Genomic DNA, 57,671 nt, shown 5'->3' on the forward strand with positions numbered 1-57,671 from the left:
TTTGACCATCAGTCAGGCAGTTCGATACGGTTTAGGCCACGAGTATCGATGTTCAGCGATAGATCTCTGAAAAGTGTTCTACATCTTGCCTCGATGAGTGTGATACGGTCTGAGAATGACTTGCGGAGCTATTACTTGAGAAAAGTGTCTGAAGGAAAAAATAAGATGTTGGTTTTGAACAATATACGCAACAAAATCATTCACCGTATTTTTGCAGTGGTGAACTCCGGCAGAAATTACGAGAAAAACTACCAAAATAATTTGGTTTGTCCATAGAAATCAAGTCGGGCTGAAGATTCAACATATAATCGAATGTTACAATAAATTACACGATTTGTCATTCCATAGGAAACCTAGAGAAGTGGTAACGAAGTCAATATCAGCGGTCTAGATTCTACAGAATGACAAATAATATGTTTTAAAGTAAATCTGTAAAATTAGCTAAATCTTAGAGACTTTTAAAATCTTCTCTGAGTGAAAAGCCTTTGTGAACCCAAAATATTTTCAATAATTTCAAAAAACTTAGCGTGCTTTGCGTTCAAATTCACAGCAAAAAATTTAACTTCCATAAACATTTTAAAATCACTATTTTTGCAATTCCAAAAAATTGAATTAAAATGTCATTATCAGAACAGGAAATTATCCGTCGCGAAAAATTGCAAAAACTGACCGACCTGGGAATCGATGCATTCCCGGCCGCTGAATACAAAATCACCGATTCCACGAAGTCTATAAAACAGGATTTCCAAGAAGGGAAGAGGGTGGTGATTGCTGGAAGGTTGATGTCCAGAAGAATTCAGGGGAAGGCAAGTTTTGCAGAATTGCAGGATTCTGAAGGTAAGATCCAGGTTTATTTTAACCGAGACGAGATTTGTACTGGTGAAGACAAGACTTTATACAACGAAGTGTACAAGCATCTTCTAGACATCGGCGACATCATCGGCGTGGAAGGTGAATTGTTCAACACGCAAGTTGGCGAGATGACCGTGAAGGTAACCAATTTTCAAATCTTGACCAAAACACTTCGCCCGCTTCCGCAGCCAAGAACTGACGAAAATGGAGTGGTGCACGATGCGTTCAACGATGCTGAATTGCGTTACAGACAGCGTTATGTCGATTTGATTGTAAATCCTCAAGTGAAAGAAATCTTCGTGAAAAGAACAAAATTGTTCAATGCAATGAGAACTTTCTTCAATGATGCTGGTTATTTCGAGGTAGAAACGCCAATTCTTCAATCGATTCCGGGTGGCGCTGCGGCAAGACCTTTTATCACGCATCACAACGCTTTGGATATTCCATTATATCTTAGAATTGCGAACGAATTATATTTGAAAAGATTGATAGTTGGTGGATTTGACGGTGTTTATGAATTCTCGAAAAACTTCAGAAATGAAGGAATGGACAGAACCCACAATCCTGAATTTACCGCAATGGAAATCTATGTGGCGTACAAAGATTACAATTGGATGATGGATTTCACCGAGAAATTGCTGGAGTTCTGCGCAACTTCTGTGAATGGTGCTTCGGAATCCACTTTCGGAGAACACACCATCAGCTGGAAAGCACCTTATCCAAGAGTTTCTATGACGGAAGCCATCTTGAAATATACAGGTTTCGACATCACTGGAAAATCTGAGCAGGAATTATTTGATTTCGCCAGATCTATCGGAATCGATGTGAATGAAACAATGGGTAAAGGAAAATTGATCGACGAGATCTTCGGAGAGAAATGCGAAGGAAACTTCATCCAACCAACTTTTATTACAGATTATCCTGTGGAAATGTCGCCTTTGACCAAAAAACATAGAACACAAGAAGGTTTGACCGAGCGTTTCGAATTGATGGTTTGCGGTAAAGAGATTGCGAATGCTTATTCTGAGCTTAATGACCCGATTGACCAGAGAGAACGTTTCGAAGAACAATTGAAATTAGCCGAAAAAGGTGATGACGAGGCAACAGGTTTCATCGACGAAGATTTCCTAAGAGCTTTGGAGTACGGGATGCCACCAACATCTGGATTAGGAATCGGAATGGACAGATTGATCATGTTCCTGACCAATAATCCATCCATTCAGGAAGTTCTTTTCTTCCCACAAATGAGACCAGAGAAAGTGGTTCCAAAAGTAGAGTTAGGAGAAGATGAAAAAGTAATTCTGGAAATCCTTAATTCTCAGGAAGAACCTTTAGAACTTAATGAAGTTAAAAATCGTTCTCAATTGTCCGGAAAGAAATGGGACAAAGCATCGAAAACTTTAACTAAAAATAATTTGGTAAAAGTTGATAAGATTGATGAGGTTTTGTGGATGAAATTAGTTTAATGATTTCCTAAAAATATTAATGACCCTGCTTGTAAAAGTGGGGTTTTTTATTGATTTAATATCAATTTGATGATATGTATATTGAATTAGCATTTTGTTAATTTCTACACCATTTTTGTACTCTGTTTTAATTTTTAGTTTTTTTTAATTTCTACCACGTAAAAGTTATAGGAATTTTATGATAAACTGAATTTTTAAATTTATACCTCATATTTTTATAGGGTATGTCTTAATTAAGTTCATTCTCAAAAATTATCATCATTTTAAAGAGTTTCTCTAGAAGATATTCTAATTAAAATGAATGCTTTTTAATTAACGCATTCATCTTCAGTTATTTAAATATTTTCAATATTAATTTAATTTTAACAGATAATCACCTAGTATTAATTTAATGTAAATTATTGGTAAAAATTATATTATTTTATTGATTTTAATTCTAATTATGTTTTATATAATTGTTGAATTGTAATTTAAAATCATTTTTCTTTCTTTTTTCATTAAATTTGGTTATATACAAAAAAAATGAAGATGAAAAGAGCCAAGGAAATTTCTCAAAATTCAAATCCAAAAAACCAAGGACTTTATTTACCCGAAACAGAATTCGATTCCTGCGGCGTCGGTTTTGTTGCTAATATTAAAGGTGTCAAAAGTTTCAAGATCGTAAGCGACGCCATTACAATGCTCGAAAATATGGAGCATCGTGGTGCGACCGGCTACGAAAGCAATACTGGAGACGGCGCAGGAATTCAAATTCAAATTCCGCACGAGTTACTCTACGATGAAGCACTCAATTACGGAATCGACCTTCCAGAGCCGGGACATTACGGACTTGGAATGCTTTTCTTTCCTCAGAACAATTTCATCAGACAAGAATGTAAAGAGATCATTGAGCAATCTGCTGAGAAGTTAGGGATTAAAATCTTAGGTTATCGTCCGGTTCCTGTCAACAATTTGGATCTTGGTGACCTGGCAAAAAGCGTAGAGCCTGTAATGGAGATGCTTTTTGTCGAACGTCCTTACGATACGGAAACTGAAAAAGACCTTGAAAGAAAGCTCTTTGTTTTCAAAAATTATATTTCACATCAGATTATGAGTGTGACCAGCAATGATCCCATTGGTTTCTACGTCGCCTCATTCTCGTGCAAAAAACTAATATACAAAGGACAATTGCGTTCTGTTCAGATCCGAAATTATTTCAAAGATCTCACGGATCCGAGACTTCGTTCCGCTTTTGGAATGGTGCATTCCCGTTTTGCCACAAACACAAATCCAACGTGGAGTTTGGCGCAACCTTTCCGATTTTTAGCGCATAATGGCGAGATCAATACAATTGGCGGAAACCTCAATTGGCTTCGGTCATCCGAAAAAACATTTGAAAGTCCCAATTTCACAGCGCAGGAAATGGACATGATCTTGCCGATCACAAAACCAGGACAATCCGACTCCTCTTATCTGGACAATATGGTCGAGTTGCTTTATCATTCAGGTCGATCTCTTCCACATACGATGATGATGTTGATTCCCGAAGCTTGGGATGGTCACGACCAGATGGATTCTTACAAAAAAGATTTTTACGAATTCCACGCCTGTATGATGGAACCTTGGGATGGTCCGGCTTCCATATCATTTACCGATGGCGATATCATCGGTGCAACGCTTGATAGAAATGGACTTCGCCCTTCGAGGTATTGCGTAACTTCGGATGACCGCGTGATTATGGCATCTGAATCTGGTGCTTTGCCGGTTGACCCACAAAAAGTCATCAAGCGAGGTCGTCTTCAACCTGGAAAAATGTTCTTGGTGGATATGAAAAAGGGCGAAATCATCAGCGATGAAGAACTGAAGAAAGAGATTTGTACTTCACAACCGTACCGAGATTGGTTGGATAAAATGAATATCAATATCAACGAATTACCAAGTCCGAAAATCCGTTTCAACAAATTACAGTCCGAGGATATTTTCAAATATCAAAAAGCGTTTGGGTATTCCAGAGAAGATTTGGATGTCATTATCAAAGAAATGGCGGAACTCGGAAAAGAACCGATTGGTTCTATGGGTTTCGATGCGCCGTTGGCTGTTCTTAGTGAGAAACCACAACATTTAAGTTCTTATTTCAAACAATTATTCGCCCAGGTTACAAATCCACCAATCGACCCAATTCGTGAAAAATTGGTAATGTCACTCACAACAATTATTGGCGGAAGCGGTAATCTTTTGCAAGAGGATAAAAATTTTGCTCACTCCATCAAACTTGATAATCCGATTCTTAATAATGAACAATTAGAAAAACTTCGAAGTGTTGATACGGGGAAATTTCAGTCTAAGACAATTTACACTTATTTCAAAGCCGACGGAAAAGATGGAAATCTTAGAAAAGCAATTGACAGGATTTGCCGTTACGCAACAGATGCGGTGGATGACGGTTTCGAGGTGATTGTGCTTTCCGACCGTTCGATGGATTCAGGTCACGCAACTATTCCTTCACTATTGGCTTGTTCGGCTGTTCATCACCATTTGATTCGAAAAGGTGTTCGCAGAAAAGTAGGTTTGGTGATGGAAGCTGGCGATGTTTGGGAAGTTCATCATTTTGCGTCTTTGCTGGGATTTGGCGCTACGGCTATCAATCCTTATTTGGCTCTGGCAAGCATCAGAGAAATGTTTCATAAGAATGAATTTGGTGAAGAAGCTGACCTTGACCAATTAAAATACAATTACAAAAAAGCAGTCGGCGATGGATTGTTGAAGATATTTTCCAAAATGGGGATTTCTACGTTACAATCTTATCACGGTGCACAGATTTTCGAGATCATTGGAATTGATAAAGCGGTTGTCAATACTTGTTTTACAGGAGCGATTTCCAGAATCAACGGCGTTGGCTTTGATGAAATTGCCAAAGAAGCTTTAGTTAAACATTTCAATGCGTTCGGAACAAAACTTCCGCAAAAAGTATTGGAACCAGGCGGAATCTATCAATGGAAACCGGAAAATGAATACCATCAATTCAATCCACAATCTGTCCATCTTTTGCAACAGGCGACGTGGAAAGACCGTTATGATTTGTTTAAAAAATATTCAAGAACGGTCAATCAATTATCCGAGAAAGCTTCTTTATTAAGAGGTTTGATGGATTTTAAAAATGACCGAGAAGCGATTTCGATTGATGAAGTTGAGTCTTTGGAAAATATTCTGAAACGTTTTGCAACTGGTGCAATGTCTTTCGGTTCAATTTCGTGGGAAGCGCACACAACACTCGCGATTGCGATGAATAGAATCGGCGCAAAAAGCAATACGGGCGAAGGTGGCGAAGATGAAAATCGTTATACCATTAATGAAAATGGAGATGATATGCGTTCGGCAATTAAGCAGGTTGCGTCTGGAAGATTTGGAGTGACGGCGAGATATTTAGCGGAAGCAGAAGAGATTCAAATCAAAATGGCACAAGGTGCAAAACCAGGCGAAGGCGGGCAATTACCAGGATTCAAAGTGGATGAATGGATTGGAAAAACCAGACATTCCACGCCGGGCGTTGGTTTGATTTCGCCACCACCGCATCACGATATTTATTCTATTGAGGATTTGGCGCAGTTGATATTTGATTTGAAAAATGCCAATCGCCACGCAAGAATTTCAGTCAAATTGGTTTCAAAAGCCGGCGTCGGAACGATTGCTTCCGGCGTTGCAAAAGCGAAAGCCGACCATATTCTGATTTCAGGTTATGACGGCGGAACCGGCGCTTCTCCTTTGAGTTCAACAAGGCACACAGGTTTGCCTTGGGAATTGGGATTGGCGGAAACACAGCAAACATTAATTAAAAATAAACTTCGCCAGCGCGTGACTGTACAGGTTGACGGTCAGGTAAAAACCGGACGCGATATCGTAATTGCCACTTTGCTTGGCGCGGAAGAATGGGGAATTTCCACGTCTGCGTTGATTGTTGAAGGTTGTATTCTGATGAGAAAATGTCATCTCAATACTTGTCCGGTCGGAATAGCAACTCAGAATGAGGAACTTAGGAAAAAGTTCAAAGGAAAAGCAGAACATTTGGTGAGTTATTTCACTTTTCTGGCGATGGAGGTTAGAGAAATAATGGCGAGTTTAGGATTTAGAACGATTGATGAAATGGTAGGACAATCACAATGTTTGACCACGAAAAAAGATATCTCATTCTGGAAGCATAAAAATATTGACTTAAGTCCGATTCTCTTCAAACCAGAAACCGATTTATCAATCATTAAAAATGAAAATCAAGACCACGGCATCGATGATTCGCTATCCTGGAAAATGTTGGAAGCTTCGAAGTTGGCTATTGAAGAAAATGGGAATGCTGAAGCTTATTTTCAAATTAAAAATACGGACAGAACGGTCGGGACAATTCTCTCTCACGAATTGACTAAAAAATATCATTCAGAAGGAATGTTAGATGATTCTCTGAAATTCAATTTTAAAGGAACGGCCGGACAAAGTTTTGGCGCGTTTTGCAACAAAGGAATTACGATGATTCTGGAAGGTGATGCTAACGATTATTTCGGAAAAGGACTTTCAGGAGCTAAACTGGCAGTTTATCACGATAAGGAATCTGTCATCAAAGCGCACGAAAATAGCATCATCGGAAATGTCGCTTTATACGGCGCAACTTCGGGGAAAATCTTTGTTTCTGGAATAGCAGGCGAGCGTTTTGCAGTTCGGAATTCCGGTGCAACTGCAGTTGTAGAAGGCGTCGGCGACCACGGTTGCGAATATATGACTGGCGGAACGGTGTTGATTCTTGGTGGTGTCGGAAGGAATTTCGGAGCGGGCATGAGTGGTGGAATTGCCTACGTTTGGGATATTGAACGGTCTTTGGAAGAGAATTTCAATCCTGATATGGCAAACCTGGAAGAGATTACGGAAGACGATAAATTAATTATTAATGATTTGATTAAAGAACATTTCGAAATGACGAATAGTGAACTGGCTTCATATTTATTAAGTGATTTCGAAAATAATTTAAAACACATTATCAAAGTCTATCCTCGTGACTACAAAAAAGCGATTGAAAATAAAATAAATGAATTGAAATAATGGGAAAAGCAGACGGATTTTTATTATATGATAGAGAGTTGCCGAAGAAACTTCCTGTGGAAGAAAGGATTCAGCATTACAAAGAATTTTACAAACCGATTTCCGAAGATTATCTTCACAAACAATCGTCGCGGTGTATGAGTTGTGGCGTTCCGTTTTGCCAAAGTGGCTGTCCGCTTGGGAATATGATTCCGGAATTCAATGAAGCGGTTTACAAGGAGCAATGGGAAAAGGCTTATCAATTATTGATTTCAACCAACAATTTCCCCGAGTTTACAGGTAGAATTTGCCCTGCACCTTGCGAAGGCGCTTGTGTTTTGGGAATTAACAGTTTGCCGGTTGCGATAGAAGAAGTTGAAAAAAATATCATTGAGATTGCTTTCGAAAAAAGTTTTGCTAAACCAATTATTCCAAAATTCAGAACGGAGAAAAAAGTGGCAGTAGTCGGTTCTGGACCAGCAGGTTTGGCGTCTGCATATCAATTAAATCAAATGGGACATCAAGTCACGGTTTTTGAACGTGACCCCGAAATTGGTGGCTTATTGAGGTTTGGAATCCCGGATTTTAAACTGGATAAAAACATCGTCGAACGCAGAGTTCAGTGGATGAAGGAAGAGGGGATTGAATTTAAAACGAATGTCAATGTCGGTGTCAATTATTCTGTGGAAGAACTCAATCGGAATTTTGATGCGGTGGTTCTGGCCTTGGGAAGTACAGTTCCGAGAGAATTGATGATTCCGAATCGTGATGCAAAAGGCGTTCATTTCGCGATGGATTATCTTTCTCAAAGCAATAAAAAAGTCAGTGGAATTTCATTTAATGAAAACGATATTGATGCAAAAGGGAAGAAAGTCGTCGTGATTGGCGGTGGCGATACGGGTTCAGACTGTATTGGCACTTCAAATCGTCAGGGTGCGGAAGTCGTATATCAAATCTATTACAAACCGATGCAACCAACCGAGCGCGACGAAACGATGCCTTGGCCGAAAATGCCGATGACTTTGCATATCACGTCGTCTCACGAGGAAGGCGTTGACAGGAAATGGTCTGTCAATTCCAAAGAGTTTGTGAAGGATGAAAACGGAAATCTGACCGGAATCCGCCTCGTAGAAGCAGAATGGACAAAAGATGCCGACGGAAAATGGAATCTGTACACAGAAAAACCAAATTCAGAATTTGTCATCGATTGCGATTTGGCTTTCATTGCGTTGGGTTACACACACGTTGAGCACAAGGGTTTGGTGGAAGATTTGGATATCAACCTCGACCCGAAGGGAAATCTCATCGGAAATGATAAGGAATTTAAAACCAATCAGACAAAATATTTCTCTTGTGGCGATGCGAGAAAAGGGCAGAGTTTGGTGGTTTGGGCGATTGCTGAAGGAAGGAAATGTGCGCAGAAAGTGGATGAGTTTTTGGGTGAGTAAATATTATTCTTAAATAAGTTAATTGTAAAAATCGAGCTATTTTAATTCGATTGTATTATTGTTTGAAAACTCCAACATTTTAATTTTAATGTATTTGTTTCAGAAAAATAAATACTCTTAATTGATAAAAAAAGCTAATGAAAAAGATCTGTATTTCCTTCTTTACATTATTTTCCATTGTTGTGTATTGTCAATTTAGGCAATCTGTTAGAAACATATTTATGCAACAAGGGGAGTATCGTAGTCTGCCAAAAGATTACAATTTCCTTATGGATAATATGAGGCTTCATAATGAAAGTATTTATTTCCAAAATCTTCAATTTTCACAAGGGAAAGGCGGTGGATTTAAATCTTTGGACTTGATATTTTTTAATAATGTAAAATATGAATTTCTTAATATTGGTTTTGAAATAAAAACCACTGGAAAAGATAAAATTGGACAAAGAGAGGTTACGATTGTTCCTGCAAGGGCAAATGATACTTGGAAGGGCAGCGATGTTGTGGATTTTAATAAATATAATCCAAAAGACAATCTTACTAATTTCTTTTTTATGAAATATTTTTTGAATATCTCGGATGCAGATTTACTGGCACATTTTATCAATAATGCTAACTCTGTACAAATTCCTAAACCAATAAAAAAAAGGGAAAGTGTTGTTACCGTATCTACAGAAGAGCTAGAACGTGAGAGGAAAAGAAATGAATCAAACTTGAAATTATTCATTAATGATATTAATAAAGTCAACAAGATTAATATAAATTCAGACGAATATGAAAAATCGGGTAAAAGTTTAGATGATTTATGTAAAGAAATTAATAAGCAAATGCCGGATTCTGACTGTGGTTTTTCTGCATATAAAACTTACATTGCTGATAATGATGAAAAGAGGGAGAGGGTTAATTTGGATATTTTTTACAGAAGTATTTCTTCGCAAAGTCTGGATAGGCTGACGGATGATTTTGTACTTCCAAGAGGTGATATCGAGTTTGATGAAAAAAAATTAAATTTAACTTTTCCGAAAGATTTATTTTTCAATACAGAACAAGAGAATAAGTCTGAGTTGAGTTTTTTTATTAATAAAATAGAACATCATTTGACTTACGATTTTGATAAAGAAACTTATGTATTGATAGTGAAGATTTTTCCATATTCCGATTCTCTTTCTTCTGATTTTAAATTCATAAGTCTTTATGATGATGTATTAAAGGGGAAAAATGTTACATCTGAAATTTTTGTGAATAAAAATGATTTTAAAAATATAGAGTTTTTAATCTATCCAGATAGATTGAAAATAAATGTTGTTTTTAAAAATAGAGAATATAATTATGATAAGATTTATGCTTTAAAAAAAGAAATAATTTTTAATAAAGCTAATTCTAAGAAATAAATAATTAAAATAAAATCGAGCTTTTATAGTTCGGTTTTTATTTTAAATCTAAAGCTTCCCTGTTAAAAACTTATACTTTCCACCTCAATTTAATCCTTTCGTATCTCGAAAAAAATCACGATATTTGTAAGCATTTTAACAAAATAATTTAACAAATTAAAAAGAAATATTCTCAAGCTAACTATTTGGAAGATTGAGTCTTATGTCTTTAATATAAAAAATATGAGTCAAAAAGAATATACAGCGAGTAGCATCCAGGCCCTGGAAGGAATGGAACACGTGAGGTTGAGACCATCAATGTACATCGGTGACGTTGGCGTGAGAGGTCTTCACCATTTGGTTTATGAAGTAGTGGACAACTCGATTGATGAGGCGCTGGCAGGCTATTGCGACACAATCAAAGTGACTATTCACGAAGGTGAAAGCATTTCTGTAAAAGATAATGGTCGTGGGATTCCGGTTGATTTCCACGAAAAAGAACAGAAATCTGCACTCGAGGTGGTAATGACCAAAATCGGAGCTGGTGGTAAATTCGATAAAGATTCTTACAAAGTTTCCGGTGGTCTTCACGGGGTTGGGGTTTCTTGTGTGAATGCACTTTCTACTTTGTTGGTGGCAACTGTTAGCCGTAACGGAAAACTGTATCAGCAAAAATATTCTGAAGGAAAAGCATTGGCAGATGTTGCCGAAATTGGAACGACTTCTGAAAGAGGAACTGAGGTTTTCTTCCAGCCGGACGGAACTATTTTCCAGGAATTGGTGTACAACTACGATACGTTGGCGAACAGACTTAGAGAGTTGTCTTTCCTTAACAAAGGAATTTCCATTACTTTGATTGATGAGAGACATCCAAACGAAGACGGAAGTTTCCAGTCAGAGATTTTCCATTCGGAAGGTGGACTTAGAGAATTCGTAGAATACATCGATGGAAACCGCGAATCCATTATGGAGAACGTGATTTTTATGGAAAGCGAAAGAGAAGGGATTCCTGTGGAAGTGGCGATGCGTTACAACACGTCATTTACAGAGAATTTGCACTCGTATGTTAATAATATCAACACACACGAAGGTGGAACGCACTTGGCAGGTTTTAGAAGAGCTTTGACAAGAACGCTTAAAAAATATGCGGATGACCTGGGGATTCCTGCAAAAGAAAAAGTGGAGATTACAGGCGACGATTTCCGTGAAGGATTGACTGCTGTGGTTTCTGTAAAAGTAATGGAACCTCAGTTCGAAGGTCAGACCAAAACCAAATTAGGTAACTCCGAAGTTTCTGGTGCGGTTGATAAAATTGTTGGCGAAATGCTGACAAACTTCCTTGAGGAAAATCCAAACGAAGCAAAAATCATCGTTCAGAAAGTTGTTTTGGCGGCGAAGGCAAGGCAGGCAGCGAAGAAAGCGAGAGAAATGGTTCAAAGAAAATCACCAATGGGTGGCTCTGGATTGCCAGGGAAATTGTCCGATTGTTCTTCCAAAGACCCAGCTGAATCAGAATTGTTCCTTGTAGAGGGAGATTCCGCAGGTGGAACGGCGAAACAAGGTCGTGACCGTCATTTCCAGGCGATTTTGCCTTTGAGAGGTAAGATTTTGAATGTTGAGAAATCAATGCTTCACAAAGTTTATGACAACGAGGAGATTAAAAATATCTACACAGCGCTTGGTGTTTCTGTAGGAACAGAGGAAGATTCCAAAGCTTTGAATATGAGTAAATTAAGATACCACAAAATCGTCATTATGACCGATGCGGATATCGATGGTTCTCACATCTCGACTTTGATTTTGACATTCTTCTTCCGTTTTATGAATGAGATGATTGAGAATGGATACATCTACATCGCGCAACCGCCTTTGTATCTTTTGAAAAAAGGAAATAAAAAAATCTATGCTTACAATGAGAAAGAGCGTGAACAATTCACTTTGGAATTGGCTCCGGACGGAAAAGGTGTTGAGGTTCAGCGTTATAAAGGTCTTGGGGAAATGAATCCTGAACAACTTTGGGAAACAACATTGAACCCAGAAAACAGAATCCTGAAACAAGTGACGATTGAAAATGCAGTAGAAGCAGATTCAACGTTCTCAATGTTGATGGGCGATGAGGTTCCACCAAGACGAGAATTTATAGAAAAGAACGCAGTCTACGCAAGAATAGACGTTTAAGTTGTAATTGAAACCTTCCAATTTTGGAAGGTTTTTTGTTATTGATTCAAAATTAAATTACCTCGAAATCGAAAGATTTTAATTATCATTAATGCAAAAAATATTAAATATGAAAAACTTAATCGCAATCTGCTCAATCGGAATTTTGCTTGCTTCGTGTACCAAGACTGAAGTCAAAACCGAAACAGGAACTCCTAACTCTGATAGCTTGAAAACTAAAAATTCCTTTGTGGTAGATTCTGTGAGAGTCGAGGATTCACTTGTCATAACGAAGAATCTTACTACAGCTTTCAACAAGCAATTGTTGGTTTTTCCTTCCATCAAAAATAAAGTCATTCTTGATAGCATTTACAAAGAAACGTTGGTTGAATCTAAAGCTTATGACAAAAATTCTTTGCAAGCTGATTTGACAAGACAGATGCAGGCAAGTTTCACGAAAACCAAAGAAGATTCCAAAGAATGGTCGCCAGACTTCAAACAAACTTGGGATGAAAATTCTGGGATGAAAGTTGTTTCGAACCGAGACAATATCCTCACCCTACTTTATTCTGGAGGCGGATATTCTGGTGGTGCGCATGGCTATTATTTTGAAAGTTACAAGGTTTTTGATTTGAACAAAAATTTGGTCATCAACCAAAATGATATTCTCAAAAATCCAAAGGATGTCGCTTGGGACAAGATTTTGAAAAGTCATTTTGATGAGCCTGAGCAGAAAGAAATGCTTTTGGAAGACAAAATTTATCCGAATAACAATTTCTATTTTGATGATAAAAAAATCACTTTTGTTTACAATCAATACGAGATTACGGCTTACGCAGCTGGCGTGGTTTACATCACCATCAACTTTTCTGAAATCAAAAATCTGCTGAAACCAGAGTTCATCACACAATATAAAATCAAATAAAATGAGCAACCAAAATCTTAAGAATTATCGCAAGTTTTATCCGTTGCATCATTTTGTGGTTTATCCGGCTTCTCTGATTTTGCTCATTTTTTCACTTTACAGATTATGGAAAAACATCAATGTCAACGAGGAGTTTGTATGGATTTGGACAGTGATTTCTTTCGCTTCAATTTTGATAATTCTAATATCATATATGTTGAGACAACACTACGCGGTTGAACTTCAGGACAGAATTATCATTAATGAATTCAAACTTCGCTATTTTACTTTGACAGGCACGAGACTTGAAAGTTTACCCTATCAATTTTCCGATTCTCAAATTTTTGCACTCAGATTTTCAGAAGACGAAGATTTGGTTGAATTAATGAGCAAAGCAAGCGAAAACGATTGGTCCGCTTCGAAAATTAAAGAAAATATCAGTCATTGGAAAGCTGATAATAAAAGGATATAATGTCCTTTAAGGAAAAAGTTTGATATATTGTCAGGCTGAGGTTCTCGAAGCCACATAAAATTAAAATGCCTTATAAAATAACTCAACAAAATACTCTGAAATCCTCAGAGTATTTTTACTTTTGAACCTATGAACGTAGCCTTCATCATCAACCCATTTTCCGCAAAGAAAAACTACCAACCTTTTTTGGACGAGCTTTCAAAAAAAGTGGATAATCCTCTGTTTCTTGTTTCGAAGTCGCTGGAAGATACAGATGCTTTCATTGATGAACATTGGAGTGATGTTGACGTTTTTGTAGCAGTTGGTGGCGATGGAACCATTTCTACAGTGGCAAAGAAGCTCATTAATTCAGAAAAAATTCTGGCAGTTTTCCCAGCGGGTTCGGGAAATGGATTTTCCAACGAAACGAATTTTAGCAAAAATATCTCCTTATTATTAGATAAAATTAAAAATGAGAAATTCCGTGAAATCGATACGTTTACGGTGAACGAACATTTCTCCATCAACGTTTCAGGAACTGGTTTTGACGGAAAAGTGGTGAAAGAATTTGAAAAGACCAATCGCGGTTTCAAAAATTACATCAAAGTTTCCATTGAGACTTTTTTCAATTACAAACCAATCACAATTAATTTTCTCGATTCCAAATTTCAATCCTATAACGGAACTTACTTAATGGTAAATGTCGCCAACACGCGCCAGTTTGGCAACAACGCCTACATCGCGCCAATGGCGAGCAAAAGTGATGGTTTGGTGGATTTGGTTTTGGTCAGGAAGTTTCCGCTTTATTATTCTCCGTTTTTTGCCTATCGAATGTTCACAAAACGTTTGAAGGACGACGATTACGTTTCTTATCTTCCCGTTTCAGAAGTGGAATTTGAAGTCAATACCAAAAATTGGCACATCGACGGCGAATTCAAAAAGATAAAATCTCCGATTTCTATCAAGGTTTTGCCGAAGAGTTTGCGGATTTTGGTTTGATTCTTTAAGTTGACGGTTGCTTCTAATTAGTGATTCAAACATTATATTACTATAATTTAAATGGTTTAATTTCAATTTTCTTAATCTCCACTTCATCATCATTTATATTTGAAAAATTAAGAATGTTTTCCTGTTTTATTTTACTGAATAAAATGTTAAAATTATTTTCATCTTGGTCTTTTTTTAAGTCAATAATTTCAGTTCCAAGAATTCCAGTTGGTGTGATTTTGTCAAATTTTTCACTACCAAATGATATGAAGATATATTTATTTTTGGAAGTTTTCATATCCTCGAGAATAATTTTAAATTCAGTTCCAACTCCACCAATAAAATTGTCTGCTCTTTCTTTGTACACTTCATTTAGAATTACAATCACTTTGTCACTTTTATCAATTCCTTTTATCATCATTTCATTAAAATTGATTGATGCTTCTTCTTGACTCTCTTTCTTATCCATAAAAGCATCAAACCCTTTTTCTCTAAGAAAATTCACAAATGAAATTACTTTAGAGTTGAATTCCTCATCTGTCCACGCATAGGTTATAAAAATTTTTTTGAATTTTTTGATTTCTGTAGTTATGATTTTTGTTTCTTCTGTTTTTTGTTTTTCAAAACGTATGAAGGATTGAATTAAATCTTGCCTTACCTTAGTTAAGATAAATTTAAGGCTCGATGTGGGGATTTTGTGATATAAATTCTTGATGTTAAGTTGTGGATAGGCTATGTGAAAACCGTCACTAATCATTTCAACTAACTTAGAATGTAATGGTTTTAAGCCAAAATTACTTGTTAAGGTTTCTAATGAGTTTTCTAGAAATGCAATACTATCGAAAACAGGTGATTCATTTATATCTATGCCTAATTGTTCTGAAATTTTTGAAAAGTTCATTGGGTATTCTCTGTGGATAGGATTTCCAAAAACATCATCTACATCTGCAACCATTTCACCAAGTATTTTTCTGTAATCTGGAAGGCTTTCAGTGGATTTATAACCTTCAATTTCTTTATTGATATGATTTGCGATTTCTATATCTCCATTTTTTTCGGCAAGATATTTTGCTTCTAATAATAATAGACTTAATTTGTTTTTTTCATTGTAAAGTTTTTCTAAAAAATCTTTCATCAGTATTTAAATATATTTTGACAAAAATAATGAAATTTAGCTTGCTCTTAAATGTTTAAAAATTCAAAAAATCAATTTGGCATTAGTAATAAGATTTTTTTGAGCCAAGATAATTTATAAAATAAACCACCAAAATTTCCCTATTTTTGTATCATTCATCAATAATCATTTATCAATTATAATCGGTGCAGAACAAACTCAAAATTATCAACGACCCCGTTCACGGCTTTATCAAAATTCCACACGAGATTCTGTTTGACGTCATAGAACATCCTTATTTTCAAAGACTAAGACGCATTTCGCAAACCGGCTTGCTTTCATTGATTTTTCCAGGCGCAAAACATACCAGATTTCACCACGCTCTTGGTGCAATGAATCTGATGTTCAAAGCATTGGAAACTTTGAAGCTGAAAGGAATTAAGATTTCAAAAGAGGAAGAGGAAGCGGCAATGTTGGCGATTTTGATGCACGATATTGGTCACGGTCCGTTTTCCCACGCCTTGGAAAACAGGTTGATGGACGATTGGCACCACGAGAAGATTTCGATTTTGTTGATGACCAGATTGAATGAAGAGTTTGATGGAAAATTAGATTTGGCGATTGAAATGTTCCAAGGGAAATACCACAGAATGTTTTTCAACCAATTGATTTCCTCGCAATTAGATGTTGATAGGATGGATTATTTGAAGCGTGACAGCTTCTATACAGGCGTTTCGGAAGGCGACGTGAATGTGGAAAGAATCATTTCAATGATGAACGTGAGCAACGAAAAATTGGTCATCGATGCAAAAGGAATTTATTCCATCGAAAATTATTTGACCGCCAGAATGTTTATGTATTGGCAGGTTTATTACCACAAAACAGCGGCGTTGGCAGAACACGTTTTGGTTCAGATTCTCAACAGGGCGAAATATTTGGTCTCGCAAAATTTGGAATTGGATGCGCCATCAAACCTAAAATATTTTTTGATTAAAAATAAATTTGATGAAGCCACGGAAGAAGACATCAGAAGATTCACAATGCTCGATGATATGGATGTTTTCCAGGCGATAAAAGAGTGGACGGAGAATCCTGATTTTATTTTAGCTAAGCTTTGCAAAGTGGTAATTTATAGAGATTTTCCGAAAAGTATCATTTCATCAAAACCATTTTCTGAAGAATTTATTCAAGAAAAAATTGATAAGACCAATCAATACTTTAATATCAATAATGCAGAAGAATTGGTTGGCCAGATTTCCAGAACGCTTTTGCCTTATGATACTGAAAAACAGCCGATTTATTTGATGAATAAAGTGGGTGAAACATTCAAATTAGAAGAATCGGAAAATCAGATTTTGTTTGGATGTATGGAAAATGCGACCAAGAAATACATCATTTATTTTCCAAGAGAGATTTTATAATTCATTATTTTTATTAATGTCGAAATTAATTTAAAGTAAAAACGGCTTTTGATTCGTCATAAAAAATTAATGGTTAATTAATAAAATATTTATCTTTGCAAACTATGGAATTTACTGCTCAACAAATTGCAAATTTTATAAACGGGAAAATCATCGGAAATCCCGAAGCGGTCATCACAGGCGTTTCTCCTATTGAGAATGGAGAGAAGGGACATTTGTCTTTCATTGGACAATCCAGATTTTTAGAATTTTTGGAGAATACAGAATGCGCAGTTCTAATTGTTTCAGAAAGCTTAATTGTAGAAAATAAAGATTACAAACCGGTAATCATTGCGGTGGAAGATGCTTATCTGTCTTTTCAGATCCTGATGAATCTTTATCAGGAAATGCAGGGTAGAAGAACAGGCATCGAAGCTGGATCTTTCTTTCACGAGACTGCAAAAGTTGGCGAAGATGTTTACATTGGTGCCTTCACTTATGTTTCAGAGAAAGCAACGGTTGGTGATGGCACGCAGATTTTTCCACACGTTTACATAGGCAAAGGTGTGAAGATTGGAAAAAATTGTAAAATTGATAGTGGCGCAAGAATATATGATTATTGTATCGTAGGTGATAATTGCGTCATACATTCCAACACGGTTGTTGGTGGTGACGGATTTGGTTTCCAGCCAACGGCAGAAGGTTTTAAAAAAATTCCACAACTAGGAAATGTCATCATAGAAGATGATGTTGAGATTGGTTCAAATTGCAGTATCGACCGTGCAACCATCGGTTCTACGGTCATCGGCAAAGGAACTAAAATCGATAATTTGATTCAAATTGCTCACAATGTGAAGATTGGTCAGAACAATGTGATTGCCGCTCAAGCTGGGATTGCAGGTTCTACTATTATTGGAGACTGGAATCAGATTGGAGGTCAAGTTGGAATCGTAGGTCATATCAAAATTGGTAATCAAGTCAAGATCCAAGCGCAAAGTGGCGTGAACCACGCGGCGAAAGATGGTGAGACACTTTATGGTTCGCCAGCAATTAATTATAGCGATTACAGAAGAAATTACGTACATTTCCGTAATTTTACCGACATAGTCAAGAGAATAAACGATTTAGAAAATAAAAAATCAGAGTAAAGGTATCAGGAGCCAAGACACAGTTCTTCCCGCCTCAAAACTATTACAATGAGTGATAAACAAAAAACAATCAGCGAAGAAATCAAACTTTCGGGTATTGGTCTTCACACAGGTAGAGAAGTTAATCTTACCATCAAACCGGCTAAGGAAAACACCGGATTCGTATTCGTAAGAACAGACCTAGAAGGTCATCCTCAGGTAGAGGCTGACGTCAATTATGTAACCACTACAGAAAGAGGAACCACTCTGGAAAAGTTAGGGGTCAAAATCCACACTTGCGAGCATCTTTTGGCTGCTTTGGTCGGGATGGATATTGATAATGCCTTCCTTGAAATGAACAGCGCAGAGCCTCCAATCTTGGATGGTTCTTCCAAATATTTTGTAGAAGCTATCGAAAAAGCGGGTGTTAAGGAACAAGATCTTGCAAGAGAATATCTTGTAGTGAAGGAAGTGATGAACTACATAGATCCTTCAACAGGTTCCGAGATCACAGTCATTCCTGCAGACGATTACGAAATTACAACAATGGTAGATTTTGGGACCAAAGTTCTTGGAACCCAAAATGCCAGTATGAAAAACCTGACTGAGTTCAAAGAAGAGATTGCACCGGCGAGAACATTCAGTTTCTTGCACGAGTTGGAGCAGCTTTTGGATGCGAATCTTATCAAAGGAGGCGATATCAGCAATGCCATCGTTTATGTTGATAAAGAACTGACGCCGGAAACCACAGAAAAACTGAAATTAGCTTTCGGTAAAGACGAAGTTTCTATCCGTCCAAACGGAATCCTAGATAATCTTACCCTTAACTTCCCAAATGAAGCTGCCCGTCACAAACTATTGGACGTGATTGGAGATTTGGCTTTGGTTGGTGTTAGAATCAAAGGTAGAGTGATTGCCAACAAGCCTGGACACTTTGTAAATACGCAGTTCGCGAAAAAACTTAACAGACAATACAAATTGCAAAAAAGAAAAAATGTTCCTGATTTTGATTTGAAAGCAGAACCTGTTTTTGACATCAATGGCATTATGAAATTATTGCCTCACAGACCGCCGTTTCTTTTGGTTGATAAGATTTTACAATTGTCAGAGACCCACGTGGTTGGACTGAAGAATGTTTCTATGAACGAGCCCTTTTTCGTAGGTCACTTCCCGAAAGAACCAGTAATGCCGGGCGTTTTGCAAATCGAAGCGATGGCTCAGGTTGGTGGGATCTTGGTTTTGGCAAATGTTCCAGATCCGGAAAATTACTCCACTTACTTTGTGAAGATGGACAACGTGAAATTCAAGAAAAAAGTAGTTCCAGGAGATCAGCTGATATTCAAAATTGAATTGATAGAGCCGATCAGAAGAGGAATCGTACATATGCAGGGTTACGGTTATGTAGGAGACAGCGTAGTTGTAGAAGCTGAGTTGATGGCCCAAGTTGCAAAAACAAAAAATTAATTTATGATTCACCAGCTTACGGCAGTAGATCCTCGCGCAAAGATTGGCAAAAATGTTACCATAGAACCATTCACAACCATTGGCGCCAACGTTACAGTTGGTTCTGACACTTGGATTGGTCCTAATGTGACCATCATGGAAAATGTAAAGATTGGCAAAAATTGCAAGATTTTTCCTGGAACCGTGATTGGTGCAGTTCCACAGGATCTTAAATTTGATGGTGAAGACACTCAGGTGATTATCGGCGACGGTACTACGCTTAGAGAATGTGTTACCATCAACAGAGGTACAAAAGCCTTAGGATATACAAAAATTGGAAACAATTGTTTGATCATGGCAACTTCCCACGTAGCACACGACTGCATCGTAGGTGACAATGTCATCATTGCAAATGGTTGCGGTATAGCAGGGCACGTTGAGATCGGAGATTTTGTGGTAATGGGCGGACTTTCTGCCGTACAACAATTTGGAAAGATCGGAAAACACGTGATGATCTCTGGAGGTTCATTAATAAGAAAGGATATTCCACCATACGTAAAGGTAGCGAGAGAACCAATTTCTTACGCCGGAATCAACTCTGTAGGATTGAGAAGAAGAGGTTTTACCAATGACAAAATTTTTGAGATCCAAAAAATCTACAGAGCGATTTTCCAAATGAAAATGAATACCACTCAAGCAATTGAATTCATTGAGAAAGAGATGCTTCCAACAGTGGAAAGAGATGAGATCATCCAGTTCATCCAAAACTCTCCAAGAGGAATTGTAAAAGGATACGGATCCAACAAAGAATAAAAAATAATACAAGTTTATATATAACTAATGGCAACAAGCAACGATATTAGAAAAGGACTTTGCATCGAATTCAGCAATGATATTTTCAAAGTGATCGAGTTTCTACATGTGAAACCAGGAAAAGGTCCTGCTTTCGTAAGAACGAAATTGAAATCTGTAACAAACGGAAAAGTTTTAGATAACACATTCTCCGCAGGTCACAAGATCGACGAAGTAAAAGTGATCACAAGAAAATTCCAGTATCTGTATGATGACGAGAATGGATTCCACTTTATGAACAACGACGATTTCTCTCAGCTTTACCTTGATAAAGAAATGATTGAAAACGCACAGTTTATGAAAGCTGGAGAAGAGATCACGATCATATTGAAAGAAGCAGACGAATCTCCACTTTCTGCGGAACTTCCACAATCAGTTTATTTGGAAGTAGTAGAAGCTGATCCAGGCGTGAAAGGAAACACAGCGACCAACGCACTGAAAAATGCGATCGTAGAAACAGGCGCTAGAGTAATGGTTCCATTATTCATCGAGCCAGGCGACAAGATCAAGATCAGTACAGAGGACGGTTCTTACCTTGAAAGAGTAAAATAAAACAAAATATAGGATGGAAGTCTGAAGTTGATCTTCACACTTCCATTTTTATTTTAAAACCAAATAATTATTAGGGCAGCTTTATCCGCCTTCCGTTCCCTCCCGATTTTACATCGGGATCCGCTCAGGTCGGGCTGCAGATTCGTATCTATAAGGACGATTTCCATCTAATATCAAATGTCTAAATTCTAACATCCAACTATGACATTCAATCAACCACAACAGCTCAAAACAATTGCTGACATTATCAATGCAAAATACATTGGTCCAGAAGACTTCCAAGTTTTAGGAACCAATGAGATCCATATGGTGAAAGCAGGTGAAATAGTTTTTGTAAACCATCCCAAATATTACGACAAAGCGCTCAATTCCGACGCGACAATTATTTTGATCGACAAAGAAGTAGATTGTCCGGAAGGCAAAGCACTTTTGGTTTCCGATGATCCATTCCGAGATTTTAATAAAATCAATACACACTTTACAAGGATCTCGAATTTCAAAGAAGAACTTCACGACATCGAAGTGGGAGACGGAACCTTCATCCATTCATCTGTTGTACTCGGAAATCAAATCAGAATAGGAAAGAACTGTCATATTTTCCCGAATGTTGTGATTGGTGACAGAACAATTATTGGTGATAATGTCATTATCCAAGCCAATACAGTTTTGGGAGGCGACGCATTTTATTACAGAAAACTCGATGGCAATTTCGACAGATTGATTTCTGTAGGAAACGTTGTTATTGGAAACAATGTGGAAATCGGAAACGGTTGTACGATTGACAGAGGCGTCACAGATTCTACGACCATTGGCGAAGGTTCTGTTTTAGACAATCAAATTCAAATTGGGCACGACACAATTATTGGTAAAAAATGTCTCATCGCTTCCCAAACGGGAATTGCAGGATGTTGTATCATCGAGGATGAAGTGACGATTTGGGGACAAGTTGGAATGGCTTCTGGCGTTAGAATTGAAAAGGGAACAGTTCTTCTTGCAAAAGTTGGCGTTAACAGAGATTTGAAAAAAGGAACTTATTTCGGACCAATTGCTGAAGAATTTCGAGATTACCTTAGAAAGGAAGTCAAAATCAAAAATCTGAAGTAAATCATATTTTATTAATCTAAAAAATTAATGATTACAAGAAATTTTTGGATTATTATCGTTATTTTTGCGAATAACAAAGTTTTATAAAATCAATAAATTACAATAAAAAATGTCAGTATTAGTAAACAAAGATTCTAAAGTTATCGTACAAGGATTTACAGGTAACGAAGGTACTTTCCACGCAGGTCAAATGATCGATTACGGAACCAACGTTGTTGGTGGTGTAACTCCAGGAAAAGGAGGTTCTGAGCACCTTGGTAAGCCGGTTTTCAATTCTGTGGCAGAAGCTGTGGAGAAAGCAGGAGCTAATGTGAGTATTATTTTCGTGCCGCCTGCATTTGCTGCAGATGCTGTAATGGAAGCTGCTGAGGCAGGTATCAAAGTTATTGTATGTATCACAGAAGGGATTCCTGTTGCTGATATGGTAAAAGTTAAGGATTACATCCAAGACAGAGACGTTCGTTTGATCGGGCCAAACTGTCCAGGTATCATCACTTCAGACGAAGCTAAGATTGGGATTATGCCAGGTTTCGTTTTCAAAAAAGGAAAAGTTGGTATCGTTTCAAAATCTGGAACTTTAACTTACGAAGCGGCAGATCAAGTTGTGAAAGCTGGTTTCGGAGTTTCTACAGCGATCGGAATTGGTGGAGATCCAATTATTGGAACTACAACTAAAGAAGCTTTGGAATTGTTCATCAACGATCCAGAAACTGAGGCAGTTGTAATGATCGGTGAGATCGGTGGATCTTTGGAAGCTGAGGCTGCAAGATGGTACAAAGCGAGTGGTTCTACAAAACCAGTTGTAGGTTTTATCGCAGGACAAACTGCTCCAAAAGGTAGGACAATGGGTCACGCAGGTGCAATTGTAGGCGGAGATGATGATACAGCACAAGCAAAAATGGCTATTATGGCAGAAAACGGAATTCACGTTGTAGATTCTCCAGCAGAGATTGGAGTAACTGTAGCAAAAGTTCTAGCATAATAAATTGATCAAAAATCTTTTATTAAATATATTTTGAGAAGCTCTATCTGAGCTTCTCATTTTTTTTATTTAAATTTGAACCAGAAATATTTTAAACACACACACATGAAAAAAATCCTTTTTGCATCTCTAATTTTCTCTTCTTTATTTTCTCAGGCACAACTTGATCTCAGGTCAACTGAATTCGGTTTGGTTGCAGGAGGAACCTATTCCAGAGTTAGAAACGCGCACAATCCTTCGGGAGCCAGAATTTCAGTTTTGGGAGGTGTGACGGCTCAGGCACCAATTGGCAATGCGGAACAATATTACCTTCAAATGGAAGTCTTGTATTTTGGAGCGGGAGAATCAGGAAAGTCGAAGGATGCAAAAGGCAGACCTGGCTATGATGCTGTTTATGCCAATAATTATCTAAGTGTTCCTTTTAATTTCAAAGCTTATTTTTCCGAAGCAGAATCCGAATTTTATGGATTGATAGGTCCGAGATTTAATTTCTTGATCGATCAAAAGGTGAAGAATACCAATAAGCAGGAATATGAAAAAGATAGCTACGGTAAAGCCAATCCATTTAATCTAGGAATTGGTGCAGGTGTAGGATTTAGTTATAAAAGACAATTAGAATTGGCTTTGAAATATGATATCGGATTGTCAAATGCATATCCTGATTTGAAAAATAGTCCATCTGAGGCAGGTTATGCAGGAACTGCTAAGAAAAAATCAGAACAAGTGATAAGCTTAGGACTCACTTACTTCTTCAAATAAATAACAAAAGGCTGTGAATTTTCACAGCCTTTGTTTTTGTCAAATTTTATTTTATTTGTTCTTTATGATCTCTCTGATTTTTCCTTCAATCTCTTCAGAAAGTTCAGGATTGTCTTTCAAAACGTCTTTCACAGCATCACGACCTTGGCCCAATTTTGTGTCTTCGTAGCTGAACCAAGATCCACTTTTCTTAACTACAGCAAGATCTACTGCAGTATCCAGGATTTCTCCAGATTTAGAAATTCCTTCACCGTACATAATGTCAAATTCAGCCATTTTGAAAGGTGGCGCTACTTTGTTTTTCACAACCTTTACTTTTACACGGCTTCCAACGGCTTCGTCACCATTCTTGATTGGTGCACTTGCTTTTCTAATGTCAATTCTTACAGAAGCATAGAATTTCAACGCGTTTCCACCAGTTGTCGTTTCTGGATTTCCAAACATCACACCGATCTTCTCACGAAGCTGGTTGATGAAGATCACGGTACATTTTGTTCTTGAGATTGAACCGGTCAATTTTCTCAAAGCCTGAGACATCAATCTTGCGTGAAGACCCATTTTAGAATCTCCCATTTCACCTTCGATCTCTGCTTTCGGCGTCAATGCGGCAACGGAATCGATTACCACGATATCAATTGCGCCTGATCTGATCAAATTGTCTGCAATCTCTAACGCTTGCTCACCATTGTCTGGTTGAGAGATGATCAAGTTTTCAAGATCCACACCCAATTTTGCAGCGTAGCTTCTGTCGAATGCGTGCTCTGCATCTATGAAAGCTGCAATTCCACCAGTTTTTTGAGCTTCTGCGATTGCGTGTAAGGTCAAGGTTGTTTTACCGGAAGATTCTGGTCCGTAGATTTCGATTACTCTTCCTCTTGGGTAGCCACCAACACCTAAAGCCAGGTCAATTCCCAATGAACCTGATGGAATTACTTCTATCGTGTGGTCCACAGAATCCTCGCCCAAAGTCATCACGGTTCCTTTTCCGTAGGTTTTATCTAGTTTTTCCAGCACCAGTTGTAGTGCTTTTTTCTTATCGTCGTTTGTACTCATTATGTCAAAAAATTATTCTCAAAAATACGGAATTTTAAAATCAAAATCCAATATTATTTTAGTTTACGCTTTTAATTTATCAATCGAAAATTAATGAAAATTTGAATTTTTTGTAATGTTCAAATAATCCGTCAGAACTTTCATTTGGTCTTTATTTCCCTTTTTAATACGTGCTTCTCGGCTGATTGTTTTTTCATAGATTTTGTTGAAAATCTTTTTTGAAACAGGAAATAGGTTTTTGTTTTTCACTTTCGGAATTTCCAATCTTTCACAAACTTCATTGTCTAATAAAAACCAAGTGCAACAGATGTGCAGATAACGTAGGTTTCGCCTTTGAAAATCAAATTTAAGGATTGGATTTTCCAAAGATTCATTTAATAAAGAATGTGCTAATAAAACGGAATCTTTGTCCGCTGATGGTTGCACAGAAGTCCATAGAAAGAAATATTCTGTCGCTTGCTTTTTGTCATCGGGTAGAAGTTCCTCTGGAATTTCCAATAAATAGCCGACATATCTCCAAAGGTGAAAGAGGCCTTTTTCCTCTTGCTCAGAAAAGGTGTTTCCCAATTTTTTCAAACTGTATAAAAACACCAGACTGAAACCGATGTAAGTTGCCATCATATCCCAAGAATTGATGGGTTCTCCCCAGTTTTTCGTATCCCAATTCTTATAATGTTTCTTGATGGAAAGTCTTGCGTAGGAATGGATGAGTCTTGTTTTGATGGCAAATTCATAACCTTTTCGGTGGGTGAGAAGTGAGTCGGGTCGGGTAACATTAACCCAAAAATCCAATGTCTCTGATAAGCGTTTGACGGCACCTTTTTTAAGTGCCTCAGTTACAATCAATGGTTTGTTGAGATAAGCGTAATCGTAGCCACCAATCAAACAATAATCTCTCAAGGAAATCAAAGAATCCACATTGCAACGCATACAGAGTTCGGCGCCACTTTTTATCAATTCAAAATCTACCCAATCTGGAACTGACTGAGCTTGTCCAAAAAGTGATTTGACACTTTCTGGAACATCATCGTTTTCAGAAACGCCATTTCGGATATAATTTTCAATTTGTTTTGAAGCTTCAGGAAAGGATTGTGTGAAGTAAATGTCTTTGACGACTTCATCTCCAATTTCATCAACATCATAATAATATTTAGAAAATTTATCAAAATCTTTGAAGCTGACTTCTGCGCAGGAAAATTCTATGAGTTGTTTGCCGTTCCCGGTTTCCCAAAAGTTTTTGAAATGTGCTGAATCTCTGAATCGAGGTTGTAGAATTGATTTGTCCATCTAGGATAAAGTTACAATTATTGCTCCAAAATTGGACGGTGAGTTTTATCATTAATCAAAATAAAAAAACCTTCCAAAATGAATTGAAAGGTTTCAGTTTTATTGAAAGATTCAGATTACAAAGAAGCTGAATGTACAAGCATATCTGCCAATTTGTTAGAATAGCCCCATTCGTTGTCGTACCAAGATACTAATTTCACGAAAGTTGGGTTCAACATAATTCCAGCCTCTTTATCAAAGATAGAAGTTCTGGAATCGCTTACGAAATCCTGAGAAACTACAGCGTCTTCAGTGTATCCTAGGATACCTTTAAGGTCACCTTCAGATGCAGTTTTGATAGCTGCACAGATTTCTTCGTAAGAAGTTGGTTTGTCCAATTTAACAGTTAAATCTACCACAGAAACGTCAGCAGTTGGAACTCTGAAAGACATTCCAGTCAATTTCCCGTTAAGAGAAGGGATTACTTTTCCTACCGCTTTTGCAGCACCTGTAGAAGAAGGGATGATGTTGTTCAATGCAGATCTACCACCTCTCCAGTCTTTTGCGGATGGTCCATCTACAGTTTTCTGAGTTGCAGTTGTAGCGTGTACAGTTGTCATAAGACCTTCTGCAATCCCGAAGTTATCGTGGATCACTTTTGCCAAAGGTGCAAGACAGTTTGTAGTACAAGATGCGTTTGAGAAGATTGCGATGTCGCTGGTCAATTCTTTGTGGTTTACACCCATTACGAACATTGGCGTATCATCTTTTGGTGGTGCAGAAAGGATTACTTTCTTAGCTCCAGCGTTGATATGAGCTTGTGCAGTTTCTTTAGATAAGAATAAACCTGTAGATTCTACGATGTATTCTGCACCTACTTCATTCCATTTTAGGTTGTTAGGATCTTTCTCAGCAGTTACACGGATTGTTTTTCCGTTTACCACAAGGTTGTTACCTTGAACTGATACTTCTCCTTTGAACGTTCCGTGAACTGAATCGTATTTTAGCATATAAGCCATGTATTCTGCATCGATAAGGTCATTGATCCCTACAACTTCGATGTTTTCTCTTTCAGTCATTGCTCTGAATACCAAACGTCCGATTCTCCCGAACCCGTTGATTCCTACTTTAATTGTTGACATATTATTTAAAATATTAAGGTTTTTTTATTACTATAAATTTACGAAAAAATAAGGAATTACATCGCTAAAATCTCAGCAATTTTAAGCAAATCTTTATCTATCTCATTGTGTTTTTTGATGGCTTCTTCGATTGGTGTGTACACGATTTTGTTGGATTGCATTCCCACCATCACTTTGTTTTTTCCTTCCATCAATCCGATTACAGCTCCGTAGCCAAGATTACTTGCAAGCACTCTGTCTGCGCAACTTGGTGATCCACCTCTTTGAATGTGACCCAAAATTGTAACACGGATATCGTAACTTGGAAATTCTTCTTTTGTTGCTTTTGCTAAGTCATAGATGCTGGCTAATTCTTCGCCTTCTGCAACAACTACGATGCTGGATGATTTTCCAACTTTCTCAGCTGTTCTGAAAGTGCTGAAAAGATCTTCCAAGCTGTCTTTTCTTTCTGGGATAAGGATGTCCAAAGCCCCAGTTGCGATGCCGCTGTTAAGAGCGATGAAACCTGCATCACGACCCATTACCTCTACAAAGAAAACTCTGTTGTGGGAAGTTGCAGTATCACGGATTTTGTCAATCGCGTCCATTGCTGTGTTGAGTGCAGTGTCATAACCAATTGTTTTATCTGTACCGAAAATATCGTTGTCGATAGTTCCAGGAACGCCAATTACCTTGATTCCAAATTCTTCATTGAAAACTTTCGCACCGGTAAAACTTCCGTCTCCACCAATACAAACCAATGCGTCTATACCCAGTTTTTGACATTGTTCAAAAGCTTTTTTACGGCCTTCCGGTGTCATAAATTCTTTGGATCTGGCAGATTTCAGAATCGTTCCGCCTTGGTTGATTATATTCTTAACGGAACGAGGTCCCATCTTTGTAACATCTCCTGCAATAAGACCGTTGTAACCCTCGCGGATTCCGTAGCAATCTATATTGAAATGATTTGCTGTTCGTACAACAGCTCTCAACGCAGCATTCATTCCTGGCGCATCGCCTCCGGAAGTCAAAACGGCAATTGACTTTATGTTGTTTTCTGACATATTTTTAATTTTTTTCAAAGCAAATTTACAAAATATGAATCACATTTGATTAAGGTGTCTATTATTGTGTCGCAAATTATATCATATGATAATGAATATCAAGATCAAAATATGATAAATGTTAGAATTATTTTTTTTTCCGCCTTTGGAAGTTTTATTATATTTACGGGCAATACAACAAAAACAATAAACAGATATATTATGAAAGTTACCGTAGTTGGCGCAGGCGCAGTAGGAGCTAGTTGTGCAGAATACATCGCCATGAAAGATTTTGCAGCAGAAGTTGTTTTGGTGGACATCAAAGAAGGTTTCGCAGAAGGTAAAGCAATGGATCTGATGCAGACAGCTTCTTTGAACGGTTTTGATACCAAAATCACTGGAACAACAGGAGATTACTCCAAAACTGCTGGTTCTAAAGTAGCCGTGATCACTTCTGGAATCCCAAGAAAACCGGGAATGACGAGAGAAGAATTGATTGGCATCAACGCTGGAATCGTGAAAGAGGTAACTCAAAACTTGGTAAAACATTCGCCAGACGTTATCATCATCGTGGTTTCCAATCCAATGGATACAATGGCATATTTGGTTCACAAAACATCGGGTCTTCCAAAAGAGAGAATCATCGGAATGGGCGGTGCTTTAGACTCTGCTAGATTCAAATACAGATTAGCAGAAGCGTTGGAGTCTCCAATCTCTGACGTTGATGGAATGGTAATCGCAGCGCATTCTGACACAGGAATGTTGCCACTTTTCAGCAAAGCTACCAGAAATGGTGTTCCAGTTTCAGAATTCTTGAACGATGAGCAAAAAGCTAATGTAATCGAAGAGACTAAAGTTGGTGGTGCAACCTTGACCAAATTATTAGGAACTTCTGCTTGGTACGCACCAGGCGCGGCGGTTTCTGTAATGGTTCAATCCATCCTCTGCGACCAAAAGAAAATGATTCCTTGTTCACTAATGCTTGACGGTGAATATGGTGAAAGCGACATCTGTCTTGGTGTTCCTGCGATCATTGGAAAAGATGGCGTTGAGAAAATCGTAAATATTACATTGACAGAAGAAGAAAAAGAGAAGTTTGCAGAAGCAGCACAAGCTGTAAGAGATGTGAATGGAGATTTGAAGTTTTAAGATTTCAAACTTTGATATAAAAACCATCCTTATTAATTAGGATGGTTTTTTAATTTATTTTACAACTGTGGCTTCCAATTCCACCTTCAAAGTTTCGAATAATGTTTTGACTTCCATCACGGTTGTTGCCTGTTGAATACCGTTTTCTACAATCCAGTTTTGGAGAACATCAAAGTTTTCGAACAATTCAGAATGCTCGGTGGTATAAACATTGAGACGAACGATGTTTTTCAATTCAAAATCGGATTTGTGGATAACCTTTTCGAGATTCTCCAAGGTTTTGATAAGTTGCGTGCGCATATCAGCATCACTTGATATTCCATCATCATCTATAGCAGTTTGCCCGGAAACAAAAAGCGTACTTTGTACATTCTTGACTTCCACAGCTTGTGCGTAATTTCTTGCATCCTGCCATTTCCAGGGATTAATGATTCTTTTTTCCATTTTAAATAATTTTAATGATGGAGCAAAGTTCCGCCGCTGCCCGAAATAGCTTGTGTGATGTACATCACATCTTTTTCGATTCCACAAAAAACCGACTCAAGGTCTCACGAGACAAGCCGAGATAATTAGCTAAGACCGTTTTCGGAATTCTTTGCAACAGGCTTGGATAGGAGTGTAGGAGCTGTTCATATTTTTCTTTTGCCGTATAAGTGAGTAAAGACAAGATTCTTTTCTGATTGGCAATATGTCCTCCAATTGCTTTTTTGAGGAAGAAATGTTCAAGTTTTGGAATCGCCTCATTAAGTTTTTGATAATCTGAAAATGACAGACAAAGCACTTCCGTATCTTCCAAACATTGCAAAAACTGCGTGGCTTTGCTCTCGGTGTAAAACGCCATATAATCCGTTTCCCACCAGTCTTCCATAGAAAAGGAGATGATATGTTCCTTTGCGTCGCGGTCTGTAACGTACAATTTCATCAAACCCGAAACAATGAAATAGACGTGGCTCACAGAATCATTTTCTTTGATGACTAAATCCTTTTTTCTATACTTTTTAGAATGAAAGCAGGAATCAATCAACTCAAATTCCTCGTCTGTGAGGGTGATTATTTTTTCGATGTGATTTCGCAGGATGTTCATTCCATTACGGTTTTGATTTGCGAATTTAAAGATTCAATTTTAATGGTCTAAAAAGATTCTGCTGTCAACTCTGCATTCACCATCGCACCTGCAAGATTGCCTGTGTAAACTGCATTGGCAACCGAACGCATCGGGCTGGAATTGTCACCGCAAGCCAATAATCCTGCAACATTCGTTTTTTGGAATTGGTCGATTTTGATGTGACCCATTTCCGTCATCTCGCAACCCATAGATTCGACAATGTCGGAATGTTGAGTGAAAGGAGACGGACCATAGACGACGTCAAAATTCAAAACTTTGCCATCGGATAAAATCAAGCTTTCTACCATTCCATTTTGATGTTTCAATTCCTCAATCTCGGTTTCGATGATTTGAATATTATTTTTAGTTAATTTTTCAAGTTGCTCATCGGTGAAATCGGCTTTTCCTCTTGTGAAAATCGTCAAATCTTTGGTCAGATTACTCACCAAAGAAATAATATGAAAACCACGCTCGCCATTAGCAATGATTCCCGTTTTTTTATTTTGAAATTCATAGCCGTGACAATAAGGACAATGGATTAACGAAATTCCCCAACATTCTTTGAAGCCTTTGATGTTTGGAACTTCATCTACGATTCCAGTTGCGAAAATCAATTTTTTGGATGAGAATTTCTCGCCGTTTTCAGTTGTGATTTCAAAACCATTTTCTGTTTTGATGCCTGCTGTCGCCAAACCTTCGTAAAACTCGACCGTCTTATATTTCTCAACTTGTTCTTTGGCAATTGTCGAAATTTCTTTCGGTGTTTTTCCGTCTTGAGTCAGGAAGTTTTGCGAATGTGGCGTCTGTGCATTGCAAGGTTTTCCACTGTCAATGACCAAAACTTTTCTTAATGACCTTCCCAATGACATTGCTGATGAAAGTCCTGCATAACTGCCTCCAATTATAATTACATCGTATCGATTTTCCATTTTAATTTTTCTATTTATATCCTTAATTAAAAGCTATTCGCCAAAAGCTAATTGCCAAAAGCCAATTATTTCTTGCCAAAGTTAAGATTAATTTCTATTATTGCAACAGAATCGCATTAATAAAAATGAAAAGAAGAAACACACCCGCAAAAGAAGCCGTCTTGAATCTACTGACGACCACCGGAAAGGCAATGAGCCAAGACGCCATCGAAGGAAAAATCAATCTGGAAATGGACAGAGCCACGATTTACAGAGTCTTAAATCGATTTTGCGAAGACGGAATTCTCCACAGGATTGTAGCGGAAGATGGAAAACAATACTTCGCTGTTTGTATCAAGTGTGATGAAAAAAAATTAGCCGACCATCATTTTCATTTCCGGTGCACGGTTTGTCAAACGATAGAATGTCTGCCGGTTCCAGTTCAGTTTTCTTTGCCAGCAAATTATCAAGTGGAAAGTGTTAATTGTGTGTTGACGGGCGTTTGTAGTGCTTGCCACTAAATTCAAATTTGGCTATTTGATTTGGTCTGAAATAAAGATGTTCTTTGAATCTATTTTCAACTCATTTCCGGATTTGGTGTACCATTCTACAAAACTATCATATTCATCTTTGTTTTTAGTTTGCCATTCTGCGAAAGCATTTTTATTAGCGATTTGGAATATATAATAATTGTATGCATCATAAACCTTATTTTCATCCATTGTTTTAAAATAGTTTAGTAAAACATTGGGAGCGTTTTTAATTTTTACATTTTGATATTCTTTAAGAAATTTTTTTCTCATTTGTACAAAATTATCATAAGTAAAGTCATTGTAATCCATCATTGCTACCACAAAACCATATGCGAAGTTCATACAAAGAGGCAAGGCTTTATTTTTTTCATATTTTTCAGCATCAATTATTGCGGGGCAAAATTCAGTTTTCTTTTGATTTTGTGATACGAAAAGCAAAGAGTTTTTATATCCTTCATATAACAGCTTGCTCATTTCCTGAGTTCTAGAAGTGGTTCGTTCAAGGTTCATAAAAATCTCACCATATATTAGTCCAGAGAGTCTATCATTTGTTTTCAAATAAATCTTTGCAACCCGATAATAGTTTGAGGGGTACATTGGTTCTACTTCAATTCCTTTTTCGTAAATTTTTATGGCTTCAATTGGTTTTGAAGATTCATACATTACTCCTTTTTCCAAATATAGCCTTCCAGATTTAGGAAATTTTTTAAGACCTTCATCATAGGTTTTAATTGCCATTGCAGAATCACCTTTGTAATCGTAATTGTTTCCCAATAGTTGATAATAATTGTCTTTAATATCTTTATAGTTTTTTATCTCAATCAATTTTTTTATTGCTCCATCATAATCTTTGCTATATGATTTTGCTAATGCTATTTCATACGGATAAGTATATTCCGAAGGGTCTACTTTTTCGCATTCTTCAAGAATTTTTATCGCTTCATTATATTTCTGTTCATCAATTAACTTCACTGCATCATAAACTTTTTCACATTTAAATGCTTTATTTTGAGCATAAATATTTATTGATAGAAAAATAAGTAGTACGAAATAATTTTTTGTTTTCATAATTTTAATTATTAATTCAAACCTTCAAAAAACCACGAAAACCTCTCGCCGAATAATACGATTCCGCACCATTGTGATAAAGGAAAACCGTGTTGTAACGCTTGTCGCAGAAAACTGCACCACCTAATTTTCGAATGTCTTCCGGCGTTTTCACCCAACTCGACGTTTTCAAATCAAAGTTTCCCAAGGATTGCAAATGGCGATATTGAGCTTCATCCAAAATCTCGATTCCGATTTCATTAGACAAATCTATGGCGCTATTTGCCGGTTTGTTTTCCTTTCGGGAATTCAATGCTTTTCGGTCATAGCAAAGGCTTCGTCTGCCTTTTGGACTTTCTGCGGAACAATCGAAAAAGAGATATTCGTCTGTTTTTTTATCATAACCAACAACATCTGGTTCGCCCTCGGTTCGTTCCATTTCATTAATTGACAAAAGTTTGTCTGGATTAGATTCCAATTTTTTCTGAACATCTTCCCAATTGATATTCTCGTGACGCACCGAATTTTTTTCAAAACGGGTTTTTAGAATATCAATCAATTCTGATTGTTCGTCTGGTGATAATTTATTTTTGATGCTCATTTTTTCAATGGTTTAGTTTTCAAAACGTTGCTTCAAATTTAATCAAAATAAATATTGATATTAAGAAAAATTGAAATTCCGATGTAACATTCCAGCTCCAATAGTTGTCTTATAAGAAAACTATGAAATGAGAATATTGTTTTCCTCTCTGGGATTACTCACAGCTACGCTTTTTTTAGCGCAAACTACAAATGATACCATCAAATCCAAAGAAATAGAATCCGTGACTTTGGTAGCCAGAAAACCAACCGTCGAAAACAAAGCCGACAGAACGGTCTTCAACGTCGCAAACAGCTCTATTCTTGCGGGAAATACAACTTGGGACATTGTAAGAATGACGCCTTTGGTGAGCATCGATAACAATGATAATGTAAAAGCAGAAGGCGAATCGGTGACGGTTTACATTAATGATAGAAAATCGGTTTTCACAGGTAAGGAACTTAAGGAATATCTTAAAACAATTCCTGCTGACAACTTGATGAAAATCGAGGTCATCACAAGTCCATCTTCACGTTATGAGGCTAGTGGTTCCGTCATCAACATCGTCTTGAAAAAACGTGATGATGAAGGTTTGAAAGGCAGTGTTTCCTTAACAAATACTCAAAACACCAAGAACAACCAGTACGGAAGTTTGAATCTGAATTACCACAAAAAGAACTTCACACAGACGTTCACAGGAAGTTACAGCGATAATGTTTTCATTAATAAAAATTCCAGCAGAAATACTTTTTATGCAAATAATTCCGTGAGTGAGATTGATTCTGAAAGTGCATACACAGGAAAAAATCCATCGTTTTCTTCAACTTCAGAATTTGAACTGAATGACAAAAATAACATTGGTCTTGTTCTAGAATATTTCCGAGGAAATCGTTCTTCGCAATCTGATTCTTTTGAAAACAATTTTCTGAATGATGTTTTGCTAAATTCTTTTTCGCAAAAAGTTCTAGGACGTACAAATAGTAATACTTTGGGAACCAATTTGTTCTATAAATATTATGATAAGGAGAAAAATAGGATTTTGGATGTTAATGTCGGAGTCAATTACGATTCTGAAAAAGGGACAACTGATTTTGCAAGAAAAAATGCCATAAACACAATTAGCGAACTCAGACATTTTGAAAATTACAATCAAAACCGAAACTATTTTGTAAAAGTAGATTACACGTCGCCATTGGGGAAAGATGGGAGTTTTGAAGCCGGTGGAAAAGCAAACTTTAATAATAATGTGATTCCAAATGATTATCTCGTAATTTCTAATAATGTTCAGTTGGCCAATGTGAATCATTTTCAGTACACGGAAAATCTTAATTCTGTTTACGCCAACTACAGCAAAAAGTTTTTTGATAAACTAGAAACGAGAATCGGACTTCGATACGAATATATTGATTATAAAATTCATCAAAACGGAACTGAAACCAGAAGAGAGTCTTATGGAACTTTGTTGCCGAATTTCTTGGTCAAATATGCTTTTACACCAAATTATGATTTGAGTTTGACTTATAATCACAATCTTTGGAGACCTTGGTATTCTGAGTTCAATGATTTTGAAATGCCAGGAAACAACGGATTTTTTTACCGAGGGAATGTAAACCTTTTACCAAATCCCAGCGATAGAATTGGGTTGAAATTCGGCATTCATAAAAAATATTTCCTCTCAGCGAGATATACTTTTACAGACCAAGATTATTGGACAAGTTACAGTCAGGAAACTCAAAACGGACTGGTGAAAACGATTTCATTTCCAGATAATTTCAAAGGGAAAGTGGAGAAATTCTATCTATCGGCAAACACTAATCAGAATTTCCTCAAAAATAAGCTGAATGTCAATCTAAGTTTAGGTTGGTCTTATACGGACAACAGCGATTTCAACACCAGAAACAAATTGGAAGGCGCGAACAATTATCTTAATTTCTTCTCAGGCTCCACCAATTTATCTTACACGAATTTATTTAATAAAAACATCAATATTAGCGCTTGGATGAGCATTGACAATCAGAATTATGGAAACTCTGTGGCCAATCAATACAACTTTTTCCACAACATTTCTGTCACAAAGATTTTCCCTGTTTCGCAAATCGAGACCAGTTTGCAGTTGATGAATATTTTCAAAAGACCATCGATGGATACGACAACTTTCAGCCAAATCGGTTCCTTTCAAAATACCAACAAATGGGATTGGTACGGCTTCTCGCTCACATTCGTCAAACGTTTCGGAAACCAAAAAGTAAAAGAAAATACCAAAACGGATGTGGAGAAAAACTCCGGCGGAAGCAAGTAGCAAATAGCAAATAGCAAATAGCAATTGGCAAATGGCTTTTGGCTGTTAGCTTTTGCAATTTATGTTATTGATTAGAACGGGCAGATTTGCTCGTTTTTTTTTATAATATAGCCTTCGACTCCGCTCAGGATGACAATGTTTGTATGATACTTTGAATCATTCAATGTCAGACTGAGCGGAGTCGAAGTCCTTTGTGCCTTAAAGCATCGACTTGAAAATTATTCATTGTGCCTTTGTGTTAAACTCTCAATCAAACTTTAATAAAATTTCACATTCCAAAACTTTTGAAAGCCGTAAATTTGGGCTCAATAAAAAGTAAAATTAAATGTTCAGAAAAATTAAGATTTTCGTTTTGGCGGTGGCTACATTCGGAAATGTAAATGCTCAGAAAACAAAAATCAATTCAGGAGAAAGACCAAAATTAGTGGTAGGATTAGTCGTTGACCAGATGCGTTGGGATTATCTTTACCGCTTCGAAAAGAAATTCGGGAAAGGCGGATTTCAAAGACTTCTGGGCGAAGGTTATTCTCTCAACAATGTTCATATTCCGTATATTCCTACGGTGACAGCGATTGGACATACGACAATTTATACAGGTTCTGTTCCGTCCATTCACGGAATTGCAGGGAATGATTGGCAAGACAAAGAAACTGGAAAAGATGTTTATTGTACGGCAGATGATGATATGAAACCAGTAGGAACAGATGATAAAAAACTGGGAAGTCATTCTCCGAAGAATTTATGGTCAACCACGGTGACAGACCAGTTGATGCTTGCCAGCAATTTCCGTTCAAAAGTAGTTGGTGTTTCTTTGAAAGACAGAGCCTCTATTTTGCCGGCTGGTCACAATCCAACGGGTGCATTTTGGTTTGATGATTCTTCTGGAAACTTCATCACGAGTTCTTATTATATGAAAGAATTACCGAAATGGGTCAAAGATTTCAATGCGCAAAAAGTGCCGGAAAAACTTTTAGCAAATGGCTGGCAAACAGTTTTGCCAATTTCTGAATATACAGAAAGTACAGAAGACAACGTCGCTTGGGAAAAACCAGTTGGATTTGCGGACGACCCTGTTTTTCCTTACAACAATCTTTTGGCAGATTATGCAACCAAAAAAGGCGTTATCAAAACAACACCCTTTGGAAATACTCTAACTTTGAAATTTGCGGAAAGCGCATTGGATAATTATGCTTTAGGGAAAAGTGCAGAAACAGATTTCTTAGCAATCAATCTTGCTTCGACGGATTATGTGGGACATTCTTACGGACCAAATTCCATTGAGGTTGAGGATACTTACATCAGATTGGACAGAGATTTGGCAACGTTTTTCAAAATGCTGGATGAGAAAGTAGGGAAGAATAACTATTTGCTTTTTCTTTCCGCAGACCACGGCGGTGCGCACGCAGAAGGATTTTTGAAAGCGAACAAAATTTTAGGCGGTTTCTTCGATGACGGAATGGAGAAAAATCTTGGTGAAGAATTGGAAAAGAAATATGCCAATTCCAAAATAATCAACGGAATCGACAATTACCAAATCTATCTAAATCAAAGTTTGATTAAAGAAAAAAAACTGGACGAAGAAGCCATCAAAACTACAATCATTGACAAACTGAACAAAGACCCAAGAGTTCTTTACGCAGTCGACTTGAAAAAAATCGGTTCTTCAGCAATTCCAGAACCAATCAAAACGAGAGCAATCAATGGTTACAACTGGCAAAGAAGTGGCGATATCCAAATCGTTTCGCACGACGGAATGTTACCAAACTACGCCAAAAAAGGAACGACTCACAGCGTTTGGAATTCCTACGATTCTCACATTCCATTGATTTTTATGGGCTGGGGAATCAAGCACGGCGAGAGCAATAAAGAATATAATATGACCGATATTGCGCCAACCGTTTCAGCATTACTTCACATCGAATTCCCAAGTGGAAACATTGGAAATCCAATTACAGAAGTGATTGGAAGATAAAATAGAAGTTAGAAGTTAGAATCTAGAAATTAGGTTTATTTTTAAATAAAATACAAAACCCAATATTGTCATTCAGTAGGAATCTAAACAGCCTTTGTCTAGATTCTTGCAGAATGACAATTTTTTTGCAGAAATTTGCAACTGATTATGAATTCAAAAGAAAAAGACATCTTCGATTTGCTCAATAAGAAAGCAGAACTCTACAATTCACCGGATTTCATAACCGATGACCCCATCCAGATTCCGCATCGTTTTTCTTTGAAACAGGATATTGAGATTGCTGGATTCTTGTCTGCAAGTATCGCTTGGGGAAATCGAAAATCAATCATCAATGATGCGAATAAAATGATGGAATTGATGGGAAATTCACCCTACGATTTTGTAATGAATTTCACAGAAAGTGATTTGGATGTGATTCCACAGAAAGCAATTCACAGAACTTTCAACCACGAAGATTTTATTTTCTTTCTAAGGAATTTCCGCCGGATTTATTCTCAGTTTGAAAGTCTGGAAGATGCATTTCTCATCAATGAAGATGAAACCAATTTCTATCATTCCATTGAACGATTCCGGAATCAATTCGTTTCAGAACAACACCGTGGACAGAAACACGTGAGTTCGCCTTATAAAAATTCGGCGTCGAAAAGATTGATTATGTTTCTGCGATGGATGGTTCGGAAAGATAAGAAAGGCGTTGATTTCGGCATTTGGGAAAACATTGACCCAAGGTTTTTATCTGTTCCTTTGGATGTTCATACCGCTAATATTTCCAGAAAATTAGGAATTTTAACTAGAAAACAAAACGATTGGAAAGCTGTTGAAGAATTGGATTTGATACTTCGAAAACATAATTCTGCTGACCCTGCGATTTATGATTTTGCCTTGTTTGGACTGGGTGTTTCTAAAGAGTTTGATTAAAATTAAAATCTCCTAGTTCATTAAAACTGGGAGATTTTTTTTATAAAGTTCTCTTATCGTGAATAGGTCTTCGACTCCGCTCAGACTGACATCGTGCAAATCGTAACATTTAAGAGATGTCAGTCTGAGCGGAGTCGAAGTGCTTTTCTATGGCTTATTTCAAAATATCATTAATGTTAGGATAATCAGATATTTTTCGGAACTCAAAACGATTGCTATTTTGTAGACCGGAAATAAACAAATCTAACTCCTTTACTGAATCATCATCCTGAAGATATTGATCGTGCGTCAGGAAAACCAAATGTCGGGAAGTCTTTTCCAAATCGTTGAAGAAGATGCTGTCGATCTTTTTGGACATTTCTTTGTGAGAACCTTTTAATTTCATTTGATTGTCGGGTTTCCATTCCAGATCCCAACCTACCAAAACATAGCCAGCCCTTTGCAGTTCGTCAGCGGAAGCTTTCGAGGTTTTGATGTCGGTTGCATTTATTTTTGCCGATCTCCAGATGTTTCTGCCGGGCGTTCTGGCGTATTTATTTTGAAATTTCAAACTGTCTTTTGCACGGTCAAAATCGTGAACGACATTTTCCGGATGTTTATAGAATTCGGAATATCGATTTTCTGCGTGCGAATAACTGTGATTTGAAAGTTCAACCAGCTTGTTTTCTTCCAAATTTTTAAGTCCTTTTCCTTGGGTTTTGCTGTCGTAAGCGTGCTTTCCAACCACGAAGGAGGTGATTGGAATCTGATGTTTGTTGATGATTTTCAAAAGATTTTCGGTTCCTTTGTTTGGGCCATCGTCAAAAGTGAGATAGATGTATCTTTTGTTTGGATCGTCTGGAACATCGGGTTTTGCGGAGATAACTTTTGCGGAATTGGGGACGATTTTATTGGCATTTGTTTCTTTTGATTGTTGTACCTGGTCTGTTTTCGAATTTTTATTACAGGATTTCAAAAAGAAAACTGCTGTGATCATTAATGTAGCAGTCCCAAGAAAAACCAAAATATTTGATCTTTCTGCAAAAGTTTTTTTCATTGTAGTTAAAGGAATTTGATATTGTTAAAAAATGTTAATAATGTTAAATTTTAATATCAAATTTTATACCGATTTTAATTAAAATATAAAATATTTATAAAATAATAATACTGATAATCAGTGTTTTATGATTTATTAAGACTTTTGTGCTTATAGGTTTAGATTATGTTAAATAATTGAACGGAAATTTTTTAATTTAATCTTAACGAAATCTAAATTATCAATTAATGAATTAAACTTAAAATTATGAAAAGTGCTTTCTTGATGTACATCAACGTGATATCAATGGTTAAGGTCTTATTTTTGCTACAATAAAAAAGTTTAATCAAAATAATTTTCTATGAAAAAATTAACAGTATTGGCATTTGCAAGTGCATTGTTGTTCACGGCGTGTAACGACAAAAAAGAGACCGTGAAAGATGCGCAGGAAGTTGCAGAAAAATCTGGAGATGCATACAATGTAGATTTGGCAACGTCTAACGTTAACTGGAAAGCGTTCCACAAAGGTGGTTTCGCGCCACGTTGGGGAACTATCAACTTGAAATCAGGTGAAATTACAGTTGCTGATGATGCAGTGACTTCTGGAGATTTCGTGATTGATATGACGACTTTGAAAGTAGATCCTGCATCTGTAACTGAAGCCGACAAAAAACCAGCAGATCTTGAAGGTCACTTGAAAAATGAAGATTTCTTTAACGTGACAAAAAATCCAACTTCTGACTTCAAGATCACGTCTGTAACAGATTTGGCAGGCGATCTTCCAAAAGATGCGGTGGCGGGAGCTAACAAAACTGTAAGTGGAAACTTGACATTGCTAGGAAAAACGGTTAATGTTTCTTTCCCGGCGAAGGTAACTGTTGCTGAAGGTAAAGCTGGTGTTGAAGCTAAATTTACTGTGAACAGAGCAGATTGGGGAATCAAATTTGGGACAGACGAAACTGACCCTGCAGAATGGATGATCAGCAAAGACATTGAGATTGGAATCAATGTGAATGCTACCAAATAATTAGTTTTAAAATGAAAAGGAGAAGACTGTTTCGCAAGAGACAGTCTTTTTTTGTTTGATGGCACAAAAGAACCGACTCTTTAGGAGCCGGCTCAATAGATAAAGACATCTCATTTTTTTAGTTAAACAACAACAAAAAAGGATAGCCGACAATGCTATCCTTTGATTTTTATATCAAATAAATTTGAGTGATTCTGATTGAAAATAGATAAGTTTTCATAACGATTTACTAAATCTTATTGATGTAAATTTAGAAAGAAAAACAATACGAAATGTAAACTGAATGTTAAAGTTTCGTAGTTATCCACATTTTTTTGTGGATAAGTCTAATAAACCTGAATTAGAACTTCTGATGGAATATGAAGTTTCTCGCTCAGATTTCTAATCATTTCCAAAGAAAGTTTCCTTTTTTTATTTAGGATTTCGCTGGCTCTGCTTTTCAAACCGATGATATTTGCCAAATCGTTTTGTGAGAAATTAAGCTGTTCCATTCGGAATTTGATGGCTTCTATTGGGTCGGGAAGTTCTATCGGGAAATTTTCATTCTCATATTTTTCTATTAGAATTCCAAGGATTTCTAGTTCATCGCCTTCTTGTGAATTTGGTTTTGCATCGAAAATATCTTCCAGCCTTTCCAAAGCTTGATTGTAATCTTGTTCGGTTTTTATTGGTTTTAGATTCTTCATTGTTTAAATTTTATTGGCATCGATTTTATCATATTCTGCGTGAGTTCCGATGAACCTTATCCACATCATCTGATATTCAAAATTAATCTTGACAATCAGTCTGTAATTATTTCCTTTGATATTGAAACAAATCCGACTGTCTTTTAAAATACTTGCGCTCGGGAAATCGTTTTTCATTTCATTCAGATTTTTCCACGTTGCATTTTCTGCTTCTTGATACCAAGCTTTCAATTGCTGTTCGCTATCCGAATGGATTTCCCAGAATTCCCGCAATATCTTTTTTGCAATAACCCTCACCCTTACGTTTTTACAAATATAAAACAAAAAATTCCCATATTGGGAATTTTTTTTATTTCAAACATTTTAATCAAGTTTCTCCGCAATATACTTCGCAGTAGCCGACTCCTTTACCTTCACCAAATCCTCCGGCGTTCCGGCAAAAACAACCTCACCACCATATTTTCCGGCATTCGGGCCAATGTCGATGATGTAATCTGCCGTTTTCATAATATCTGGCTGATGCTCAATCACGACAACCGAATGTCCGAGTTCTATCAATGCCTGAAGCGATTTCAATAATTTTTTGATGTCGTGGAAATGCAATCCCGTTGAAGGCTCATCAAAAACGAAAAGCGTTTTTTCCGTGGTCACACCTTTCACGAGGAATGATGCCAATTTAACTCTCTGCGCTTCACCACCGGAAAGGGTAGAAGAGGATTGTCCGAGTTGAAGATAACCCAAACCAACGTCCTGCAAAGGTTTTATTTTGGTCGCAATCTTTTCTTCGTGGTTTTCTGAGAAGAATTCCAAAGCCTCGTCAACCGTCATATGAAGAATGTCCGAGATATTTTTCTCGTCGTATTTGATTTCAAGGATTTCTTTTTTGAAACGTGTGCCGTGGCAGTGTTCACATTCAAGTTCGATGTCGGCCATAAACTGCATTGACACTGTGATAACGCCGTCGCCTTTACACTCGTCGCAACGTCCGCCGTCCACATTGAAGGAGAAATGTTTCGGTTTAAGTCCTTGAACTTTCGCTGATTTTTGTTTTGCAAAAAGGTCACGGATGTCGTCGTAAGCTTTCAGGTAAGTGACTGGATTGGAACGGGACGATTTTCCAATCGGATTTTGGTCAATCAATTCAATGTTTTGAATCAGTTTTGAAGGGAATTCCACAGAATCATAATCCGTTTTTTTTCCACCCATTCCGAGTTGGATTTGAATCGCGTTCGTCATTACTTCTTTCATCAAAGTCGATTTTCCACTTCCGGAAACACCTGTGATGACGGTTAAACATTCCAATGGAACATTCACATCGATGTTCTTCAAATTGTTTTGACGTGCACCTTTTATGGCAATATATTCTTTAGTCTTTCTACGTTTTTTAGGCACTTCGATTTCCATTTCGCCACTCAGATATTTTGCGGTCAGCGTATCGGATTTCATCATCTCGTCATAACTGCCGTTGAAAACCAAATCACCGCCGAGGTAGCCAGCTTCCGGACCAATATCGATAATATGGTCCGCAGATTTCATCACGTCTTCATCGTGTTCTACAACGATTACGGTATTTCCTAAATCTCGAAGTTGCTTCAAAACGCCAATCAGATTTTCGGTATCTCGGGAATGTAATCCAATACTCGGCTCATCCAAAATATAAATCGAACCGACCAACGAACTTCCCAAACTGGTCGCCAAGTTGATTCTCTGACTTTCACCACCGGAAAGTGTATTCGAAGTTCTGTTTAAGGTCAAATAGCCGAGACCAACTTTCGTCAAAAACTCTAATCGGGTTTCGATTTCATAGGTCAGTCGTTTGGCGATTTCTCTGTCGTGCTCGTTGAGTTTTAAAGATTTTATTAATGGAAGGAATTCATCCAAAGGCAATTCGATGAACGATTGGATATTGTGTCCATCGATTTTCACCCAGCTCGTTTCTTCTCGTAATCTTAAGCCTTCGCAAGTCGGGCAAAGCGTTTTCCCACGGTAGCGTGAAAGCATCACGCGGTACTGGATTTTATAAAGATTTTCCTCCAGCATTTTGAAGAAATTATCAATGCTTGGGAAGGTTTTCGTTTTGTCGCCTCTCCAAAGTAACTGTTTCTGTTCTTTGGTCAACTGGTGGTAAGGCTTATGAATAGGGAAATCTTTGTTCTTTTTGATGAAATCCTTTTTCCATTCGCTCATACTTTCGCCACGCCAAGACGCGACTGCATCTTCGTGAAGCGACAGGTTTTTATTCGGAATCACCAAATCTTCATCAATTCCAATCACTTTTCCGTAACCTTCACAAGTTGGGCAAGCACCGTAAGGATTATTAAAACTGAAATAATGAACTGTAGGCTCATTGAAAACAATGCCGTCCAATTCAAATTTATTCGAGAAATCCCGTACTTTTTCGGTGTCTGTATTTTTCAAAGAGCAGTAGCCGTGACCTTCGTAGAAAGCCATCTGGATAGAATCTGCCAATCTTTGAAGGAAACTCTCATCTTCCTCGTAACTGAATCTGTCGATGACCAAATTAATAGTCATCTCTTTCTCCGGCACAAATCCGAAACTTTCCAAATCCTCAATTCCAGCCACATTTCCATTGACTTCCAATCTTGTAAATCCAGAAACTTTCAAGGTTTTAAGTTGCTCGGCAAAATTCTCGGCATCAAATTTCAATGGTGCCAAAAGCAAAAACGTCGAATCTTTCTTTGAATTTTTAATGAAATCAATGACATCCGTCACGCTGTCTTTCTTCACTTCTTCGCCGGAAATCGGGGAATACGTTCGGCCAACGCGGGCAAAGAACAATTTCATATAATCGTAAATCTCCGTAGAAGTTCCGACGGTAGAACGCGGATTGGAAGAAATCACCTTTTGCTGAATCGCAATAGACGGCGCCAAACCTTTGATATCATCGATTTTTGGTTTTTCTAATTTCCCCAAAAACTGACGCGCGTAGGAACTCAGACTTTCTACATAACGCCTCTGTCCTTCGGCATAAATGGTGTCGAAAGCCAGTGAGGATTTTCCACTTCCCGAGACGCCTGTAATCACAATCAGTTTGTTCTTCGGGATGAGAACATCTATGTTTTTCAAGTTGTTAAGGTGCGCGTTTTTAACGAAAAGAAATTTCTTGATATCGATGTCGGTTGTTGTAGCCATAGTAAAAATGAGACCCACAAAATTACGGAAAATTATATCGAATTGGAATATGATTTTGGATTTAAACTATTAAGATTTTCTTAATGAATTTAGCGACTTAACTCAGGCTAATCTCTATATTTGCGCCCGATTATCTGAAAGGAAATAAACTATGAAGAGAATAATTGTGGCTTTGTCGTTTGTCGTTTTGTCAATCAATGGATTTGCGCAGAACAAAGAAAACGAAATCGATGAGGTGAATTTGCAGGGTCGATTTTTATCGATTCCTTATAATGATGTGAACGAAAATGTGACGGTCATCACCAAGCAACAAATCCAAAACAGTCCTGCGACAAGCATCGATGAATTGTTGCAATTCCACTCGGGGCTGGATATCAAAAGGCGAGGTTCGAATGGTGTTCAGAGTGATATTACGATTCGGGGAAGTTCGTTTGAGCAGGTTTTGATTTTGGTGAATGGCATCAGGATGAATGATTCGCAGACTGGTCATAATACCTTCAATCTTCCGTTTGATATTTCGGCGGTGGAAAGGGTGGAGATTATGAAAGGGTCGTCGGCAAAACTATATGGACAGAATGTTTACGCGGGTGTAATCAACATCGTCACCAAATCATCTTCCGAAGAACAAGTGACGATAAAAGCGCAAGGCGGTGATTTCAAAACTTATGATTTGTCAGCTTCTGCGACATTTGGTTCGGAGAACTTTACGAATCTTTTTACGATTAGCAATGGTGCTTCGGATGGTTACCGCTACAATACAGATTATCAACTCAGAAACTTTTTTTATCAAAATAAATTAAAGCTGAATGATGGAAGTCTGAGTCTTCAAGCTGGTTTTTCTGAGAAGAAATTTGGAGCCAATGGATTTTACGCATCGCCAACCGCCATCAATCAATATGAGGAAACACAGGCTTCTGTGGTAAGTTTACAGTATGAGCAAAGGTTTGATAAATTGTCTGTGAACTCAAGTGTTTATTGGCGGAGAGGGCAGGATATGTATCTTTTTATCCGTCAAAATCCGGCGTATTACAGAAATATGCACATCGGAAATAACGTTGGCGGAACGGTAAATGCGACTTACGAATCATCGCTTGGAACCACGGGAATTGGCGTAGATTACAGGAAGGAATTTCTTGCGAGCAGTAATTTGGGCGACAGAGAGCGGGATGTGACGCAGGTGTTTTTTGACCACCAGTTCAAATTCTTCAATCAAAAACTGGAAGTCAATCCTGGCGCGAGTTGGGCGAATTATTCGGGGCAGAATTTCTTCTACCCGGGAATGGATGTCGGTTATATTTTTAATTCTAATCATAAAGTTTTTGGAGCGTTTTCCAAAGGTTTCAGGATTCCGACTTTCACCGATTTATATTACGTAAGTCCGGCGGAAATTGGAAATCCAAACTTGGTTCCTGAAAGTGCTATCTCATCAGAATTAGGCTATAGATTCCAGAATGAAAAAATATTGGCGAAAGTCAGCGGTTTTATCCGAAATACCAACAATGGCATCGATTGGTTGAAAGAAACGCCTGAAAGTCCTTGGAAGGCGGAAAATGTTGGAGAAATTCACCTCAAAGGTTTCGAAACTGAATTTAAACATCAATTGTTCTCATTCCTTAATTATCGTCTGGGCTACACTTATCTTGACAATCAATATAAAAATAAGGAACTTTCCAGATACGCTTTGCAGAATTTGAGACATCAGTTTGTAGCGCAGGTCGATGTGAAGCTTTTGAAATATTTCAGTAATCAATTGATTTATAAATATTCGGAACGTGTGAATCTTGGCAGTTATAATGTTCTTGATGAGCAAATCAATTTCCGATACAAAGACCTTAATTTTTATGTCTTAATCAACAACCTGACGAATACAAAATATGTGGAAACAAACTTGGTTCCAATGCCTGGAAGGTGGTTTCACATTGGATTTACGTATCAAATTAAGATGAATTAGTTTAACACAAAGACACAAGGTTCTTTTATTTGAATGCTGTTTTAAGACACAAGAAAAATTAAAATTTTTCAATTATTGAAAATAATTCTTTGTGCCTTAAAACGGTTTTTATAAATCAATTCTTCGTGCCTTTGTGTTTATCTCTCATTTCCTTTAAAATTTAAAATAACCTAAATTTGCAAAAAATTAAAAAATGGCAGTTTATCTGGAATTCAATTTTAAAATAAAACCTCTCCAACCTTGGAACGAAATATTAATGGCGGAACTGATAGAAATCGGTTTTGACAGCTTCACGGAAGAATATGACGGCATCCTCGGCTATATTCAAAAAGACCTTTTCAATGAAGAAGAATTGAAAAATATCTATCTCCTTCAAAATGATGAGGTCGAGATTTCTTACACCTACGAAGAAATGCCGAACATCAATTGGAATGAGGAATGGGAAAAGAATTTCTCACCCATCAATGTGGAAGATAAAGTCTTAATCCGAGCCGAATTCCACGACTCCGACCCAAATATGCACGAGATTGTGATTCAGCCGAAAATGTCTTTCGGAACCGGTCATCATCCTACGACGCACCTGATGATTCAGCAAATGCTGGATATGGATTTGGCGGACAAAAAAGTACTTGATATGGGTTGCGGAACCTCGGTGTTGGCCATCTTCGCAAAACAAAAAGGAGCGGGCAGAACCGTTGCCATCGACATCGACGAATGGTCTGTGGAAAATTCCAAAGAAAATGCAGTACGTAATAACGTAGAACTGGACATCGAGTTGGGAACCGCTGACAATCTTGGGAAAGAAAAATTCGAAATCATCTTGGCAAATATCAACAGAAATATTTTGATTTCTGACATCCCGACGTATGTTTCCGTTTTGGAAGACGGCGGAAAACTACTGTTGTCCGGACTTTGCTTCTTCGATGTGGACGATATTCTGGAAGTTTGCACAGAGCAAAATCTGAAGCTTGAAAAGAAAATCCAGAGAGAAGAGTGGGTTTCTCTGTTGTTGAGTAAGTGATAAAATTAAAAAACCTCGAAATTATTTTCGAGGTTTTTTAATGAAATTTTTTAAAATTATAGAGCTAATATTTTCTTAAGTCCGTTTCTAAAATAGCATATCCATAATTATCCGACCAACCAGATTTTAAAGGTAATAGTTGTCTCGTGTGTGCTTCTCTCAACATCCCCACTTTTTCTAAAACGCTGAATGAACCAATATTATCAACCGCACAACCAGCTTCAATCCTATGAAGCTTCAAGTCTTCAAAACCGAAATCAATTATTTTTCTAAGGCTTTCTGTTGCATAACCTTTATTCCAAAATTTGTAATCAAATTGAAACCAAACTTCGGCATTCTTATAATTTTCCTTTCCTAAATGCAATCCAATTAATCCGATGAATTTTTCGTCATTGATCAATTCAACAGCAAATGTAAAATGCTTGGTGTTTTCCTTATTGTTTTCCGCAATCCATTTTTCAACATCAATTTTTGTTTCATTAATGTCACTCGGGGATTTCGAAGTATTGAATTTCGAAGTTTGTTCTAAAGATTGTAGTTCAAAAACGTTTTCAGTATCGTTTTCAGAAATCGGTCTTAAACTTAATCTTTCAGTTTTTAAAATAGTTTTCATCTTACTTCTGCGGATACTTCTGAATCAAAGCCTGCAAAATTGCAAAAGTCTCCGCATCCATAATCCCACTGTAATTCATCGGTCGGAAGTGGAATTGGAAAGCCTCTATTGTTTGCTTCGTAGCCTTGTCCCAAACGCCATTCACGCTCAATGCATAACCAAACTGAGACAGCTGTTGTTGAACTCTGGAAACAAATTCCGGATTATTATATTGTAAAGTAATTTCGTTTGTTGTTAAGATTTGATTGAGGAAAGTCTGTTTCGAGGTTTCGTCGTACCACATCCCGATTTGATATTCGTCGTACAATCGTTTCCAAGGGAAGAGTGGACCTGGATCTTGTTTTCTTGTTGGTGCAATATCAGAATGAGCCAAGATATTAGTCGGCGGAATGTTGTATCTCACTACAAGATCATTTACCAAAGCTCCAACTTTTTTGATTTGCTCCTCAGGAAAGGGCGTGAAAACTCTGTAACCAGTAGAATCTGTCTTGTAACCCAAATTCACTATTTCAATTCCAATCGAAGTATCGTTTAGATTCTGATCTTTTCTCCAATTGCTGACACCGGCGTGGTAAGACCTTTTGTTTTCATCTACCAATTGATAGATTTCCTTGTCAGGCAGAGTATTCACAAGATAATGCGCACTGACGCCTTGCTGCGTGAGAACGGTGATGGATTTTTCATCATCTAATACTGTATAGTGTAAAATCACATAACGTTGACGGAAATTCTGACCGATAGATGGGAAATAATTTTTCGTCACTTTGTATCCCGACGGATTTGCGCTGACAATAGAACCGTAACTCACCGTGTTGTCATTTTTTGTAATATCCGCGATGTTGACTTTGTAATAGTCGCCTTCATCTTGTTTGATTTGCGGTTTTTTTATAGGAATGACGGCTACCGGAGTAGTAGATTTGATGGGTGTTTTACTTTTTACCGTTTTTTGTTGTGAGCCACAAGAAATGATTAGTATTCCTAAAGTTGTGAGATATAATGAATTACGCATTGTTGTTGGTTTTGTGTTTAAATTTCATTCAAAAATATGAAAAAAAATGAATAAAAAGTTTTGGTAGATATAGAAAACTCTCCTATATTTGCACTCGCAATAAGGGAATAGACGAATATACTTATTTATTGCTAAGGAGAGTTGCCTGAGAGGCCGAAAGGACTTGTTTGCTAAACAAGCGAACTGGAAACGGTTCCAAGGGTTCGAATCCCTTACTCTCCGCAACTACAAGATGACTTACTCGGGGCGTAGCGTAGTCCGGTCATCGCGCCTGGTTTGGGACCAGGAGGTCGCAGGTTCGAATCCTGCCGCCCCGACAATTTTTAGTAATTTTCGAAAAAATTACAAATGGGTGCGTAGCTCAGCTGGATAGAGCATCTGCCTTCTAAGCAGACGGTCTCAGGTTCGAATCCTGACGCGCTCACAAAAACTCACAATGTAAATTGTGAGTTTTTTGTTTTAATTATGTTTCAATTTTATATTCTTTTTTCGGAAACTCTTAATAAATTCTATGTTGGTCATACATCTGAAGAATTGGATGAGCGTTTGCGAAAGCATCTTTCAAGTCATTCTGGGTTTACTGCAAAAGCAAAAGATTGGAAAATTGTTTATTCTGAAAAATTTACAGATAAAAGTTCTGCCTACAAAAGGGAGCTCAAAATCAAATCTTGGAAAAGTAAGGTCAAGATTATAGAATTAATCAAAAGCTCAGCTGGATAGAGCATCCCGATTTCAATCGGGACGGTCTCGGGTTCGAATCCTGACGCGCTCACTAGGACCTCACAATTTATTATGGTCTTTTTTGTTTGATATGTTCCAAGTTTAATATTCTAGATTTGACGGGTTCAATTTATTTTTTTGTTTTATTTTCGCTGAAAATTTGTTTGCAGTATGTGGAAGTTTATCAAAAGGCTGATTTTTACAATCATCATCGCTAATATACTTTTTGTGATTTTTGGAATCTTTTTCAATCCGCCGATCACTTGGACACAGTTGGGGAGCGTTTTCAAATACGGAAAATTGCAACGCGATTACATCTCATACGACGATATGGGAACCAATATCAAAAAAGCTGTTCTAGCTTCCGAAGATCAAGCGTTTTTCAACCACAATGGTTTCGATTTCAAACAAATTGAAAAAGCGATGAAAAAGAATGATAAGAAGGGAAAAGTTGTGCGAGGTGGGAGCACGGTTTCTCAGCAAACTGCAAAAAATGTTTTTCTTTGGCAGGGTAGAAGCTGGTTGCGAAAAGGCCTTGAAGCGATTTATACATTCATCATCGAAAAAATTTGGGGCAAGGATATTATTCTGGAGAGATATCTTAATGTGATCGAAATGGGTCAGGGTGTTTTCGGGATTGAGGCTGCTGCGCAATATTATTACAACAAGCCTGCAAAAGATTTGACCAAAAGTGAAGCGGCGTGGATTGCCACAGTTTTGCCAAATCCCAAAAAGTACGATCCAAAAAAACCGAGTGCGTACCTCAATAAAAAACACAATTGGATCTTGAGACAGATGAATAACATTGTTCTGAAATGATTACTTTTGTGCTAAGATGGCGATTAGATTAATAAAAAAAGACAGTTTCAGTACTATTTTAAAAAAATATTTTAGTACAAAAAATGATACTTTGTCTTTGGAACCTTTGTCGGAAATTATCAGCAGTCTCAAGCGAGAAGAGTTGGGTGTTTTTACCGCCTATCTGAAAGATAATCATAAGATTAAGGGCAATCTTGTCTTCTACATTCACAACATTTTCAAAGATAAGCCTTTCAATCTTTCTTTGACGGAAGCTGATATTTTGTCAGAAAACGCCTTTTATCCAGAATTCAAAAAACGCCTTCTTAATAAGATTTTACCACCGATAGAAAACGAAAATACAATTTGGTATTTGGTTGATAATGTGCTGGTAACACCGAAAAAAGATCTTCAGTTTTTTCAAAATTCGCCGGAAGATAAGATGGACGAGTTGTTTCAATTGCTGGAGATTGATAGGTTCATTAGTAATCCGCACGTTAAAACGGAATTGCTTTTTTCGCTTAATATATTGGCTTGGCGTGTTATTGGAAATGCGTTGGATGTGGAGGTGATGAAAATGGCACCGGAATATAGGAACTTCGACAATCCCTTTCTTGCACTTCAAAATGAACTAGATATTCTGAATGCAGAGTTCAAAAACAATCCGGATTTCAAACTCAAATCAACGGATCAAATTTACAAACAGACGAGGATTTATCTGGAGCAATGCCTTGAATTTGTGACCATTGCATTTAAGAATTCTTCCAAATACGGAATTTCTGGCAAGACCAATCAATCGCTTCTTAAGATCCGTCAGCAGTTGCAAAGGATGGCAGATATTATGAAATTGTTTGTGATAGATGATGAGAGAGATTATTTGATCAATTCCAAACACTTGTTTTTCAATATATTAAAATATAAATCCCATAAAAATAACCTTCGCGATCTCGTGTCGGACAGCACAAGATTGATGTCGCATTTGATCACCAATCACACGGCCGAAACTGGAACACATTACATCACATCCACGCTGAGGTCTTATATGAAAATGTTTTGGAAAGCTTCTGGGGGAGGCGTCATTGTTGGGGCACTTTGTGTTTTGAAGATGCTTTACAGTTACATTCCGGCAAGTGATTTTGCACACGCATTTTTATTTTCGATGAATTATGCGATGGGATTTGTGATGATTTATCTGATGCATTTTTCATTAGCTACGAAACAACCGGCAATGACGGCTGCGACGATGGCAAAAGTTTTGGCGGAAGGTAACGGAAGAAATACTTACATAGAATTTGCGCACGTCGTTTCACAGCTGTTCAGGTCTCAGTTTATCGCATTTGTGGGCAATGTTTTGTGGTCGTTTCCTGTCTCGTTGGCGATCATCTATGGATTGGAAATTCTTTTCAAACAAAATTTCGCCTTCGAAAAATCTACGAGATTGCTCCACGACTTGAATCCTTTTGATTCCAAAGCTATTTTGCACGCCTGTATTGCTGGGGTTTTTCTCTTTATTTCGGGCGTCATTTCGGGTAATATCAGTAACAATTCCGTCTTTTATCAAATTCCGAAGAGAATTGCCAAAAATCCCTTTGTCAATTATTTCTTCGGTCAACGTTTTGCAAAACAACTTTCCGTTTATTATTCCAAAAATTGGGCAGGGATTGTTTCTAATTTCTGGTTTGGAGTTTTCCTTGGCGCCACCGCACCTGTCGGACTTTTCTTAGGGTTAGATCTTGATATTCGTCACATTACTTTTGCTGCGGGTAATTTTGCGCTTGGGCTTTACGGGAAAGATTTTGTGATTAGTTCTTACGCATTTTGGATTTCTTTCATCACGGTTTTCATCATTGGATTTTTCAATTTTGCCGTCAGTTTTGGACTGTCTATGTTATTGGCTTTCCGATCGAGAAAGGTGGAGATGAGTGAAGCAAGAGAGATTTTCAGTGAGATTTTCCGGTATTTTGTAAGAAATCCATTCCGTTTTTTCTTTCCATTAAAATCTAGGCTGGACGAAAGAAGCAAGCGAATGATAGACGAAATTACTACAGGATCAACAGATCATTGATTAAGGATTCATCTTTCAAAACTTCACGGAATTTTTTCAGGAAAAAAGTTTTTCTCAATCGGAAATCGTTTTTCAAAAGTGGAGATTTTATTCTGATGATCAAGACTTGTTCTTTCAGGTTCACGCTCACGATTTCGGCGTAGAGATCATTGGAAAGATAATCCTCGAGAAAATCCTTGATCTCAAAAGCTTTCAACTTATCCTCAAAACCATAGATTCTCGCAAAGGAATTCACAAGTTCTGAAGATTGATATTCGCGTTTTTTTCTGGCCATTTTGGATTCGTTTCCTGATCTTAATTAAGATTGTAAAAGTAGAAAATTCAAACGCAAAAATCAGTATATTTGCAAACTTAAAATTCAATGTTCAAGGTTTAAAATTCAAAGTTTAAACTCAGAACATTAAACCATAAACAAAGAATTATGAAATGTGGAATCGTAGGTCTTCCGAATGTAGGAAAATCAACCCTTTTTAATTGTCTTAGCAACGCAAAAGCACAATCTGCAAACTATCCGTTTTGTACCATAGAACCGAATCTTGGAACTGTTTCCGTTCCAGACACCAGACTTTTTGAGCTGGAGAAAATCGTGAACCCAGAGCGCGTTTTGCCTGCGGTTGTAGAAATTGTGGACATTGCCGGATTGGTGAAAGGTGCGAGCAAAGGCGAAGGATTGGGAAATCAATTTTTGGCGAATATCCGCGAGTGTGAAGCCATCATCCATGTTTTGAGATGTTTTGACAACGGAAACATCATCCACGTGGAAGGTTCTGTAGATCCGATAAGAGACAAAGAGATCATTGATATAGAACTTCAGCTGAAAGATTTAGAAACACTTGGAAAAGCTGTTGACAAAGCTAGGAAGTTCATCAAATCAGGAAAAAAAGAAGATGTCTTGACTTATGAGACTTTGCTAAATCTTCAAAAATTTGTGGAAGATGGGAAAAATGCGAGAGAATTTCCTTTCGATGACTTCACAAAAACAGTGATCGAAGATGTGCAGTTGCTGACGAAAAAACCTGTTTTGTACGTTTGTAACGTGGATGAAAATTCCATCAAAAACGGAAACGAATGGATTGCAAAAATCGAAGCGATGGCCGCATCCGAAAACTCGGAAGTTGTTGTTTTGGCGGCGCAAATCGAAGCGGATATCAATGAATTGGAGACTTTTGAAGAACGACAGATGTTCCTGGAAGAACTTGGTTTGGAAGAGCCAGGTGTGAACAGATTGATCAGAAAAGCATACGATCTTTTGAAATTACAAACGTATTTCACAGCTGGTGTTAAGGAAGTTAGAGCTTGGACAATTGGTCAGGGTTGGACGGCGCCTCAAGCGGCTGGCGTGATTCACACAGATTTCGAGAAAGGATTTATACGTGCAGAAGTAATCAAATACAACGATTATATGAATTACGGTTCCGAAGCTAAAGTGAAAGAAGCTGGAAAATTATCGGTTGAAGGTAAAGAATACGTTGTTCAAGACGGTGATATTATGCATTTCAGATTTAATGTTTAATAAAGACATTTCAAAATAATATAAGAACGCTTTCAGTAATGGAAGCGTTTTTTGTTTAATTTTAGAAAAATTTAAAATAAAAGATTATGCTTAAAAAATTACTATTTTCTTCTTGGTTAATGACTGGTCTGGCAACATCAGCGCAAACAGTTATTTTCAGTGAAGATTTTGAAACTGAAGCTGGAAGAAATTCTTGGATCAACACAGATCGTGATGGTGATGGTCAAAAATGGGAGTTTGATAATAGTTCCGTTGATGCTTTCACGGGATATTTTGCAACTTCTTGGTCGTGGTTTTTTGAAGCTTTTACGCCAGATAATACTTTGACGAGTCCAGTTATTACTTTGCCTAACAATTCTGGGAAACAGTTAACGCTCAAATTTGATGTTGGTGCTTACGATGACGAAGAATTTCAGGAGCATTACGCCGTTTATGTGATTCCTGCAAATTCTGCTTTTACAGGAACAGAAACAGCTGTGTTTGAGGAGACTTTGGATGCAGGGTATATGGAAGAAGCAAAGCATGTGACGATTGATCTTTCAGATTTTGCAGGTCAAGATGTTCAGGTGGTTTTCAGACACTTTGATTGTACTAATATTTTGGTTTTGATCATCGATAACATTCAGGTTTTGGAAACAGAAACGTTGGCGGTTTGGGATTTTAACAAAGCTAATCTTCAGGTTTATCCAAATCCAAGTTCTGATTTCATTAAAATAAAAGGTGTAGATAATATTCAGAAAATCAGATTGTATGATGTTTCTGGTAAAATTGTTTTGGAAACTCAATCTGCTGAAGCGGATATTAGAAGATTGCCAGCAGGTCAATATATTCTTAATGTTCATTCTGGTGCAGAGATTATTTCTAAGAAAATAATTAAGAAGTAATTTCAGAATTTTATTACTGAAAAAATGAAAGTCAGATCATCGTCTGGCTTTTTTGTTGAAAAAAAATAAGATGCCTACTAAAATTAATTTCGCAAAACTTTCAAATTAAATTTCATTTCGTTAAATTTGTGAGTTACCGATTCTTTTACGGTTTCAACGTTTTTAGAAATCAAAATATATGAGCGAAATCAATCCTGTAAACTATTCCGAAGATAATATCAGAACCCTCGATTGGCAAGAGCATATCAGGCTACGGCCTGGGATGTACATTGGAAAATTGGGTGACGGTTCTTCTGCGGACGACGGGATCTACATTCTCCTCAAAGAGATCATAGACAACTCCATCGATGAGTTCGTGATGAAAGCCGGAAAACGCATCGAGATCAAAGTGGATGAAGGCAAGGTCACCATTCGCGATTATGGTCGTGGAATTCCTTTGGGAAAAGTGGTGGACGCAGTTTCCAAAATGAATACTGGTGGAAAATATGACAGCAAAGCTTTCAAGAAATCGGTTGGTCTGAATGGTGTTGGTACGAAAGCGGTGAATGCACTGTCAGGCTTTTTCCGAGTGAAATCCGTGAGGGAAAACCGAGTGAAAATGGCGGAATTTTCCAAAGGTATTATCAAGATCGATTATCCCGAAGCCGATTCATCTGACAGAAATGGCACCGAAATCAGCTTCATTCCGGATGAAGAGATTTTCATCAATTTCAAATTCCGAAAAGAATATGTTGAGCGGATGCTGCGTAATTATGCCTACCTAAATCCTGGTTTGACGATTCTCTTCAACGGTGAAAAATTCTATTCCGAAAATGGATTGAAAGATCTTTTGGAAGAGGAATTGGAAAGCGAGATTCTTTATCCGATCATCCACTTGAAGGAAGAAGACATCGAAGTTGCAATTACGCATTCTGACAAATCTCAAACTGAGACTTATTTTTCTTTCGTTAATGGGCAAAATACGACACAAGGTGGAACGCACCTCAATGCATTTCGTGAAGCCTTTGTAAAGACTATCCGTGAGTTTTACAATAAAAGTTTTGAAGCGGCGGATATTCGAAAGTCAATCATTGCAGCAGTTTCTATAAAAGTTATCGAACCTGTTTTCGAATCTCAAACCAAAACAAAATTAGGTTCAAATGAGATCGAACCAGGTGGAATGACGGTTCGAACCTTCATCATAGATTCGCTTAAAAACAAACTGGACAATTATCTTCATAGAAATCCCGAAACGGCGGAAGCAATTCTGAGAAAAATTATGATCTCGGAGCGTGAAAGAAAAGAACTTTCCGGAATTCAGAAATTAGCGAGAGAGCGTGCAAAAAAAGTTTCACTTCACAACAAAAAACTGAGAGATTGCCGCCATCACTATAATGATCAAAAAGCAACACGGAAATCTGAAACAATGATTTTCATTACCGAGGGAGATTCTGCTTCCGGCTCTATCACAAAGTCCAGAGATGTGGAAACTCAAGCTGTCTTCTCATTGAAAGGAAAGCCTTTGAACTGCTATGGCTTGACGAAAAAAGTCGTTTACGAAAACGAAGAATTCAACCTTTTGCAAGCCGCGCTTAATATTGAAGAAAGTCTAGAAGATTTGAGATACAATCACGTAGTAATCGCTACTGATGCCGATGTCGATGGGATGCACATCAGATTATTGATGATCACGTTTTTCCTACAATTCTTCCCAGATTTGATTAAAAATGGACACCTTTATATTTTACAAACGCCTTTGTTCAGGGTAAGAAATAAGAAAGAAACGAGATATTGCTACTCCGATGCAGAACGTTTGAAAGCATTGAATGAATTGGGTAAAAATCCAGAAATCACCCGATTCAAAGGACTTGGGGAGATTTCGCCGGATGAGTTCAAGCATTTCATTGGAAAAGACATCAGATTGGAGCCTGTGGTTTTAGGGAAAGATCAAACCATCGCACAGATTCTTGAATTTTATATGGGCAAAAACACACCCGACAGACAGCTTTTTATTTTAGATAATTTGGTGGTTGAAGAAGGAGATATTGATAAAAAAGAAGCGGTTTGACGAATGAAGAAGTAACCTCAGAATAACACAAAACAAAAAACACAAAGATGAGATTAAGTAACAGAAGTAAAACGCCATTGTACAGTTTTATATACTCGCTGGCTGGTATAATTTTTATATTATGGCTGATTGCATATATATTGGAGGTCAATAAGTTTGATGTTTTTGGA

Annotated in this window: 49 protein-coding genes and 3 tRNA genes (1 of these 52 running past the window's edge); 35 read left to right on the top strand and 17 right to left on the bottom strand. The window is 37.3% G+C overall.

All coding sequences use genetic code 11. The features are described 5' to 3' along the window. From IO90_RS18585 to IO90_RS05810, 9 genes are all read left to right on the top strand, one after another. The coding region (locus tag IO90_RS18585) for a transposase (RefSeq protein WP_034965284.1) at nucleotides 1-276 on the top strand (276 nt) is incomplete at its 5' end. A 341-nt stretch (nucleotides 277-617) separates the two neighbouring features. Next, nucleotides 618-2,318, top strand: a complete 1,701-nt coding sequence (lysS, locus tag IO90_RS05775) for a lysine--tRNA ligase (RefSeq protein ID WP_034964929.1) — start codon at nucleotides 618-620, stop codon at nucleotides 2,316-2,318. A 528-nt stretch (nucleotides 2,319-2,846) separates the two neighbouring features. Next, the gene (gene gltB / locus IO90_RS05780) at nucleotides 2,847-7,379 is read left to right on the top strand and encodes a glutamate synthase large subunit (protein WP_051878383.1); all 4,533 of its coding nucleotides are present in this window, start codon (nucleotides 2,847-2,849) and stop codon (nucleotides 7,377-7,379) included. Next, nucleotides 7,379-8,806 carry a glutamate synthase subunit beta gene (locus IO90_RS05785; RefSeq protein ID WP_034964930.1) on the top strand — a complete coding sequence of 476 codons (1,428 nt, stop codon included), beginning with the start codon at nucleotides 7,379-7,381 and terminating at the stop codon, nucleotides 8,804-8,806. The genes gltB and IO90_RS05785 overlap by 1 nt, the downstream gene beginning before the upstream one ends. 221 nt (nucleotides 8,807-9,027) lie before the next feature. Then, nucleotides 9,028-10,194 (top strand): hypothetical protein, encoded by a 1,167-nt coding sequence (locus tag IO90_RS05790; protein WP_131450831.1) that lies wholly within the window; start codon nucleotides 9,028-9,030, stop codon nucleotides 10,192-10,194. A gap of 222 nt (nucleotides 10,195-10,416) precedes the next feature. After that, nucleotides 10,417-12,351, top strand: coding sequence for a DNA topoisomerase (ATP-hydrolyzing) subunit B (gyrB, locus tag IO90_RS05795; RefSeq protein WP_034964935.1), 1,935 nt, complete (start codon nucleotides 10,417-10,419; stop codon nucleotides 12,349-12,351). Nucleotides 12,352-12,460: 109 nt separating this feature from the next. Then, on the top strand, nucleotides 12,461-13,255 hold the full coding sequence (locus tag IO90_RS05800; RefSeq protein ID WP_034964937.1) for an RsiV family protein: 795 nt from the start codon (nucleotides 12,461-12,463) through the stop codon (nucleotides 13,253-13,255). Nucleotide 13,256: 1 nt separating this feature from the next. Further along, on the top strand, nucleotides 13,257-13,706 hold the full coding sequence (locus tag IO90_RS05805) for a DUF6526 family protein (RefSeq protein WP_034964938.1): 450 nt from the start codon (nucleotides 13,257-13,259) through the stop codon (nucleotides 13,704-13,706). A 129-nt stretch (nucleotides 13,707-13,835) separates the two neighbouring features. Then, a complete protein-coding gene (locus IO90_RS05810; RefSeq protein ID WP_034964940.1) occupies nucleotides 13,836-14,684 on the top strand; it encodes a diacylglycerol/lipid kinase family protein in 849 nt (282 codons plus the stop codon). Between the two features lie 49 nt (nucleotides 14,685-14,733). Here IO90_RS05810 and IO90_RS05815 read toward each other — a convergent pair whose 3' ends face one another. Next, nucleotides 14,734-15,807 carry an SEFIR domain-containing protein gene (locus IO90_RS05815; protein ID WP_034964941.1) on the bottom strand — a complete coding sequence of 358 codons (1,074 nt, stop codon included), beginning with the start codon at nucleotides 15,805-15,807 and terminating at the stop codon, nucleotides 14,734-14,736. Between the two features lie 185 nt (nucleotides 15,808-15,992). On the opposite strand from IO90_RS05815, the gene IO90_RS05820 reads away from it, so the two are divergent. From IO90_RS05820 to IO90_RS05855, 8 genes are all read left to right on the top strand, one after another. Then, nucleotides 15,993-17,207, top strand: coding sequence for an HD domain-containing protein (locus IO90_RS05820; protein WP_034964943.1), 1,215 nt, complete (start codon nucleotides 15,993-15,995; stop codon nucleotides 17,205-17,207). A gap of 104 nt (nucleotides 17,208-17,311) precedes the next feature. Continuing rightward, nucleotides 17,312-18,334, top strand: a complete 1,023-nt coding sequence (gene lpxD, locus IO90_RS05825; RefSeq protein WP_034964944.1) for a UDP-3-O-(3-hydroxymyristoyl)glucosamine N-acyltransferase — start codon at nucleotides 17,312-17,314, stop codon at nucleotides 18,332-18,334. Between the two features lie 48 nt (nucleotides 18,335-18,382). After that, the gene (locus IO90_RS05830) at nucleotides 18,383-19,777 is read left to right on the top strand and encodes a bifunctional UDP-3-O-[3-hydroxymyristoyl] N-acetylglucosamine deacetylase/3-hydroxyacyl-ACP dehydratase (RefSeq protein ID WP_034964946.1); all 1,395 of its coding nucleotides are present in this window, start codon (nucleotides 18,383-18,385) and stop codon (nucleotides 19,775-19,777) included. A 3-nt stretch (nucleotides 19,778-19,780) separates the two neighbouring features. After that, entirely contained in the window at nucleotides 19,781-20,569 is a 789-nt protein-coding gene (gene lpxA, locus IO90_RS05835) for an acyl-ACP--UDP-N-acetylglucosamine O-acyltransferase (RefSeq protein WP_034964947.1), read from the top strand. Between the two features lie 27 nt (nucleotides 20,570-20,596). Continuing rightward, a complete protein-coding gene (gene efp / locus IO90_RS05840) occupies nucleotides 20,597-21,160 on the top strand; it encodes an elongation factor P (protein WP_034964948.1) in 564 nt (187 codons plus the stop codon). Between the two features lie 201 nt (nucleotides 21,161-21,361). Continuing rightward, nucleotides 21,362-22,264: an LpxD N-terminal domain-containing protein gene (locus IO90_RS05845; protein WP_034964950.1), complete on the top strand. Its 903-nt coding sequence runs from the start codon at nucleotides 21,362-21,364 to the stop codon at nucleotides 22,262-22,264. A gap of 109 nt (nucleotides 22,265-22,373) precedes the next feature. Further along, complete coding sequence (gene sucD, locus IO90_RS05850) at nucleotides 22,374-23,246, top strand: succinate--CoA ligase subunit alpha (RefSeq protein WP_034964951.1); 873 nt, start codon at nucleotides 22,374-22,376, stop codon at nucleotides 23,244-23,246. Nucleotides 23,247-23,351: 105 nt separating this feature from the next. Continuing rightward, complete coding sequence (locus IO90_RS05855) at nucleotides 23,352-24,005, top strand: porin family protein (RefSeq protein WP_034964952.1); 654 nt, start codon at nucleotides 23,352-23,354, stop codon at nucleotides 24,003-24,005. A 51-nt stretch (nucleotides 24,006-24,056) separates the two neighbouring features. Here the strand turns inward: IO90_RS05855 and recA are convergent, their stop codons facing one another. The 4 genes from recA to pfkA form a co-directional block, all read right to left on the bottom strand. After that, entirely contained in the window at nucleotides 24,057-25,058 is a 1,002-nt protein-coding gene (gene recA / locus IO90_RS05860; RefSeq protein ID WP_034964953.1) for a recombinase RecA, read from the bottom strand. Between the two features lie 90 nt (nucleotides 25,059-25,148). Continuing rightward, nucleotides 25,149-26,345 carry an oxygenase MpaB family protein gene (locus tag IO90_RS05865; RefSeq protein WP_034964954.1) on the bottom strand — a complete coding sequence of 399 codons (1,197 nt, stop codon included), beginning with the start codon at nucleotides 26,343-26,345 and terminating at the stop codon, nucleotides 25,149-25,151. A gap of 116 nt (nucleotides 26,346-26,461) precedes the next feature. Next, entirely contained in the window at nucleotides 26,462-27,466 is a 1,005-nt protein-coding gene (gap, locus tag IO90_RS05870) for a type I glyceraldehyde-3-phosphate dehydrogenase (protein WP_034964956.1), read from the bottom strand. 56 nt (nucleotides 27,467-27,522) lie between these two features. Then, nucleotides 27,523-28,509, bottom strand: a complete 987-nt coding sequence (pfkA, locus tag IO90_RS05875) for a 6-phosphofructokinase (RefSeq protein ID WP_034964957.1) — start codon at nucleotides 28,507-28,509, stop codon at nucleotides 27,523-27,525. A 201-nt stretch (nucleotides 28,510-28,710) separates the two neighbouring features. On the opposite strand from pfkA, the gene IO90_RS05880 reads away from it, so the two are divergent. Beyond that, nucleotides 28,711-29,637 carry a malate dehydrogenase gene (locus tag IO90_RS05880; protein ID WP_034964959.1) on the top strand — a complete coding sequence of 309 codons (927 nt, stop codon included), beginning with the start codon at nucleotides 28,711-28,713 and terminating at the stop codon, nucleotides 29,635-29,637. Nucleotides 29,638-29,691: 54 nt separating this feature from the next. Here the strand turns inward: IO90_RS05880 and IO90_RS05885 are convergent, their stop codons facing one another. The 3 genes from IO90_RS05885 to IO90_RS05895 all read right to left on the bottom strand — a co-directional run bounded on the left by IO90_RS05885 (nucleotide 29,692) and on the right by IO90_RS05895 (nucleotide 31,671). Beyond that, entirely contained in the window at nucleotides 29,692-30,081 is a 390-nt protein-coding gene (locus IO90_RS05885) for a RidA family protein (protein ID WP_034964960.1), read from the bottom strand. Nucleotides 30,082-30,145: 64 nt separating this feature from the next. Then, nucleotides 30,146-30,721 carry a Crp/Fnr family transcriptional regulator gene (locus tag IO90_RS05890; RefSeq protein ID WP_034964961.1) on the bottom strand — a complete coding sequence of 192 codons (576 nt, stop codon included), beginning with the start codon at nucleotides 30,719-30,721 and terminating at the stop codon, nucleotides 30,146-30,148. 47 nt (nucleotides 30,722-30,768) lie between these two features. Beyond that, nucleotides 30,769-31,671 carry an NAD(P)/FAD-dependent oxidoreductase gene (locus IO90_RS05895; RefSeq protein WP_185094382.1) on the bottom strand — a complete coding sequence of 301 codons (903 nt, stop codon included), beginning with the start codon at nucleotides 31,669-31,671 and terminating at the stop codon, nucleotides 30,769-30,771. Between the two features lie 125 nt (nucleotides 31,672-31,796). Here IO90_RS05895 and IO90_RS05900 point away from each other — a divergent pair, with 125 nt between their 5' ends. Then, nucleotides 31,797-32,171 (top strand): Fur family transcriptional regulator, encoded by a 375-nt coding sequence (locus tag IO90_RS05900; RefSeq protein ID WP_034964965.1) that lies wholly within the window; start codon nucleotides 31,797-31,799, stop codon nucleotides 32,169-32,171. Between the two features lie 12 nt (nucleotides 32,172-32,183). On the opposite strand, the gene IO90_RS05905 is transcribed toward IO90_RS05900, so the two are convergent. Then, the gene (locus IO90_RS05905) at nucleotides 32,184-33,251 is read right to left on the bottom strand and encodes a tetratricopeptide repeat protein (protein ID WP_034964966.1); all 1,068 of its coding nucleotides are present in this window, start codon (nucleotides 33,249-33,251) and stop codon (nucleotides 32,184-32,186) included. 16 nt (nucleotides 33,252-33,267) lie between these two features. Continuing rightward, nucleotides 33,268-33,831, bottom strand: coding sequence for a DUF4256 domain-containing protein (locus tag IO90_RS05910; protein WP_034964968.1), 564 nt, complete (start codon nucleotides 33,829-33,831; stop codon nucleotides 33,268-33,270). A 127-nt stretch (nucleotides 33,832-33,958) separates the two neighbouring features. Here IO90_RS05910 and IO90_RS05915 point away from each other — a divergent pair, with 127 nt between their 5' ends. The 3 genes from IO90_RS05915 (at nucleotide 33,959) to IO90_RS05925 (ending at nucleotide 38,999) form a co-directional block, all read left to right on the top strand. Continuing rightward, complete coding sequence (locus tag IO90_RS05915) at nucleotides 33,959-36,109, top strand: outer membrane beta-barrel protein (RefSeq protein WP_034964969.1); 2,151 nt, start codon at nucleotides 33,959-33,961, stop codon at nucleotides 36,107-36,109. Between the two features lie 325 nt (nucleotides 36,110-36,434). After that, complete coding sequence (gene pafA / locus IO90_RS05920; protein WP_034964970.1) at nucleotides 36,435-38,081, top strand: alkaline phosphatase PafA; 1,647 nt, start codon at nucleotides 36,435-36,437, stop codon at nucleotides 38,079-38,081. Nucleotides 38,082-38,228: 147 nt separating this feature from the next. After that, a complete protein-coding gene (locus IO90_RS05925) occupies nucleotides 38,229-38,999 on the top strand; it encodes a TIGR02757 family protein (RefSeq protein WP_034964972.1) in 771 nt (256 codons plus the stop codon). Nucleotides 39,000-39,153: 154 nt separating this feature from the next. Here IO90_RS05925 and IO90_RS05930 read toward each other — a convergent pair whose 3' ends face one another. After that, nucleotides 39,154-40,035 carry a polysaccharide deacetylase family protein gene (locus tag IO90_RS05930; protein WP_034964973.1) on the bottom strand — a complete coding sequence of 294 codons (882 nt, stop codon included), beginning with the start codon at nucleotides 40,033-40,035 and terminating at the stop codon, nucleotides 39,154-39,156. 340 nt (nucleotides 40,036-40,375) lie between these two features. Between IO90_RS05930 and IO90_RS05935 the strand changes: the two genes are divergently transcribed. After that, the gene (locus tag IO90_RS05935; RefSeq protein WP_034964975.1) at nucleotides 40,376-41,041 is read left to right on the top strand and encodes a YceI family protein; all 666 of its coding nucleotides are present in this window, start codon (nucleotides 40,376-40,378) and stop codon (nucleotides 41,039-41,041) included. Nucleotides 41,042-41,367: 326 nt separating this feature from the next. On the opposite strand, the gene IO90_RS05940 is transcribed toward IO90_RS05935, so the two are convergent. From IO90_RS05940 to uvrA, 3 genes are all read right to left on the bottom strand, one after another. Further along, nucleotides 41,368-41,727, bottom strand: a complete 360-nt coding sequence (locus IO90_RS05940; RefSeq protein WP_034964976.1) for a type II toxin-antitoxin system HigA family antitoxin — start codon at nucleotides 41,725-41,727, stop codon at nucleotides 41,368-41,370. A 3-nt stretch (nucleotides 41,728-41,730) separates the two neighbouring features. Further along, nucleotides 41,731-42,024, bottom strand: a complete 294-nt coding sequence (locus tag IO90_RS05945) for a type II toxin-antitoxin system HigB family toxin (RefSeq protein ID WP_034964978.1) — start codon at nucleotides 42,022-42,024, stop codon at nucleotides 41,731-41,733. Between the two features lie 66 nt (nucleotides 42,025-42,090). Continuing rightward, nucleotides 42,091-44,880 carry an excinuclease ABC subunit UvrA gene (uvrA, locus tag IO90_RS05950; RefSeq protein WP_034964979.1) on the bottom strand — a complete coding sequence of 930 codons (2,790 nt, stop codon included), beginning with the start codon at nucleotides 44,878-44,880 and terminating at the stop codon, nucleotides 42,091-42,093. A 151-nt stretch (nucleotides 44,881-45,031) separates the two neighbouring features. On the opposite strand from uvrA, the gene IO90_RS05955 reads away from it, so the two are divergent. Together IO90_RS05955 and prmA are read left to right on the top strand one after the other, a co-directional pair. After that, nucleotides 45,032-46,831: a TonB-dependent receptor plug domain-containing protein gene (locus IO90_RS05955; protein ID WP_034964980.1), complete on the top strand. Its 1,800-nt coding sequence runs from the start codon at nucleotides 45,032-45,034 to the stop codon at nucleotides 46,829-46,831. Nucleotides 46,832-47,024: 193 nt separating this feature from the next. Continuing rightward, the gene (gene prmA, locus IO90_RS05960; RefSeq protein ID WP_034964982.1) at nucleotides 47,025-47,852 is read left to right on the top strand and encodes a 50S ribosomal protein L11 methyltransferase; all 828 of its coding nucleotides are present in this window, start codon (nucleotides 47,025-47,027) and stop codon (nucleotides 47,850-47,852) included. A gap of 64 nt (nucleotides 47,853-47,916) precedes the next feature. Here the strand turns inward: prmA and IO90_RS05965 are convergent, their stop codons facing one another. Together IO90_RS05965 and IO90_RS05970 are read right to left on the bottom strand one after the other, a co-directional pair. Then, on the bottom strand, nucleotides 47,917-48,465 hold the full coding sequence (locus tag IO90_RS05965) for a GNAT family N-acetyltransferase (protein WP_034964983.1): 549 nt from the start codon (nucleotides 48,463-48,465) through the stop codon (nucleotides 47,917-47,919). A 1-nt stretch (nucleotide 48,466) separates the two neighbouring features. After that, nucleotides 48,467-49,474 carry an N-acetylmuramoyl-L-alanine amidase gene (locus IO90_RS05970; protein ID WP_034964984.1) on the bottom strand — a complete coding sequence of 336 codons (1,008 nt, stop codon included), beginning with the start codon at nucleotides 49,472-49,474 and terminating at the stop codon, nucleotides 48,467-48,469. A 135-nt stretch (nucleotides 49,475-49,609) separates the two neighbouring features. Between IO90_RS05970 and IO90_RS05975 the strand changes: the two genes are divergently transcribed. The 6 genes from IO90_RS05975 (at nucleotide 49,610) to IO90_RS06000 (ending at nucleotide 53,057) form a co-directional block, all read left to right on the top strand. After that, nucleotides 49,610-49,696: transfer RNA gene (locus tag IO90_RS05975), tRNA-Ser, on the top strand. A 20-nt stretch (nucleotides 49,697-49,716) separates the two neighbouring features. Next, a tRNA-Pro gene (locus IO90_RS05980) sits at nucleotides 49,717-49,791 on the top strand. Nucleotides 49,792-49,824: 33 nt separating this feature from the next. After that, nucleotides 49,825-49,898: transfer RNA gene (locus IO90_RS05985), tRNA-Arg, on the top strand. A gap of 41 nt (nucleotides 49,899-49,939) precedes the next feature. Beyond that, entirely contained in the window at nucleotides 49,940-50,194 is a 255-nt protein-coding gene (locus IO90_RS05990; RefSeq protein ID WP_034964985.1) for a GIY-YIG nuclease family protein, read from the top strand. 171 nt (nucleotides 50,195-50,365) lie between these two features. Beyond that, entirely contained in the window at nucleotides 50,366-51,013 is a 648-nt protein-coding gene (gene mtgA / locus IO90_RS05995) for a monofunctional biosynthetic peptidoglycan transglycosylase (protein WP_034964986.1), read from the top strand. Between the two features lie 16 nt (nucleotides 51,014-51,029). Further along, the gene (locus IO90_RS06000) at nucleotides 51,030-53,057 is read left to right on the top strand and encodes a recombinase (RefSeq protein ID WP_081871782.1); all 2,028 of its coding nucleotides are present in this window, start codon (nucleotides 51,030-51,032) and stop codon (nucleotides 53,055-53,057) included. Here the strand turns inward: IO90_RS06000 and IO90_RS06005 are convergent. Beyond that, on the bottom strand, nucleotides 53,035-53,331 hold the full coding sequence (locus tag IO90_RS06005; protein ID WP_034964988.1) for a hypothetical protein: 297 nt from the start codon (nucleotides 53,329-53,331) through the stop codon (nucleotides 53,035-53,037). The two genes, IO90_RS06000 and IO90_RS06005, sit on opposite strands and share 23 nt — an antisense overlap. Nucleotides 53,332-53,478: 147 nt before the next feature. Here IO90_RS06005 and ychF point away from each other — a divergent pair, with 147 nt between their 5' ends. The 4 genes from ychF to IO90_RS06025 all read left to right on the top strand — a co-directional run. Next, the gene (ychF, locus tag IO90_RS06010) at nucleotides 53,479-54,570 is read left to right on the top strand and encodes a redox-regulated ATPase YchF (RefSeq protein WP_034964989.1); all 1,092 of its coding nucleotides are present in this window, start codon (nucleotides 53,479-53,481) and stop codon (nucleotides 54,568-54,570) included. Between the two features lie 86 nt (nucleotides 54,571-54,656). Continuing rightward, nucleotides 54,657-55,454, top strand: a complete 798-nt coding sequence (locus IO90_RS06015; protein ID WP_034964990.1) for a T9SS-dependent choice-of-anchor J family protein — start codon at nucleotides 54,657-54,659, stop codon at nucleotides 55,452-55,454. A gap of 178 nt (nucleotides 55,455-55,632) precedes the next feature. Continuing rightward, nucleotides 55,633-57,501, top strand: a complete 1,869-nt coding sequence (locus IO90_RS06020; RefSeq protein ID WP_034964992.1) for a DNA topoisomerase IV subunit B — start codon at nucleotides 55,633-55,635, stop codon at nucleotides 57,499-57,501. Nucleotides 57,502-57,548: 47 nt separating this feature from the next. Next, nucleotides 57,549-57,671: the beginning of a hypothetical protein gene (locus IO90_RS06025; protein WP_034964993.1), read on the top strand. Its footprint extends 378 nt past the window's final position; only the first 123 of its 501 coding nucleotides appear in the window; the start codon lies at nucleotides 57,549-57,551; its stop codon lies off the right edge, out of view.

The sequence above is a fragment of the Chryseobacterium sp. FH1 genome (assembly GCF_000735135.1).
Lineage (GTDB): Bacteria > Bacteroidota > Bacteroidia > Flavobacteriales > Weeksellaceae > Epilithonimonas.

Coding starts and splice junctions, on each gene's coding strand:
- lysS (WP_034964929.1), top strand. CDS start 618: ATGTCATTATCAGAACAGGAAATTATCCGTCGCGAAAAATTGCAAAAA.
- gltB (WP_051878383.1), top strand. CDS start 2,847: ATGAAAAGAGCCAAGGAAATTTCTCAAAATTCAAATCCAAAAAACCAA.
- IO90_RS05785 (WP_034964930.1), top strand. CDS start 7,379: ATGGGAAAAGCAGACGGATTTTTATTATATGATAGAGAGTTGCCGAAG.
- IO90_RS05790 (WP_131450831.1), top strand. CDS start 9,028: ATGCAACAAGGGGAGTATCGTAGTCTGCCAAAAGATTACAATTTCCTT.
- gyrB (WP_034964935.1), top strand. CDS start 10,417: ATGAGTCAAAAAGAATATACAGCGAGTAGCATCCAGGCCCTGGAAGGA.
- IO90_RS05800 (WP_034964937.1), top strand. CDS start 12,461: ATGAAAAACTTAATCGCAATCTGCTCAATCGGAATTTTGCTTGCTTCG.
- IO90_RS05805 (WP_034964938.1), top strand. CDS start 13,257: ATGAGCAACCAAAATCTTAAGAATTATCGCAAGTTTTATCCGTTGCAT.
- IO90_RS05810 (WP_034964940.1), top strand. CDS start 13,836: ATGAACGTAGCCTTCATCATCAACCCATTTTCCGCAAAGAAAAACTAC.
- IO90_RS05815 (WP_034964941.1), bottom strand. CDS start 15,807: ATGAAAGATTTTTTAGAAAAACTTTACAATGAAAAAAACAAATTAAGT.
- lpxD (WP_034964944.1), top strand. CDS start 17,312: ATGGAATTTACTGCTCAACAAATTGCAAATTTTATAAACGGGAAAATC.
- IO90_RS05830 (WP_034964946.1), top strand. CDS start 18,383: ATGAGTGATAAACAAAAAACAATCAGCGAAGAAATCAAACTTTCGGGT.
- lpxA (WP_034964947.1), top strand. CDS start 19,781: ATGATTCACCAGCTTACGGCAGTAGATCCTCGCGCAAAGATTGGCAAA.
- efp (WP_034964948.1), top strand. CDS start 20,597: ATGGCAACAAGCAACGATATTAGAAAAGGACTTTGCATCGAATTCAGC.
- IO90_RS05845 (WP_034964950.1), top strand. CDS start 21,362: ATGACATTCAATCAACCACAACAGCTCAAAACAATTGCTGACATTATC.
- sucD (WP_034964951.1), top strand. CDS start 22,374: ATGTCAGTATTAGTAAACAAAGATTCTAAAGTTATCGTACAAGGATTT.
- IO90_RS05855 (WP_034964952.1), top strand. CDS start 23,352: ATGAAAAAAATCCTTTTTGCATCTCTAATTTTCTCTTCTTTATTTTCT.
- recA (WP_034964953.1), bottom strand. CDS start 25,058: ATGAGTACAAACGACGATAAGAAAAAAGCACTACAACTGGTGCTGGAA.
- IO90_RS05865 (WP_034964954.1), bottom strand. CDS start 26,345: ATGGACAAATCAATTCTACAACCTCGATTCAGAGATTCAGCACATTTC.
- gap (WP_034964956.1), bottom strand. CDS start 27,466: ATGTCAACAATTAAAGTAGGAATCAACGGGTTCGGGAGAATCGGACGT.
- pfkA (WP_034964957.1), bottom strand. CDS start 28,509: ATGTCAGAAAACAACATAAAGTCAATTGCCGTTTTGACTTCCGGAGGC.
- IO90_RS05880 (WP_034964959.1), top strand. CDS start 28,711: ATGAAAGTTACCGTAGTTGGCGCAGGCGCAGTAGGAGCTAGTTGTGCA.
- IO90_RS05885 (WP_034964960.1), bottom strand. CDS start 30,081: ATGGAAAAAAGAATCATTAATCCCTGGAAATGGCAGGATGCAAGAAAT.
- IO90_RS05890 (WP_034964961.1), bottom strand. CDS start 30,721: ATGAACATCCTGCGAAATCACATCGAAAAAATAATCACCCTCACAGAC.
- IO90_RS05895 (WP_185094382.1), bottom strand. CDS start 31,671: ATGGAAAATCGATACGATGTAATTATAATTGGAGGCAGTTATGCAGGA.
- IO90_RS05900 (WP_034964965.1), top strand. CDS start 31,797: ATGAAAAGAAGAAACACACCCGCAAAAGAAGCCGTCTTGAATCTACTG.
- IO90_RS05905 (WP_034964966.1), bottom strand. CDS start 33,251: ATGAAAACAAAAAATTATTTCGTACTACTTATTTTTCTATCAATAAAT.
- IO90_RS05910 (WP_034964968.1), bottom strand. CDS start 33,831: ATGAGCATCAAAAATAAATTATCACCAGACGAACAATCAGAATTGATT.
- IO90_RS05915 (WP_034964969.1), top strand. CDS start 33,959: ATGAGAATATTGTTTTCCTCTCTGGGATTACTCACAGCTACGCTTTTT.
- pafA (WP_034964970.1), top strand. CDS start 36,435: ATGTTCAGAAAAATTAAGATTTTCGTTTTGGCGGTGGCTACATTCGGA.
- IO90_RS05925 (WP_034964972.1), top strand. CDS start 38,229: ATGAATTCAAAAGAAAAAGACATCTTCGATTTGCTCAATAAGAAAGCA.
- IO90_RS05930 (WP_034964973.1), bottom strand. CDS start 40,035: ATGAAAAAAACTTTTGCAGAAAGATCAAATATTTTGGTTTTTCTTGGG.
- IO90_RS05935 (WP_034964975.1), top strand. CDS start 40,376: ATGAAAAAATTAACAGTATTGGCATTTGCAAGTGCATTGTTGTTCACG.
- IO90_RS05940 (WP_034964976.1), bottom strand. CDS start 41,727: ATGAAGAATCTAAAACCAATAAAAACCGAACAAGATTACAATCAAGCT.
- uvrA (WP_034964979.1), bottom strand. CDS start 44,880: ATGGCTACAACAACCGACATCGATATCAAGAAATTTCTTTTCGTTAAA.
- IO90_RS05955 (WP_034964980.1), top strand. CDS start 45,032: ATGAAGAGAATAATTGTGGCTTTGTCGTTTGTCGTTTTGTCAATCAAT.
- prmA (WP_034964982.1), top strand. CDS start 47,025: ATGGCAGTTTATCTGGAATTCAATTTTAAAATAAAACCTCTCCAACCT.
- IO90_RS05965 (WP_034964983.1), bottom strand. CDS start 48,465: ATGAAAACTATTTTAAAAACTGAAAGATTAAGTTTAAGACCGATTTCT.
- IO90_RS05970 (WP_034964984.1), bottom strand. CDS start 49,474: ATGCGTAATTCATTATATCTCACAACTTTAGGAATACTAATCATTTCT.
- IO90_RS05990 (WP_034964985.1), top strand. CDS start 49,940: ATGTTTCAATTTTATATTCTTTTTTCGGAAACTCTTAATAAATTCTAT.
- mtgA (WP_034964986.1), top strand. CDS start 50,366: ATGTGGAAGTTTATCAAAAGGCTGATTTTTACAATCATCATCGCTAAT.
- IO90_RS06000 (WP_081871782.1), top strand. CDS start 51,030: ATGGCGATTAGATTAATAAAAAAAGACAGTTTCAGTACTATTTTAAAA.
- IO90_RS06005 (WP_034964988.1), bottom strand. CDS start 53,331: ATGGCCAGAAAAAAACGCGAATATCAATCTTCAGAACTTGTGAATTCC.
- ychF (WP_034964989.1), top strand. CDS start 53,479: ATGAAATGTGGAATCGTAGGTCTTCCGAATGTAGGAAAATCAACCCTT.
- IO90_RS06015 (WP_034964990.1), top strand. CDS start 54,657: ATGCTTAAAAAATTACTATTTTCTTCTTGGTTAATGACTGGTCTGGCA.
- IO90_RS06020 (WP_034964992.1), top strand. CDS start 55,633: ATGAGCGAAATCAATCCTGTAAACTATTCCGAAGATAATATCAGAACC.